Origin of the sequence: Streptomyces sp. NPDC006339, assembly GCF_040612775.1 — a bacterium.
Taxonomy (GTDB): domain Bacteria; phylum Actinomycetota; class Actinomycetes; order Streptomycetales; family Streptomycetaceae; genus Streptomyces.
Genome location: NZ_JBEXQW010000052.1, coordinates 1 through 53024 on the forward strand (window position 1 = coordinate 1; position 53024 = coordinate 53024).

General features: G+C 73.1%; 39 protein-coding genes and 4 pseudogenes. 21 read left to right on the forward strand and 22 right to left on the reverse strand.

Annotated elements, in window-relative coordinates; all coding sequences use genetic code 11:
* Positions 1-2300: TIM-barrel domain-containing protein (locus tag ABZ135_RS31680; RefSeq protein WP_356700617.1), on the forward strand; the 2300-nt coding region annotated here is incomplete at its 5' end.
* 191 nt (positions 2301-2491) lie between these two features.
* Complete coding sequence (locus ABZ135_RS31685; RefSeq protein ID WP_356700619.1) at positions 2492-3289, forward strand: polysaccharide deacetylase family protein; 798 nt, start codon at positions 2492-2494, stop codon at positions 3287-3289.
* Here the strand turns inward: ABZ135_RS31685 and ABZ135_RS31690 are convergent.
* Together ABZ135_RS31690 and ABZ135_RS31695 are read right to left on the reverse strand one after the other, a co-directional pair.
* On the reverse strand, positions 3261-3521 hold the full coding sequence (locus tag ABZ135_RS31690; protein ID WP_356700621.1) for a ferredoxin: 261 nt from the start codon (positions 3519-3521) through the stop codon (positions 3261-3263). The genes ABZ135_RS31685 and ABZ135_RS31690 overlap by 29 nt on opposite strands.
* A 6-nt stretch (positions 3522-3527) precedes the next feature.
* Positions 3528-4847, reverse strand: a complete 1320-nt coding sequence (locus ABZ135_RS31695; RefSeq protein WP_356700623.1) for a cytochrome P450 — start codon at positions 4845-4847, stop codon at positions 3528-3530.
* Positions 4848-5083: 236 nt separating this feature from the next.
* On the opposite strand from ABZ135_RS31695, the gene ABZ135_RS31700 reads away from it, so the two are divergent.
* Positions 5084-5692, forward strand: coding sequence for an SGNH/GDSL hydrolase family protein (locus ABZ135_RS31700; protein WP_356700625.1), 609 nt, complete (start codon positions 5084-5086; stop codon positions 5690-5692).
* Positions 5693-5735: 43 nt separating this feature from the next.
* Here ABZ135_RS31700 and ABZ135_RS31705 read toward each other — a convergent pair whose 3' ends face one another.
* The 4 genes from ABZ135_RS31705 to ABZ135_RS31720 all read right to left on the reverse strand — a co-directional run bounded on the left by ABZ135_RS31705 (position 5736) and on the right by ABZ135_RS31720 (position 13103).
* A complete protein-coding gene (locus tag ABZ135_RS31705; RefSeq protein ID WP_356700627.1) occupies positions 5736-7145 on the reverse strand; it encodes an FAD-dependent oxidoreductase in 1410 nt (469 codons plus the stop codon).
* 42 nt (positions 7146-7187) lie between these two features.
* Positions 7188-8360 carry a polysaccharide pyruvyl transferase family protein gene (locus ABZ135_RS31710; RefSeq protein WP_356700629.1) on the reverse strand — a complete coding sequence of 391 codons (1173 nt, stop codon included), beginning with the start codon at positions 8358-8360 and terminating at the stop codon, positions 7188-7190.
* A 76-nt stretch (positions 8361-8436) separates the two neighbouring features.
* Entirely contained in the window at positions 8437-10938 is a 2502-nt protein-coding gene (locus tag ABZ135_RS31715) for a SpoIIE family protein phosphatase (protein ID WP_356700631.1), read from the reverse strand.
* Positions 10935-13103 carry a SpoIIE family protein phosphatase gene (locus ABZ135_RS31720; RefSeq protein ID WP_356700633.1) on the reverse strand — a complete coding sequence of 723 codons (2169 nt, stop codon included), beginning with the start codon at positions 13101-13103 and terminating at the stop codon, positions 10935-10937. The genes ABZ135_RS31715 and ABZ135_RS31720 overlap by 4 nt, the downstream gene beginning before the upstream one ends.
* A gap of 767 nt (positions 13104-13870) precedes the next feature.
* Here ABZ135_RS31720 and ABZ135_RS31725 point away from each other — a divergent pair.
* Positions 13871-14965: a globin domain-containing protein gene (locus ABZ135_RS31725; protein WP_356700635.1), complete on the forward strand. Its 1095-nt coding sequence runs from the start codon at positions 13871-13873 to the stop codon at positions 14963-14965.
* A gap of 59 nt (positions 14966-15024) precedes the next feature.
* Positions 15025-15798, forward strand: a complete 774-nt coding sequence (locus ABZ135_RS31730; protein WP_356700688.1) for a pyridoxamine 5'-phosphate oxidase family protein — start codon at positions 15025-15027, stop codon at positions 15796-15798.
* Positions 15799-16128: 330 nt separating this feature from the next.
* On the opposite strand, the gene ABZ135_RS31735 is transcribed toward ABZ135_RS31730, so the two are convergent.
* The 3 genes from ABZ135_RS31735 to ABZ135_RS31745 form a co-directional block, all read right to left on the reverse strand.
* Positions 16129-16785 (reverse strand): lysophospholipid acyltransferase family protein, encoded by a 657-nt coding sequence (locus ABZ135_RS31735; protein WP_356700690.1) that lies wholly within the window; start codon positions 16783-16785, stop codon positions 16129-16131.
* Positions 16786-16948: 163 nt separating this feature from the next.
* Positions 16949-17404 carry a peptidase inhibitor family I36 protein gene (locus ABZ135_RS31740; RefSeq protein WP_356700637.1) on the reverse strand — a complete coding sequence of 152 codons (456 nt, stop codon included), beginning with the start codon at positions 17402-17404 and terminating at the stop codon, positions 16949-16951.
* Between the two features lie 207 nt (positions 17405-17611).
* Entirely contained in the window at positions 17612-18601 is a 990-nt protein-coding gene (locus ABZ135_RS31745) for a hypothetical protein (protein WP_356700639.1), read from the reverse strand.
* Positions 18602-19131: 530 nt separating this feature from the next.
* Here ABZ135_RS31745 and ABZ135_RS31750 point away from each other — a divergent pair.
* Positions 19132-20637 (forward strand): family 43 glycosylhydrolase, encoded by a 1506-nt coding sequence (locus ABZ135_RS31750; RefSeq protein WP_356700641.1) that lies wholly within the window; start codon positions 19132-19134, stop codon positions 20635-20637.
* A 182-nt stretch (positions 20638-20819) separates the two neighbouring features.
* Here the strand turns inward: ABZ135_RS31750 and ABZ135_RS31755 are convergent, their stop codons facing one another.
* Positions 20820-21734, reverse strand: coding sequence for an RICIN domain-containing protein (locus ABZ135_RS31755; RefSeq protein ID WP_356700643.1), 915 nt, complete (start codon positions 21732-21734; stop codon positions 20820-20822).
* A 274-nt stretch (positions 21735-22008) separates the two neighbouring features.
* Positions 22009-23616: a pectate lyase gene (locus ABZ135_RS31760; protein ID WP_356700645.1), complete on the reverse strand. Its 1608-nt coding sequence runs from the start codon at positions 23614-23616 to the stop codon at positions 22009-22011.
* A 261-nt stretch (positions 23617-23877) separates the two neighbouring features.
* Between ABZ135_RS31760 and ABZ135_RS31765 the strand changes: the two genes are divergently transcribed.
* On the forward strand, positions 23878-24495 hold the full coding sequence (locus ABZ135_RS31765; RefSeq protein WP_356700646.1) for a dihydrofolate reductase family protein: 618 nt from the start codon (positions 23878-23880) through the stop codon (positions 24493-24495).
* Between the two features lie 4 nt (positions 24496-24499).
* A complete protein-coding gene (locus ABZ135_RS31770; protein ID WP_356700648.1) occupies positions 24500-25342 on the forward strand; it encodes an alpha/beta hydrolase in 843 nt (280 codons plus the stop codon).
* Positions 25343-25605: 263 nt separating this feature from the next.
* Here the strand turns inward: ABZ135_RS31770 and ABZ135_RS31775 are convergent, their stop codons facing one another.
* Both ABZ135_RS31775 and ABZ135_RS31780 read right to left on the reverse strand, forming a co-directional pair.
* Positions 25606-26631: a glutathione S-transferase C-terminal domain-containing protein gene (locus ABZ135_RS31775; protein ID WP_356700650.1), complete on the reverse strand. Its 1026-nt coding sequence runs from the start codon at positions 26629-26631 to the stop codon at positions 25606-25608.
* Complete coding sequence (locus tag ABZ135_RS31780; RefSeq protein ID WP_356700652.1) at positions 26621-27847, reverse strand: YihY/virulence factor BrkB family protein; 1227 nt, start codon at positions 27845-27847, stop codon at positions 26621-26623. The genes ABZ135_RS31775 and ABZ135_RS31780 overlap by 11 nt, the downstream gene beginning before the upstream one ends.
* A gap of 220 nt (positions 27848-28067) precedes the next feature.
* Between ABZ135_RS31780 and ABZ135_RS31785 the strand changes: the two genes are divergently transcribed.
* Positions 28068-28961 (forward strand): glucose 1-dehydrogenase, encoded by an 894-nt coding sequence (locus ABZ135_RS31785; protein ID WP_356700654.1) that lies wholly within the window; start codon positions 28068-28070, stop codon positions 28959-28961.
* Here ABZ135_RS31785 and ABZ135_RS31790 read toward each other — a convergent pair.
* Positions 28899-30017 carry a helix-turn-helix domain-containing protein gene (locus ABZ135_RS31790; protein WP_356700656.1) on the reverse strand — a complete coding sequence of 373 codons (1119 nt, stop codon included), beginning with the start codon at positions 30015-30017 and terminating at the stop codon, positions 28899-28901. The genes ABZ135_RS31785 and ABZ135_RS31790 overlap by 63 nt on opposite strands.
* A gap of 128 nt (positions 30018-30145) precedes the next feature.
* Between ABZ135_RS31790 and ABZ135_RS31795 the strand changes: the two genes are divergently transcribed.
* The 5 genes from ABZ135_RS31795 (at position 30146) to ABZ135_RS31815 (ending at position 35660) form a co-directional block, all read left to right on the forward strand.
* Positions 30146-31069 carry an NADP-dependent oxidoreductase gene (locus tag ABZ135_RS31795; RefSeq protein ID WP_356700658.1) on the forward strand — a complete coding sequence of 308 codons (924 nt, stop codon included), beginning with the start codon at positions 30146-30148 and terminating at the stop codon, positions 31067-31069.
* A 207-nt stretch (positions 31070-31276) separates the two neighbouring features.
* The gene (locus tag ABZ135_RS31800) at positions 31277-32017 is read left to right on the forward strand and encodes a class I SAM-dependent methyltransferase (RefSeq protein WP_356700660.1); all 741 of its coding nucleotides are present in this window, start codon (positions 31277-31279) and stop codon (positions 32015-32017) included.
* Between the two features lie 124 nt (positions 32018-32141).
* Positions 32142-32984 (forward strand): VOC family protein, encoded by an 843-nt coding sequence (locus ABZ135_RS31805; protein ID WP_356700662.1) that lies wholly within the window; start codon positions 32142-32144, stop codon positions 32982-32984.
* A gap of 220 nt (positions 32985-33204) precedes the next feature.
* Positions 33205-33765, forward strand: a complete 561-nt coding sequence (locus ABZ135_RS31810) for a PadR family transcriptional regulator (RefSeq protein ID WP_356700664.1) — start codon at positions 33205-33207, stop codon at positions 33763-33765.
* 170 nt (positions 33766-33935) lie between these two features.
* Positions 33936-35660, forward strand: coding sequence for an acyl-CoA dehydrogenase family protein (locus tag ABZ135_RS31815; protein ID WP_356700666.1), 1725 nt, complete (start codon positions 33936-33938; stop codon positions 35658-35660).
* 312 nt (positions 35661-35972) lie between these two features.
* Here the strand turns inward: ABZ135_RS31815 and ABZ135_RS31820 are convergent, their stop codons facing one another.
* Together ABZ135_RS31820 and ABZ135_RS31825 are read right to left on the reverse strand one after the other, a co-directional pair.
* A complete protein-coding gene (locus ABZ135_RS31820) occupies positions 35973-37607 on the reverse strand; it encodes an ABC-F family ATP-binding cassette domain-containing protein (protein ID WP_356700668.1) in 1635 nt (544 codons plus the stop codon).
* A gap of 370 nt (positions 37608-37977) precedes the next feature.
* Positions 37978-39090, reverse strand: coding sequence for a hypothetical protein (locus tag ABZ135_RS31825; RefSeq protein WP_356700670.1), 1113 nt, complete (start codon positions 39088-39090; stop codon positions 37978-37980).
* Positions 39091-39425: 335 nt separating this feature from the next.
* Here ABZ135_RS31825 and ABZ135_RS31830 point away from each other — a divergent pair, with 335 nt between their 5' ends.
* On the forward strand, positions 39426-40925 hold the full coding sequence (locus ABZ135_RS31830) for a DHA2 family efflux MFS transporter permease subunit (RefSeq protein ID WP_356700671.1): 1500 nt from the start codon (positions 39426-39428) through the stop codon (positions 40923-40925).
* Between the two features lie 191 nt (positions 40926-41116).
* A complete protein-coding gene (locus ABZ135_RS31835; RefSeq protein ID WP_356700673.1) occupies positions 41117-42901 on the forward strand; it encodes an FAD-dependent oxidoreductase in 1785 nt (594 codons plus the stop codon).
* A 158-nt stretch (positions 42902-43059) separates the two neighbouring features.
* Here the strand turns inward: ABZ135_RS31835 and ABZ135_RS31840 are convergent, their stop codons facing one another.
* On the reverse strand, positions 43060-43275 hold the full coding sequence (locus ABZ135_RS31840) for a hypothetical protein (RefSeq protein ID WP_356700674.1): 216 nt from the start codon (positions 43273-43275) through the stop codon (positions 43060-43062).
* Between the two features lie 111 nt (positions 43276-43386).
* Between ABZ135_RS31840 and ABZ135_RS31845 the strand changes: the two genes are divergently transcribed.
* A complete protein-coding gene (locus ABZ135_RS31845) occupies positions 43387-43980 on the forward strand; it encodes a TetR family transcriptional regulator (protein WP_356700676.1) in 594 nt (197 codons plus the stop codon).
* Between the two features lie 24 nt (positions 43981-44004).
* Here the strand turns inward: ABZ135_RS31845 and ABZ135_RS31850 are convergent.
* A pseudogene (locus ABZ135_RS31850) lies at positions 44005-44217 on the reverse strand (glycosyltransferase family 2 protein); the annotation flags it as partial.
* Positions 44218-44756: 539 nt separating this feature from the next.
* Here ABZ135_RS31850 and ABZ135_RS31855 point away from each other — a divergent pair.
* Entirely contained in the window at positions 44757-46082 is a 1326-nt protein-coding gene (locus ABZ135_RS31855) for a hypothetical protein (RefSeq protein WP_356700678.1), read from the forward strand.
* Between the two features lie 273 nt (positions 46083-46355).
* Here the strand turns inward: ABZ135_RS31855 and ABZ135_RS31860 are convergent, their stop codons facing one another.
* Together ABZ135_RS31860 and ABZ135_RS31865 are read right to left on the reverse strand one after the other, a co-directional pair.
* The gene (locus ABZ135_RS31860; protein WP_356700680.1) at positions 46356-46577 is read right to left on the reverse strand and encodes a ferredoxin; all 222 of its coding nucleotides are present in this window, start codon (positions 46575-46577) and stop codon (positions 46356-46358) included.
* On the reverse strand, positions 46574-47767 hold the full coding sequence (locus ABZ135_RS31865; protein ID WP_356700682.1) for a cytochrome P450: 1194 nt from the start codon (positions 47765-47767) through the stop codon (positions 46574-46576). The genes ABZ135_RS31860 and ABZ135_RS31865 overlap by 4 nt, the downstream gene beginning before the upstream one ends.
* A 182-nt stretch (positions 47768-47949) precedes the next feature.
* Here ABZ135_RS31865 and ABZ135_RS31870 point away from each other — a divergent pair.
* The 3 genes and pseudogenes from ABZ135_RS31870 to ABZ135_RS31880 all read left to right on the forward strand — a co-directional run.
* Positions 47950-48147, forward strand: a pseudogene (locus ABZ135_RS31870) (helix-turn-helix domain-containing protein); the annotation flags it as partial.
* Positions 48148-48279: 132 nt separating this feature from the next.
* Positions 48280-48624 (forward strand): annotated as a pseudogene (locus tag ABZ135_RS31875) (MarR family transcriptional regulator); the annotation flags it as partial.
* Between the two features lie 189 nt (positions 48625-48813).
* Positions 48814-50661 (forward strand): APC family permease, encoded by a 1848-nt coding sequence (locus ABZ135_RS31880; protein ID WP_356700684.1) that lies wholly within the window; start codon positions 48814-48816, stop codon positions 50659-50661.
* Between the two features lie 165 nt (positions 50662-50826).
* Here the strand turns inward: ABZ135_RS31880 and ABZ135_RS31885 are convergent, their stop codons facing one another.
* A complete protein-coding gene (locus ABZ135_RS31885) occupies positions 50827-52353 on the reverse strand; it encodes an aldehyde dehydrogenase family protein (RefSeq protein WP_356700686.1) in 1527 nt (508 codons plus the stop codon).
* Between the two features lie 44 nt (positions 52354-52397).
* A pseudogene (locus ABZ135_RS31890) lies at positions 52398-53024 on the reverse strand (transcriptional regulator); the annotation flags it as partial.

Sequence of the window (53024 nt, forward strand, 5' to 3'; positions counted from 1 at the left end):
CCTTCTCCTCCTCGCACACACGCGGCCCGGACACCCGGGCCACACCCCATTCTCGCGCCCCTGCCGACATGCCCTCCGGCTGGTTCCTGCCCAACGACGGCTACGGCTGCGGCTACACCGCACCCCTCAAGAGCACCGTCGACGCCCTCAAGGCACGGGGCTTCCAGACCGGACTGTGGACCTCCACCGGCCTCGCGAACATCGGCCAGGAGGTCGGCACCGCCGGCACCCGCGGGGTCAAGACCGACGTCGCGTGGATCGGCTCCGGCTACAAGTACGCCTTCGACGGCGTCCAGCAGGCCGTCGACGGCATCGAGAAGAACTCCGACGCCCGCCGTTACGTGTGGACCGTCGACGGCTGGGCCGGCACCCAGCGCAACGCCGTCGTCTGGACCGGCGACACCTCCGGCACCTGGGACGCCATGCGCTGGCACGTCCCCGCCATCACGGGCGCCGGCCTGTCCGGCTTCAACTACGCCTCCGGCGACGTCGACGGCATCTTCGGCGGCAGCCCCAAGACCTATGTCCGCGACCTCCAGTGGAAGGCGTTCACCCCCGCCTTCATGACCATGTCGGGCTGGGGCCCCACCAACCCCTCGGCCGGCTACCAGGACAAGCAGCCCTGGCGGTTCCCCGACCCGTACCTCTCCATCAACCGCACGTACCTCAAGCTCAAGATGCGGCTGATGCCCTACCTGTACTCCGCCAGCCGGGTCGCCCACGAGACCGGCGTCCCCTCCACCCGGGCCATGGTCCTCGAATACCCGGACAACCCGGTGGCGCGCGGCAACCTGACCAGCGGCCAGTTCATGTCCGGCGACTCCTTCCTGGTCGCGCCCGTCGTCTCGGACACCACCACCCGCGACGGCATCTACCTGCCGGCCGGCACCTGGACCGACTACTGGACGGGCAGGACGTACAGCGGACCGGGCTGGCTCAACGGCTACGACGCCCCGCTCGACACCCTGCCGCTCCTCGTCAAGGGCGGGGGCATCGTGCCCATGTGGCCGCAGATGAACCACACCGGCGAGAAGCCCGTCTCCACGCTCACCTACGACATCTACCCGCGCGGCTCCTCCACCTTCACCCTCTACGAGGACGACGGCCTGACCCGCCGGTACCAGAACGGCGCCTACGCCAAGCAGAAGGTGGACGTCACCGCCCCGGCCTCCGGCACGGGCGACGTGCGCATCGCCGTCGGCGCGAGCACCGGCACGTACGACGGCAAGCCCGCCTCCCGCGGCTACGAGTTCAGCGTCCACGCGGCCGGCGCCCCGACGGCCGTCACCGTCGACGGCACCGCGCTGCCCGCGCTGAGCTCGAAGAGCGCCTACGCCACCGCCGCCTCCGGCTGGTACTTCGACCCGGCCGACCGCTCCGGCACGCTCTGGATCAAGGCAGGACCGAAGTCCGCGGCCTTCACCGTCACCGCCTCCGGCGTGACGCTGCTCCCCAGCACCCCCGTCGCGGGCACCTCCGGCACCCCGATCCCCAAGACCGACTGGAAGGTCGTCCGCGCCGACAGCGAGGAGACCTCGGCCGAGAACGGCGCGGCGGCCAACGCCATCGACGGCGACCCGGCCACGCGGTGGCACACCGCCTACTCCGGTACGACGGCACCGCTGCCCCACGAGATCCAGATCGACCTCGGCGCCCGCTACGACGTCGACGGCCTCCGCTACCTCCCGCGCCAGGACGGCGGTGTCAACGGCCGGATCGGCGGCTACGAGGTGTACGTGTCGGAGACCACCGGCGACTGGGGCAGCCCCGTCGCCACGGGCACCTTCGCCGACACCGCGACGGAGAAGACGGTCGCCACGGCCGCCAAACGGGGCCGCTATCTGAAGCTGAGGGCGCTCACGGAGGCCGGCGGGCGCGGCCCCTGGACCAGCGCGGCCGAGATCTCCGCCCTGGGCAGGACGGTTCCGCTCCCCGTCGGCGCGACGCTGGTCAACGGAGCGTCCGGGAGCTGCGTCGACCTGCCGTACAGCGCGACCACGCCGGGCACCGAACCGACGCTCTACACCTGCCACGGCGGGGCGAACCAGCGGTGGACCTTCACCTCCGCGGGCACCCTCACCGGCAAGGACGGCGTCTGCCTCGACGGTTCGGCGAGCACCGTCACCATCCGGGGCTGCGACGGCTCCGCGACCCAGAAGTGGCAGCTCGGACCCGAGCTCTCGGTGACGAGCGGCGGCCGCTGCCTCGCCCCGGTCCGCTCCGGCACGGCCAACGGAACCAAGCTGGAACTCGCCGCCTGCACCGGCGGCGCGGCCCAGCGCTGGACCCCCACGGCCTGACCCGGCGCACGCGCCGTACGTCGTCCGCGTCTCCGGCCGGGCCCGGCCCTCCGCCCGGCCGGAGACGCGTCCCTGGGTGAGAAACGGCACAGATGACAGCACGTCAAGGGGCCGAAGGAGTGAAACCTTCCCGTCGCGTTTCCCGTCCTCCGGTGCAGAGACGGACGAGAACCTGCGGGGAGTGGGCATCCATGGGGCTGAAGGGCACGTACACCGCGCGCATGGCCGTGGCGGCTTCGGCGGTCGGACTCGGCGTCGCGGTATGGGGCGCCGCGGTCCTGACGGACACCGAGGCCGCCGCCGGGGACGCGGCGACGCCCACGCGGCAGGCCCCGGCCGCCGGCGCCCAGGAGCCGACCCGGGTGCCCCCGGTGAAGACGCCCGAGAGCATCGCGCACGCCGCCGAGAAGGGCGGGAACGCGGTCAACATCACCATCGACGACGGCCCCGACCCGCGGTGGACCCCCAAGGTGCTCGACATCCTCGAGGAGCACGGCGTCAAGGCCGTCTTCTGCATGGTCGGCCCGCAGGCCGCGCAGCACCCCGACCTGGTCAGGCGGGTCGTCGCCGACGGACACCGGCTCTGCGACCACACCGTCTCCCACGACACCACGATGGACAAGAAGCCCGTCGCCTACCAGCGGCAGCAGATACTCCAGGGCAAGAAGATGATCGAGGACGCGGCCGGGGGAGCGAAGGTGGAGTACTACCGGGCCCCCGGCGGCGCCTTCACCCCGGACAGCCGGCGGATCGCCGCCGCGGCGGGGATGCGGCCGCTGGGCTGGAACGTGGACACCAAGGACTTCGAGCGGCCGGGCACCGCCGCGATCGTCCGGACGGTCAAGACCGAACTGGGCAACGGGCCGACGATCCTCTTCCACGACGGCGGCGGCGACCGCCGTCAGACCGTCGCCGCCCTGCGTCAGGTGCTGCCGTGGCTGAAGGACCAGGGACGCACCTTCAGCTTCCCGGTGCGGACGACCCCTTGACCCCCTTCCCGCCCTCGGGCGAGACCGGGGCCGAGCCCCGCTCGGTGAGGGTGATGGCGGCCGCCGGGCACACTCCGGCGGCGACGCGGACCGCCGCGCGCCGGTCCTCGGCGGGGCGGGCGTCGAGGAGGACGACGAGCCCCTCGTCCTCGTCCTGGTCGAAGACGGCGGGCGCGGTCAGGGCACACATCCCGGCACCGAGGCAGCGGTGGCGGTCGACACGGACGTCCATCGCCGGTCAGCCCTCGGCCCCGTCGTCCCAGGTGACCGGAAGCCGGTGCACGCCGTAGATGTTCATGTCCGTCCGCAGCGGCACCTCCTCCGGCGGTACGGCGAGACGCAGCGTGGGGAACCGCCTCAGCAGGGCGGGCAGCGCCACCGTCAGCTCCACACGGGCGAGTTGCTGCCCGAGGCACTGGTGGGCGCCGTGCCCGAAGCCCAGATGTCCCGTGGCCTTGCGGTGCAGGTCGAGGACGTCCGGCTCGGGAAAGCGCGCCGGGTCGCGGTTGGCCGCCTCGAACGAGAGGGTGACGCTCTCGCCCGCCCGGATCAGTCGCCCGTCCAGCTCGATGTCCTCCAGCGCGGACTTCACGCTGGTGTGGGCGACCGTCAGATAGCGCATCAGTTCCTCGACGGCCTGCGGAGCGAGGTCCGGATCGGTGCGCAGCGCCTCGGCCTGGGCCGGGTTGCGGAGCAGCGCGAACGTGCCGTGGGCGATCATGTTGGCGGTGGTGTCGAGCCCGGCGGCCAGCAGGAAGCCGCCGATGCCGACCAGTTCCTCGTCGGTGAGGTCGGAGTCCCGCGCCAGGTCGCCCAGCAGGTCCCCGTCCACGTCGCCGTCCACGTCCCCGTCCGGGGCGCCGTCCGGGTCGCCCGCCGGGGCGCCGGAGGGCCCGGCACTCGCCGCCCCGGCCGCCGTCCGCTTGGCCGCGACCAGCTCGACCATGTAGTCCTGCAGCCCGGCGAAGGCGGCGTGCCGTTCCTCGAGCGTCACGTCCATCGCCATGAGCGTGTGCGCGTGGTTCTGGAAGCGCTCGCGGTCGGCGTAGGGCACCCCGAGCAACTCGCAGATCATCAGTGCGGGAAGAGGGCGCGCGAACGCCTCCACCAGGTCCGTGCCCGGCCCGCGGCGCTCCATCGCGTCCAGGTGCTCGGCGGTGATCTCCTCGGCGCGCGCGGCCAGCCGCCGCATCCGGCGCACGGTGAACCGGCCGGCGAGGAGTCGCCGTAAGCGGGTGTGCTCGGGCGCGTCCATCCCGGTCATGTCCCCGACCGGGGCCGGCGGGAGCGGGCCTTCGGGGCCGCCGGGGAAGGGGTGGTGCAGCAGCTCGTAGCGCGAGCTGAAGCGCGGGTCCCCCATGATCGCGCGGATGGTGGCGTACCCGGTGGCCAGCCAGCCGACGTGCCCGTCGGGATAGGTCATCCGGGCCAGCGGCCGCTGCTCGCGTATCTCCGCCAGGCCGGCGGGCGGGTCGAAGGGGCAGCCGGCGGCGCGCCGGGTGGGAAGCGTGACCGGCTCGGCGGCGGGCAGGTCGGGAGCGGACGGTTCGTGCTGCACGGTTTCCTCCAGAGGAGAGGCGAAGACAAGTGATGCCGTCCGTGCCATCATGGCGCCACTATGGCGCCATGGCAAGTCATTCTGGTGCCATGTGATGGCGCCTCGGTGATGCGTCCCCATCGCGCCGACCCCCTCCGCGGCCGTTGCGTGAGCGATCTTGAGCGGGCAGCATGAGCCACCGACCGGGCGCCGCGCTCATCAGGGACGCGCGGCGAACGGCACGGAAGGGAAGCATCATGATCAGGCTGTCGGACGGCCCCATGACCTGGGTGGCGACCGGGGACAGCATCACCCAGGGCGTCCTGCACACCCACGGCGCCCGGAGCTGGGTGGAGCACCTTCAGGAACGGGTCCGCTGGCAGTTGGACCGGCTGACCGACATCGTGGTCAACAGCGGTGTCTCCGCGTGGCGGGCCGTGGACGTGCTCGCCGCCCACGAGCGGCTGATCGGCCGGTTCGCCCCCGACGTGCTGTCCGTCTCGCTCGGCACCAACGACTGCCTCGCCGGACCGGACGGGCTGCCCGAGTTCCACGACGCGATGCGCCGGATCGTCGCCGCGGCCGGTCCGCGGACGCAGGTCGTCCTGCACACGCCCGTCCTGGTCAGCGCCTCGGGCCGGGAGCGCCGCGCCGCGCTGCCCGACTACTGCCGGGCGGTGCGCGAGATCGCCGAGGACACCGGGGCGCTGCTGGTCGACCACGAGGCCGACTGGCGGGAGCACTTTGGCTCGGACGACCCGATCCCCTGGCTCGACGACCCGGCGCACCCCAACGCCGTCGGCCATCTGCGGATGGCGAACCACACCCTGCGCACCCTCGGCCTGGGCGAGCTGGATCCGCTCTGATCGGGACCGGGGGACGGGAGCCCGGGACCGGACCGGTCCCGGCTCACCGCAGGCTGGCGCCCTGCGAGCGCAGCTCCCGCTGGACCGCGTCGGCCGAGATCTCGCGGGGCAGCCGGCCCCCGGCCGAGGCGAGCGCGGCGCAGACACCGGCCGCCTGACCCGTCGCCATGGAGATCGGCATGACGCGGTACGAGGAGTGGGCCACGTGGTCCCCCGAGATGCAGCGGCCGGCGACCAGGACCCGGTCCACGTCCCTCGGGACCAGGCAGCGCAGCGGGATGTCGTACGACGCGCCGCGCGGGAGCCGTCGGAGCGTGGTGCCGCGGCCGCTCGGGTTGTGGATGTCCACGGGATAGGCGCCGCGGGCGACGGCGTCGTCGAAGGTGCGCGCCGTCAGCACGTCCTCCCCGGTGAGCTCGTACTCGCCCAGGATCCGGCGCGTCTCGCGGACCCCCACCTGGACCCCGCTCTGCACCACGTACGACTGTCCGAAGCCCGGTACGCGCCCGCGCAGGAAGCGGGCGATCTGCTCCATCTGGCGGTGGGCCGCGAACTCCGCGCGGGTGAGGTCCCAGACGCTGGTGCCCAGCACCTCCGTGACCCGGGTGGAGTTGACCGCGACCTCGCCGGTGTTCGGGGTGGCGAAGAAGAGCATGTCCTCGCGGGGCAGGTCCAGTTCACCGGCGTCGGTGGCCGCGCGGACCAGGTCCCACAGACCGTGCACGCCCTTCCACTGGTCCGGGTGGGACCGGGCGTACCCCGCGAACTCCTCCTGGTCGAAGCGGACCATGCGGAACATCAGCGTCATGGGCTGGGTCCAGCCGTCCTCCGGGCGCCCGATCTCGTACGCGGCCCCGGCCGCCGCGGCGATGTCCCCGTCACCGGTGCAGTCGACGATCACGTCGGCGTCGATGACGAGCGGCCCGGACTTGGTCTCGAACACGGCCCGGGCCCGGTCGGGCATGGGGACGACACCGGAGGCGAAGGCGTGCAGCAGCGTGCGCACCTCGTGCGTCTCCAGGAGGTCGTACACCACCAGCTTGAACAGCTCGGCGTCGAAGGGCACCGTGTAGCCGGTCTCGACCGAGGGCCGGATCGCCGCCCCGGCCCGCACGAGCTGTTCGAGCAGCACCCGCAGCACCCCGCCCACGACCGGCTCGCCCTCGCCGTGGTCGGGCGGCAGCAGCCGCGAGGCGTCCCCGACGACGGCCTGCTTGACCTCGTTGTGGAAACTCATCAGCGGCATGACGAGCGCGGCCGTGGCGTTGCCGCCCAGGAAGCCGTAGCGCTCCACCAGGATGACCTCGGCACCCGCGTTGGCGGCGCCGAGAGCCGCACCGATCCCGGCGGGCCCGCCGCCGACGACCAGCACCTGGGTGGAGCCCGCGTGCAGCGCCTGCCGCGGCGGGAGCTCCACGTTCCGGGGGACTCGGGGCGGATTCAGGTAGGTCACATGATCTCCTGGGAGCCAGGACGCGGACGATGGCGGGCGGCGTCAGCCGACCGGTGCCAGCGGCGGTGTCGACGGATCGGAGAGCAGCGGCGGCGGAGCGATGCGGTCCAGATAGGCCAGGAAGCGTTCGGCCGTCACGTCCGCCCGCAGCCGCAACGCCGCCGTCCGCGCGGCCGTCTCGGCCAGACGGGCCGGCCGCTCGTCCCACAGCCGGTCGACCTCGGCCAGGAGCAGACCGACGTTCTCCCGCACCACACCCCGCAGGGCGGGCGCGCCGACCTGCTGGGCGAAGTCGAAGACCTTGCCCGCGTACGGCAGCGGCAGCAACGGCACCCCGGACAGCGCGGCGAAGATCAGGAAGTGCAGTCGCATGCCGATGGCCAGATCCAGGTGCTTGACGATGTCGAGCACCTGCTGCGGACGGGAGGCGCCCCGCAGGACCGTGCACGCGCCCGCGTCGGCCATGTGGGAGGCCACGGCGTGCGCGTGCCGGATGTCGTCGCGCTCCATCGGGACGAAGACGACATGGGCCTCCAGCCGGTTGACCAGGAAGTCACCCACATGGGCGAGCAGTTGGTGGTACCCCTCCTCGTCGAGGTGCTCGGCCGCACGGCCCGGCTCCCGCACGCTCATCCCGACCAGCCGCACCCCGCTCGGCACCGCCTCGGCCCGCAGCAACTCCTCCCCGCCGTCACCCGGCCGCAACAGCAGCGCCGGGTCGGCGGTGACCGTGATGGGCCGCTCGAGGCCGGCCTCTTCGAGGACCACCTTCGACTCCTCGTCGCGGACCGTCACCTCGGCCGCGTCGCTGAGCGTGGTGCGGACCCAGTTGCAGTCCACCTCGTCGGTCAGCGGACCCGCGCCCACCGCGTACGTGAAGACGGGGACGCCGTAGCCCTGGGCGGTGCGCACCAGCCGCAGATAGCGGCGCGCCTCGGTGTTGTAGAGGATGCCGCCGCCGCCCAGCACGAGCACGTCGAGCCGCCGCAGGTGCGCGGAGGTCCGTTCCCTCGTCAGCCCCTCCCAGCCGACCACCTCGACGTCCGGTCGGACGCTGCGGCTGTAGTCGGGGTTGCGGGAGAAGACCACGACACGGACATCCGGTCGGGCCGCCCGCAAGCGGTCCAGCATGGCGGTGAGGATCGCCTCGTCGCCCACGTTCCGTCCCCCGTAGGAGCCCAGCACTCCCACGGTGACTGCGCTGTCGTCGCCCATGATCGCCTCTCGTGCCCGGTGCGCGTACTCCTACACCAGTTCACCCCATCGCGAGATTTACGCATCTCGGGACGGGTCAGCCGCTCGGCGGCGGGAACTCCTGCTCCGCCCAGATGGTCTTGCCGCTGCGGCTGTAGCGGCTGCCCCAGCGGGTGGTGAGCTGAGCCACCAGGTAGAGGCCGCGGCCGCCCTCGTCGGTCAGCCGCGCCCGGCGCATCCGGGGGTGGGTGGCGCTGGGGTCGGAGACCTCGCAGATCAGCCGGCCCGCGCGGATCAGCCGTACCTCGATCGGCCCGCCGGCGTATCGGACCGCGTTGGTGACCAGTTCGCTCAGCACCAACTCGGTGGTGAACACGAGCTCCTCCAGCCCCCACGCGTGCAGCTTGGCGGTGGCCGCCTCCCGTACGGTGCCGACCGCCGCCGGATCGGCGTCGATCGTCCAGAAGGCCGCGTCCTCCGCCGGCACGGCCCGGGTACGGGCGAGCAGCAGCGTCACGTCGTCTGCGAGGCCGTCGGCGGGGCGGCCCGCGACGATCTCGCGGGCGAGTTCCCGCAGCGGTCGGGCGAGCGCGCCGGGGCGGGCGAGACGGGCGGCGAGGTCCGCCATGCCTCCGTCCAGGTCGCCGTCCCGCCCTTCGATCAGTCCGTCGGTGTAGAGGGCGAGCACGCTGCCCGGCGCCAGGTCGACCTCCGTCGCCTCGAACGGCAGTCCGCCGACGCCCAGGGGCGGTCCCGGGTCGACCGGCAGGTACGCCACCCGGCCCTCCGGGTCCGCGACGGCGGGCGGCGGATGGCCGGCGGACGCCACCACACAGCGCAGGGTCACCGGGTCGTAGACCGCGTACGCGCAGGTCGCACCGGTGGGGGAGGAGGCGTGACGGACGCCCCAGCCGTGGTCCTCGTCCTCGTCCTCGTCCCGGTCCTCGTCCTCGTCCCGGTCCTCGCCCGGGGTATCGACCCGGCCCTCGTCCCGGTCCCCGTCCCGGTCCTCGTGGTGCTCGCTCTCCTCGGGTTCGGCGAGCAACTGGGAGACGAGATCGTCGAGATGGGTGAGCAGCTCGTCCGGTTCGAGGTCGAGGTCCGCGAGGGTGCGGACGGCCGTGCGCAGCCTGCCCATGGTGGCGGTGGCCGCGAGCCCGTGACCGACCACGTCCCCCACCACCAGGGCCACCCGCCCCGAGGACAGCGGGATCACGTCGAACCAGTCGCCGCCGACACCGGTCGTCGTGTCGGCGGGAAGGTAGACGCCCGCCGTGGTCGCGGCGGCCGTCTCGGTCTGCGTGGGCGGCAGCATGCTGCGCTGGAGGCCGACGGCCGCGCGCCGCTCCCGGGTGAAGCGGCGGGCGTTGTCCAAGGCGAGCGCCGCACGGTCGGCGATCTCGCGCAGCAGGTCCCGGTCGGCCTCCTCGTACGGGCCGCGGTCGGCGTGCCGTCCCACGGACACCCGGCCGAGCAGGATCCCTCGGGCGCGCAGCGGAGCCTCCATGGCCACCCGGTAGCCGCCCACCCCCACCCCCGCCGCCCCTACGCCGGAACTGCCGGCACCCTCGCCGCCGGTGGTGTCCGCGGGCCGGCCCGCCACGACGGTACGGCGGAGAGGGAGCCGTCCCTCCGGGTCGGGGGCCGGCTCCTCGCCGAGGAACACCGCCTCCGCGATCTCCACGACGGCGAGGTCGGCGAGGCCGGGCACCAGCGCGGCGGCCAGCTCCCTGCCCGTGTCCCGGACCGACAGCGACCCCGCGACCCGGGCCGTGGCATGCTGAAGCAGCGCCAGCCGCTCGCCCGAACGACGCAGCTCCGTCTCGTCGGTGAAGAGCGCCGTCACACCCAGCACCTGCCCGTCGGGAGCCTGCAACCGGAACGCCGTGATCGCGATGACCACCCCGCCGGCGGGATCCTCCACGGTGCGCAGCAGCTCCTCCGCCCGGATCAGCGGCCGGCCCGTCCGCAGGACCAGGCGCAGCTTCTCCTCCACCGCCTCCGCGTCCCCCGGCCACAGGAAGTCCCCCAGCCGGCGGCCGCTCAGATCCGACGGCACCCCCGAGTACGGCAGCAGATGGGTGTTGGTGCGCAGCAGCCGCAACCCGGGGTCGAACACCGCGAGCCCCACCCGGTCCTGGAGGAAGAGCTCCCTGACGAACGCGCGGTCCTCGTGCCAGCGGGCCGCCAGGGACGCCGCCGTGGCCAGGACGAGGCACCCCGCCCCGTCGCCCGCCGCCCCCTCGCCTCCGCCGCTCCCGGTGTCACCGCCGTTCGCCGTCCCGCCCCCGTCGAGGGCGAAGACGCGGAAGACGACGGGCACGTCCTCGCCCCGGCCCGAGCGCAGCACCGCCTCGCCGCCCCGGGCTCCGCGCGCGTACGCCTCCAGCAGCGTCGGCCAGGCCGCGGGATCCGCCAGCAGGGCACGCGCCGGCCGGCCCACGACCTCGGCGGCGGACCGGCCGAGGAGCGCCCCGGCCTCCGGGGTCCAGCCGCTGATCCGGCCGCGCCCGTCGAGCAGGACCCCGGCCGTGCCCTCCGGAAAGGGAGGGAGGCTGTCACCGGGGAAGGGCGTGCCGCTCAGGGGCGTGCCGCTCACGGCGCCCCCTCCTCACCGCCGCCGCCCTCGGCCTCCGCCAGGGCGTGGGCACGGGCGATCAGCAGCGCCACGTCGTCGTGGTCGTCCGGGCCGCGCAGCGCGCCCAGGAGCAGATCGCAGGTCTGCTCCAGGGGGAGCGAGGACGACAGGGCGAGCAGGTCGGTGAGGGCCGCGAGCCGGACGTCGATGTCCTGGTCGCGCGTCTCCACCAGGCCGTCCGTGTAGAGCACCAGCTCGTCGCCCGCCTCGAAGGCGATCTCCACGGTCTCGAAGGGGACGCCGCCGACCCCCAGCGGCGCGCCGGTGGGCAGGTCGAGCAGCCGGGGCGCCCGGCCCGCCGGGACGTGCACGGGCGGCGGATGACCCGCGTTGGCGAGGCGGCAGATCCTCCGCCGGGGGTCGTACACCGCGTACACACAGGTGGCCATCGCCTCGTCCAGACCGGCGACCGTGCGGTCCAGATGGGTGAGGACCACGGCCGGCGGCAGGCCGAGGGCGGCGAGCGTGCGGGCCGCGGTGCGCACCTGCCCCATGGTGGCCGCCGCGTTGATGCCGCTGCCCATCACGTCGCCGACCACGAGGGCCGTCTCGCCGCCCGGCAGCGGGATCGCGTCGAACCAGTCGCCGCCGACCTCGACCGCCGCGGACGCCGGCTGATAGCGGTAGGCCGCGTCGAGCCCGTTCAGCCGGGCCGGTCCGTGCGGCAGCAGATGGCGCTGCAGGGCGAGCGCCGCCTGGCTCTGGTGCCGGTACCAGCGGGCGTTGTCGATGGCCACGGCGGCCCGGGCCGCCAGCTCCCCGGCGAGCAGGACGTCGTCCCGGTCGAAGGGCAGGGAGTTGCGGGCCCGTTTGAGGTCCAGCACACCGAGGACGACGCCCCGGGCCCGCAGCGGCACGGCCAGATAGGAGTGGACGCCGGCCTGCCGGAGGAGCCGGGCGGCGGAGTCGGCCCGGGCGATGCGGGTCAGGTCGTCGTCGGTGACGCGCTCGACGAGCACCGGCCGGCCGGTGCGGGCGCACTGCGTGACCAGCCGCTCGGCGCCGTATCGGGCCGGTTCGCCGACCGGGTCGGCCGCCTCCTCCGCCGGAGTGGGGTACGCGGCCTTCACCGCGAGCGCGCGGAACACCGCCGGACCCGAGGTGCGCGTCCCCCCGTGATGCGGACCGCTCAGGATGTCCTCCAGGACGTCTACCGCCGCGATGTCGGCGAACTCCGGCACCACCAGGTCCGCCAGTTCGTGCGCGGTCAGGTCCAGGTCGAGCGTGGTCCCCACCCGCTCCGAGGCGTCCGCGATCACCGCGAGCCGGCGCCTGGCCCGCGCGGCCGCCCGAGCGGCGTGGTGCTGGTCGGTGATGTCCACGACCGAGGCCGCGACACCGACGACCCGCTGCGCCGAGGTCTCCAGACGGTAGAGCGAGATCGACCAGATCTGCTGTCGCCCGCCGGGACGCAAGGGGCCCCGCACGCTCCGGGACAGCAGGGGAGCCCCCGTCTCCAGCACCTCGCGGAGCGCCGACTCCACCATGTCCGCGTCCGGGGTCGCCACCGCCTGGCGGAACGTACGGCCCAGATGGGCGTCGGCGCTCCGGCCGGCGATCCGTTCCATCGCCGGATTCACCAGCACGAACCGGAGATCCATGTCCAGGACCGCGAGGCCGATCGGCGAATGGGCGACCAGCCGGGAGGACAGGGCGAGGTCCTGCTCCACCCGTCGGACGGTGGCCCCGTCCGTGGCCAGGCCGAGCGCGTAGCGGCGCCCCTGGGAGTCGAGGAGACGGGTGTTGCGGAACTCGACCGGGATCGTACGGCCGTCCTTGTGACGCACCGGGAAGACACCGGCCCAGGGGCCGCCGCCCGACATGACCTGCTCGAACAGGGCCAGCACCCGGTCCCGGTGCCGCTCCTCGACCAGCAGCCGCGCGGCCGGCCGGCCGAGGGCCTCGTGCGCCGGGTAGCCGAAGATCGTCTCCGCCTGGGGGCTCCACAGGACGATGCGCCCCGAAGCGTCCAGGACGACGGCGGCCACTCCCAGTACGTCGAGGAGCCCGCCGGGTTCCACGGCGAGCTCACCGTTCGCCGGGTCCGGGCCGGGAGGGGGAAGGGCCGCCGCGCTCATCCTCTCCATCATCGCGCCGCGGGAGCGGACCGCCAGTCGTCCGGGCATTCGCCGGGAGGATGTGAAGGAGTTCTGTCGGTCACGTGACTTTTCCGTTGGGGATTGCCCCGGCCGCAGGGTGTCGAACATCGATGCGCTTTCTACCAACTCGTCAGTAACCCCTTCCTGACCAGCAAGATCACCTCGAACGGGCGGTCGAGCGCCGGTGTCCGGAGACTTCAGAGCACCGATGTATGGTCGGGCCGCCCTGGAACAGGTGGGCGTGAAGGCGAGGCAATTCGAGGCGAGGCACACCGATGGAAGCTCCCACCACTCCGCCGTCCGGCGGAGAAGGCCAAGGCAGCGGCTGGTTCACACGGAACCCGCCGCGGACGTCCGACCCGTCCACCACGCCGGACGCACCCCACGCGCCGGGCACGTCCACGGGACCCCACCCGTCCGCCGGACCGGGTCCGTCCGCAGGATCAGGCCCGTCCGCAGGATCCGGTTCGTCCCCCGCGCCCGGGGCGTCCCCGAGACCGGCCCCGCCGGCCGCGCCGGACACCTCCCGTACACCGGACCCGTCCGCCCGGTGGCACGCCTTCACACCGAACAGGCCCGACACGACGCATACGCCGAGCACGACGAACACGCCGCACGCGACGCCTGCGCCGAACGGGGCCGGCACGCCGAACCCGGCGCCCTCCGCGCACCGGGCGCCCCAGGCGCCCCGCCCACCGGAGGAGCCGGGTTCCCCGGGCTTCCCGGGCACCCCGGCCGCTTCGGCCACCTCGGACGCCTCGGACACCTCGGACGCGGCGCTCCTGCGCCGCACCATGGCCGAGATCGAGCCGATCGCCGACCAGGTCACCTCGTACTTCTACGCCCTGCTCTTCCTCCGCCACCCCGAGCTGCGGGACCTCTTCCCGGCGGCCATGAACACCCAGCGGGACCGTCTCTTCAAGGCGCTGCTCACGGCCGCAACGCACGCCGACGACACCGCCACCCTGACCACGTACCTGACCCACCTCGGGCGCGGTCACCGGAAGTACGGCACCCGCCCCGAGCACTACCCGGCCGTCGGCGAGGCCCTGATCGGGGCCCTCACCCGTTACGCGCCCGCCGTCTGGGGGCCGAGGACCGAGGCCGCCTGGGTGGCCGCGTACACCGCGATCTCCCAGATCATGATCGACGCGGCGACCGAGGACGAACTCCGTTCGCCCGCCTGGTGGCAGGCGGAGGTGGTCGCCCACGAGATGCGGACGGCGGACATCGCGGTCGTCACCGTGCGGCCCGACCAGCCCTATCCCTTCCTCGCCGGGCAGTACACCGCCCTGGAGACCCCGTGGTGGCCGCGCGTCTGGCGGCACTACTCCTTCGCCTCCGCGCCCCGCTCCGACGGCCTGCTGTCCTTCCACGTCAAGGCCGTTCCGGCGGGCTGGGTCTCCAACGCGCTCGTGCACCGAGCCCGCCCGGGCGACGTCATCCGGCTCGGCCCGCCGGCCGGTTCCATGACCGTGGACCACAACTCCGACAACGGGCTGCTGTGCCTCGGCGGCGGCACCGGCATCGCCCCCATCAAGGCCCTCGTCGAGGACGTCGCCCGGCACGGCCGCCGCCGCACCGTCGACGTCTTCTACGGCGCCCGCGAGAACGACGGCCTGTACGACATCGAGACGATGCTCCGGCTGCGGCAGTCGCACCCCTGGCTCTCGGTGCGCCCCGTCCTGGACGACGCCCCCGGCGGCCTGCCCACCGGCGGACTGCCCGACGCCATCCGCGAACACGGCCCGTGGCACACCCACGACGCCTACCTGTCCGGCCCGCCCGGAATGATCCGCCGCGGTGTCGAGGCCCTGATGGGCGTCGGCATCCCCACCCACCGCATACGACACGACTCCATAGAGGAACTGGTCGGGGCAACCACGTGAGCACTTTCCAGCAGGACCCGAGAACCTTCGAACCGACCGGGCCGGGGGCGACGGCGCCCCTGCGCACCACCCGTCCGGGCAGCGACGGCGAACACCTCGTCCAACGGCGCCTCGGCAGCACCGAGCGCGCCGACCGCTTCTACGCCGAACAGGTCCTCGACCGGCTGAACGACCGCATGCGCGAGTTCACGGCCCGGCAGGAGATGTTCTTCCTGGCCACCGCCGACCGCCACGGAGCCTGCGACAGCACCTTCCGCGCCGGCCCGCCCGGTTTCCTCCACGTCCTGGACGACAGGACGCTCGCCTATCCCGAGTACCGGGGCAACGGCGTGCACGCCAGCCTCGGCAACATCGAGGAGAACCCGCACGTCGGCGTCCTGATGGTCGACTTCCTCCGCGACCGCATCGGCCTCCACGTCAACGGCCGGGCCAGGGTCCTCGCCGACGACGAGATGCGCCGGGCCCGCCCCGACGCCGGCCTCCCCGTCGACCCGGTGCCCGGCCGGCGGGCCGTCGTCTGGGTCGAGATCACCGTCGACGAGGCGTACATCCACTGCGCCAAGCACATTCCGCACCTCCAGAAGGTCCCCGCACGCGGCCCGGACCGGCCCTGGGGCACGGACGACGTCAAGCGCAAGGGCGGCGACTTCTTCGGCGCGGCCGCCGAGGCCCCGGAGCGCGGCCCCTTCCTGCCGCCGCCCCGCCCGGAAACGGCGACCTGGCAGGCCGACGCGCAGACCTGGCGCGCGGCGGCCGAGACGGTCCTGGCGAAGGCGGACTCGGCGGCCGGCACCCGGACGTTCAGCGGCTGGTTCAGCCGAAGCACGGAGTGACGGAGCGGGGGGTGCGAAGGGCAGCGGCCCGGGTGCTCGTACGCGGCGGGTGAACGGCGGCGGTTCGTCCGCTCCTGCGCGGAGGGCGGACGGCAGCGGTCCCCGCGCTGTGACGCGGCGGCCGAGGGGCAGCGGTTCGTGCGTCCCGCACGCGGCCGGTGAACGGCAACGCTCGTGCGCGCCCCTTCGCGGCGGCCGAGGGGCAGAGGTCCGCGCGCCCCACACGCGGCCGGTGAACGGCAACGCTCGTACGCGCCCCTACGCGGCGGGCGAAGGACAGCGGTCCAGGCGCTCCTTCCCGGCGGGTGAACAGCAGCGGCCCGCGTGCTGCTACGCCGCGGCCCGTGCCGTCAGCCGGTCCACGGCCGTGCGCCAGGCGGTCGTCACCGCGGCGTGGGCCTGGGCCGTACGCGTCGCGCCGTCGCCGGTCAGCAGCAGCGGCGTCCCGACGTGGACGTGCAGCCCCGGCCGCCGCAGCGGCGCGGTGGCGAGCCCGGCCACCTGCTTGGCCGTACCGCCCGAGACGACGCGGCGCGCACCCGCCTGACCGATCGGGACGACCGGGGCCCCGGTGCGGTCGGTCAGGCGGGCGATGCCGGTGCGGAAGGGCTCCGGCGGGGCCTCGCCCGCGTCCTTGCGCCGGGGGAGGCCGCCCTCGGCGTAGATGAGCACGATCCGTCCCTCGCCGAGCGCCGCCGCGGCGAGGTCGAGGGCGTCGGCGGCGCGAGTGCTGTTGCGGTGCACGGGGATGTGGCCCTCGCGGGCGAGCGCGGGCCCGAGCCAGGGGACGCGCCAGAGGCCCGCCGTCGCCGCGACGACCGGCTCGATGCCGAGGCGGTGCAGCGCCGCGAGGACGATCGCCGGATCGGCGAGCGAGGTGTGGTTGGCGACGACGATGCTGCCGGGGGCGAGTTCGACGCGCGGGTCCGTGGTCACGGCGAGGCGGCCCACGGTGGGTACCAGGGTCCTGGCGATACGGCTGAGCACGTGCTTCTCCCCGAGGTCGGCGACCGGATGTGCCCTCATGGTCCGAGGCGGGCGGCCCCCACGGCCTGAGCTCCGCTACTCACCCGCCGGCCGGGCCCGTACTCAACGCGAGCGCCGGCCCGGCGGAGCGACCCGCCGGACCGGCGCCGTGGGGCGGGACGCGTCAGCAGGCGTCGACCCAGTCGTGTGAGGACACGTTGTCGTTGACGAACTGGCCCTTGCCCGCGCCCTGGCCGAAGAACCTCAGCCCCGACAGACCGAGGTCCGGGATGGAGTGGCCCTGGTGGAGGCAGACCCACGAGCCGGTCCAGTCCAGACCGTAGAAGAGCCGGACGTCCTCGGCGCGGCCGGGGAAGCCGTTGTTCCACACGTCCGAGACCTTGTTGCGGCAGCCGGCCCAGTTGGCGTTGTTCGCGTTCCACCGGCAGTGGAATCCGCCGGCGTGCGGGTGCTCCCAGGCGTAGAGGAACCCGTCCGGGGCGGGTACGGCGGCGGGCGCCGTCACGGCCGGGGGAGCGGCGGCCTCGGAGACGGCGGCGCTGGCGCCGGCCCCGGGAGCGGTCAGCAGGGTGAGAGCGGCGACGGTGCAGGCCGTCACGAACGCGCGGGTGAGACGCATGGTGGTTCTCCTTCATGGTGGTGGTGGGGCCGTACCGCGGTGTGCGGCGCGGCCGTCGGACCGCCGGACGCCCCAAGGCCAGGGGCACACGGCGGAGTCGAGGGGGCGGGAGGGGGAGAGGGCCGGCGAGCCGGGCGGCCGGCTCAGGCTGTGCGACCAGGTCGGGCCAGGCCGGACGAGGCGGGGCCCGCGACCCGGGTGGCCGGCTCAGACCCGCTCGGGCGGCTCGGGCGACTTGGGCGGCTCGGGCCGGGGTGAGGTCGGGACCGCGTCCACGACCTGGCGGGCGCGGGGCAGTGCGGCGGCCCTCAGCCGTTCACGCGCCTCGACGTCCGCGCGGTACTCGCGGGCCAGGAGCGTGCCGTGGTGGTCGTCGAGCCGCCGAGCCGTGCGGGCGAGGCCCGATTCCCCGGCGCACCGCACCTCCGCCAGGGCGAGCGCGATCTCGCGGTCCCTGGCCGGCGGCCGGGTGACCGACAGCGCGGCGGCGCGGGCGGCGGCCGGAGTCGCGAACGCGTGCCCGGCGCGCCCCATGCACTGCCGCCAGCCGTCGAGCCGTTCGCGGTACGCGGGGTCGTCGGTGACGCGACCGCGGCGGATCCGCTCCAGCGCCTCCACCCGGGTCGAGGCCCGGAACCAGGCGCCGAGGTCCCCGTACAGCCGCCGCTGAGCCTCGGCGACACAGCCGCGGTCGCTGCGCCGCAGCGTTCCACCGCCCGGCAGGCGCACGGTCGGACCGTCCGGCGACGGGCCGTTGGCGGCGACCAGCGCCGCGGCCCTGCGGTCGGCCGGAAGGGCGGCGAAGTAGGCGCGGTTGGGGTCGCTCCGGGCCCGGGCGACCTGCCGGCGCCGCAGCTCGGCGCCGTACCCGTGCCGCCGGGCCCAGGCCGCGTCGTCCAGCACGTACACGAAGGCGTCGATCCCGGGATCGTCGTCGAGCGGGAAGACGTGGTACGTGAAGCCCTGCCGGCGCATGCAGTCGCGCAGCAGCAGTTGTTCGGCGTCGTGCAGCAGCCGGTCGTCCGCGGTGGGCGCCCGGCCGACGCCCGGGAGTACGGGGGAGGCGCGATCGGCCGGGCCAGGTCCATCCGGTCTGTCCGGTCCGCTCAGCATCGCCGCGGCGAGGGCGAGTGCGGCGCCCGTGAGTGCCACGGTGGTGGTGAGGAGCGGGCGGCGGGCACGGCTGGCACGAGGCATGGGAGTCTCCTGGGCGAGGGTGTGGGGGAGCGCTGCGTCGAGACCGACACGGTGACGGCGGTGCGGTCATGACGAGGCGTGAGGGGAGCCGCGCCGACGGGACGCGGGGCGTACCGGTGGGGTGTCGCCGTCGAACGGCGCCGTGGCCCGTGGCCGGACAACCGCAGTCTGTGCCGGTCCGGAAGCGGCTGGCAAGCGTGTCCCGGCCGCTTCGGCGAAGTCGGGATTCCCACCCCTCCGACCTGCGGAAACCTTGCTGTCCCGGGACAGGAGCAGGCCCGGGACGGAGCCCTGGGACGGCGGTCGTGACGCCCGTGGCACGGAGACCCGAGCCGCCCGCCGCGGTCGCGCAACGCGGCGGCGACGGCGTCGTTCTCGTGGTGTGCCCCCGCGCCTCCGTACGGCGCGGCGGGCGGAGACAAGGAGCCGGCGAGACGGCGAGACGGCGAGGAACGTCGTTGGAGCCCGTCGTCGTCGACGACGTCGTCGTCCGCGAGGCGCCACGCCCCCCACCGAAGGAGCACGGATCCGTGGACCATCACCACGACCACCACGACCACGACCACCACCGCGACCGGCGCGAAGGCGGACTCCTCCGCAGCGCACGCCAACTGACGGGCCGTTCGCGGGCCGCGCCCCGCCCGGGGGCCGTCGCCCTCACGGCGCTCGGCGTCGCCCTGTGCCTCGCCGCGCTCCCCGCCGGCGCCGCCCCCTCCGCGTCGGCCGCCCCCGCCCCCGTACCCGTATCCGCCAAGGCACCCGCACGCGGGCCGCTCAGCCCCGTCCTCGACCAGGACTTCGCAGACCCGGACGTCGTGCGGGTCGGCGGCGTCTTCCACGCCTACGCGACGAACGCCCACGGCCGGAACGTCCGGCACGCCACCTCCACCGACCTGGTCCACTGGACGGTCGACGAGAAGGACGTGCTGCCCGAGCTCGGCGCATGGGCCACGCTCGATCCGCCGAACCACGTCTGGGCACCCGAGGTCTTCGACAACGGAGACGGATTCACCCTCCAGTACACGGCCCGCGACCGGGCCGGCGGCCGTCAGTGCATCGGCGCGGCCCTGGCGGCCTCCCCGGAGGGGCCGTTCCGGCCGGCCGGTGACGGCGCGCTGGTGTGCCCGACCGAGGCGGGCGGCGCGATCGACGCGTCGAGCCACACCGAGAACGGCAGCCGCTACCTGCTCTGGAAGAGTGACGGCAACTGCTGCGGTCAGGACACCTGGATCCACCTGCAGCGCGTCTCCTGGGACGGCACCCGCGTCCTCGGGGAACCGGTCCGCCTGCTCAAGCAGGACCGCGCCTGGGAGGGCGGCCTCGTCGAAGCGCCCACGCTCGTACGGCGGAACGGCCGTTATGTCCTGCTGTATTCGGCCGGCGACTACCGCGGCGACGCCTACGCGACGGGCTGGGCGACCGCCGACGCCCTGACCGGCCCGTATGTGAAGGGGGAGACGCCCCTGATGACCACCGAGTCCTTCGGGGGAGCGGTCGCTGGACCGGGCGGCCAGGACGTCGTGACCGGGCCCGACGGACGGGACCGGATCCTCTTCCACGGCCACAGCGCCGACCGCGCGCGCCGGGTGCTCCACCTCGCCGACCTGGGCTTCGCCGACGGCGCCGGCGGCCGCCCGGTCGTCCGCGGCAGCCGGGTGCCGTACGAGGCGGAGCTCGCCCAGGTGCACCGGGCGACCGTCCGCGACGCGAGGGACGCGTGGGGCGGCCGGGCCGTCGGGCACATCGACGAGCCCGACAGTTTCGTGGAGTTCCGGGTCTTCGCCGCCGCCTCGGGTCCCCACACCCTGAGCGTGCGCTACGGCAACGGCTCGCTCGACGCCGTCGGCGCACCGGCGCCCGCGAGCCACACGCTGACGGTGAACGGCGCGCCAGCGGGCACGGTCGACTACCCGTACACAGGCTGGGACGCCTGGCAGCGGCGCGAGGTGACGGTGGAACTGCGCGCGGGATGGAACACGCTCCGTCTGGGGAAGGGGGAGCGCTTCACCGAACTGGACGCCGTGGAGGTGGCGTAGAGGCGGCGGGACCGCGTGACCGTCCGGCCGCTGGTCGGGCGGCCACCGGGCCCGCGCTGTTCGGCGTACGGGCGGACGTCAGGCCCGAGGGCGGCGTCGGCATCAGGTCCGAGGGCCAGCATCGGCATCAGGTCCGGAGGTTCAGGTGCGGTGCGCCGGCCCCGGCGGCGTCGGGCCCGGGGTCAGGCCCACTGCTGGCCCTTGGTCCGGTCGCACGGCAGCGGACGCAGGCCCTCCGCGCCGTCGTCCAGGCAGCGACCGGTCGTGGCGTTCCTGATCTCGACCGCCGCCTCGTCCCGCGCGCTCACGGTCCACCGCTGGGACGACGACGGGCCGCACGCCACCGTCCGCAGGTCGCCGCCGGGGTCGTGGTCCAGGCACTCTCCCGTGGCGTGGTTCCTGAGCTGCACGCTGCCGTCCGCCGTGGTGTGGACGGTCCAGCGCTGGTACGGCAGTCCGTTGCACGCGTAGGAGCGCGTGCCCTGGTCGAGGCTGTCGTCGAGGCAAGCACCCGTCGCGCGGCTCACGAAGATCCTGGGGGCGTCGGGCCGCCCGGCGGTCGCGCCGCGCGCCGCCACCGGCGCGTGCTCCCCGGCGGTCGACGGGTACGCCGGGGCGTCCGGCCGGAGGAGTACGGCGCCGGTGGCGCCGAGCGCCACCCCGAGCACGACCCCGGTCAGTCCCCACACCGTCCGCCCCAGCCCTCCCCGCTCCCTCTGCTCTCCCCGCCACCTCTGCTCTCCCCGCTCTCCCGGCTCTTCGTGCTGCCCGCGCTCTCCGCGTGACCCGCGCGCCTCGGGCGGAGGGCCGTCGTCCGGGGGCGGCGCCTGGACGACGGCCCGGCGCTGGCCGCGGTCGGCGGCCTCCCACAGGCTCCGGTACGCGGCCGGGTCGCCGCCGAGGGCCTCGCACAGGTCGCGCACGGTGCCCCACGGCGGGACGGTCGTGCCGCGGAAATAGCGGGACAGCGACGAGTCGCTGATGCGGACGCTGGTCTCCAGGGAGCGCAGGGTGCATCCGGAGCGCCGCTGAAGGTCACGCAGGGCCCGGCCCAACGCGCGGGCCGGATCCTCGTCGTCACGCCGGTCGGTGGCCATGGCGGCGTCCTTCTGTTCCGGGCGGCACATGAGGGGGCGGTCAACCGGCCCCGGGGGAGGGGCGGAAGCTGTTCCGGCAGGCCAGACCCTAGAGCGAGGCGGATCTTGGTGACAAACGGAACCACTCTCCCGGAGGATTCCGCGGCCCGCCCCGCTTGACGCCGATCCCGTATGCCTGGGGCCGCACATGCCGGTGGCCGCACATGTCGTTGGCCGCGCACGCCGGCGCCGTGCGGACCGGACGTGCCCGGCCCGCACGGCGTCGGTGCGGATGTCAGCCCGCGTAGGTCTCGAACTCGGCGACCTTCGGGGTACCGGTCGAGCCGGTGATCTCGAAGGTGACCTTGCCGAGCGAGGTCCGCGGGAAGGAGACGGGGCCCGCGCCGGTGCCCGAGGCCAGCACGGCGCCGGTGTCGGCGTTCAGGACCCGCCAGGTCCGGATCGTTCCGGCCGAGCCGGCCGCCTCCCGGATGGTGATCGCCGAGACGGAGACGGGGGAGCCCCACTTGATGGAGACGGAGCCGGTCGGGCCGGCCGGCGACCAGTAGGTGCTCATGTCGCCGTCGCGGACGTTGCCGTAACTCGTCCCGTCGGCCTTGCTGGAACCGTCGGAACCGGCGCCGATGCTCAGGTTGGTGCCGGTGGGCGGCGTTGCCGTCGAGGTCGGGGTGGGTGTCGGGGTCGTCTGCGTCGGCGTGGGGGCGGGGGTGGTCGCGGTCGCCGTCGGCGCCGGTGTCTGCGGCGTGCAGGATCCGTCCGACACCAGCAGGCCCTTGCCCGCGCCCGCCGTCCGGCTCACCACGCCCGGCACGCAGGAGGCCGCGTCGAGTGCGTAGGCGTACGGGATGCTCACCGTGGTGGTCGACCGGACGTCCGGACCGGCCGGCTTGTAGTCGGTGCCGGGGGCCGACCAGGTCACGTTGTCGAAGGTGTTGCCGCTCACCTGCCAGTAACCGGCCGCGTCGGTGTAGAAGGTCCCCAGGACGTCCTTGGAGTCCTCGAAGTAGTTGTGGTCCACCTTGGCGCGGGCGCCGGCGCGGGAGTTGATCCCGGACTCGTTCAGCCGCAGATAGTGGTTGTTGTACATGTGCGCGATGCCGCCGCGGAGCAGGGGTGCGCGGGAGTCGATGTTCTCGTACAGGTTGTGGTGGTACGTGATGAAGCCGTTGGACAGCTCGGTCTCGCTGGAGCCGACGAGGCCACCGCGGCCGGAATTGCGCAGGATGCTGTACGACAGGGTCACGTACTGGGTGTTGTCCTTCATGTCGAAGAGACCGTCGTAGCCCTCGGACTCCCCGCCCGACGCCTCCAGGGTGACGTGGTCGACCCAGACGTTGCGCACGCCGCTCTCCATGCCGATGGCGTCGCCGCCGTTGGAGACCGGCGAGCCGGACTTCTTGACGTTCCGGACGGTGACGTTCTGGATGATGATGTTGCGGGCCTCGCGGATGTGGATGCCGAGCTGGTCGAAGACGGCTCCGGCGCCGACGCCGACGAGGGTGACGTTGCTGATCTGCTTGAGCTCGATCACGCCGTCGGCGGTGTTGCAGCTACCGCCCGACACCTTCGCGGTGTTGGCGTGGTTGATGGTCCCTTCGACCTCGATGGTGATCGGGGTGCTGCTGCTCGCCCGGCCGCACAGCGCCGCGTGGATCGCGGTCCCGGTGGTGGCCCGTACGATCCGGCCGCCGGCCCCGCCGGTGGTGCCGCCGTTCTGCGTCGCGTAGCCGGTGGCGCTCCCCGCCACAGCAGCCGTGGCCGCAGTGGCCGCCGCGGAGGCCGATGCCGATGCCGAGGGCATCGCCACCACCACACCGGTCACCGCCGCCAGGGCCATCGTGGCCAGGCCCGCGGAGAGCCGTACTGCCACTGGTCGTCTCATGGTCGTCTCCCGATGCGTCGTCGAATGGGGCACGCCCCGCCGAGGATAGAAAGCGCTTTCTGTGCTGCGCGCCGACGATAGGGGCGACGCGGGCGGCTGACAAGACTCGGCGCACGGGGTGCCGTCCGTCGTCCGGCGCCGGGCCCACCCCGTTCGCCCGTCACACGCTTCCCGCCTGTCCGGGCTGTCCCGCCTGTATGGTCTGTCCCGCGTGTCCCGCCTGGGCGATGAGTTCCGGCGGCGGATCGGGTCTGTCCTGGTATGACGCGCATCATCGCCGACATCTCGGTCTCTCTCGACGGCTTCGTCACCGGGCCCGATCCCGGACCGGACAACGGTCTGGGCACCGGTGGCGAGGCCCTCCACACGTGGGCGTTCTCCGACGACCCCGGCGACCGCCGGGTCCTGCGCGAGGCGACCGCCCGCTCGGGCGCCGTCGTCCTCGGCCGCAGGCTCTTCGACGTGGTCGACGGGCCGCACGGCTGGGACGACACGTCCGGCTACGGTGCCGGCGAGGTCGGCAGGCCCGCTTTCGTCGTCGTGACGAGCTCGCCGCCGGAGTCGGTGCGGACCGTTGACCTCGACTGGACGTTCGTGACCACCGGTCTGCCGGACGCCGTCGCCGCCGCGCGCGAGCGAGCCGAGGCGGCCTCCACGGCCGGCGGCACGGACCTCGACGTCGTCCTCATGGGCGGCGGCGCCACGATCCGCTCGGCGCTGGAGGCCGGGCTCGTCGACGTGCTGACGCTGCACCTCGCGCCCGTCGTGCTGGGCGGCGGGACCCCTCTCTTCACCGGCGGAACGCCGCGCACGCTGGTCCAGCGGAGCGTGCTCCCGACCTCGACCGCGACCCATCTCACCTACGACGTCTCCCGGTGATCCGATGACCACGGTCCACGCCCGGGGGATCGACCTGGGCATCGAGTCGTTCGGGGACGAGGACGCGCCGCTCGTGCTGCTCGCGGGCGGGCCGACGATGCTCTCCTGGCCCGACGCGCTGTGCGAGCGTCTCGCCGCGGGCGGGCGCCGGGTGGTGCGCTACGACCTGCGGGACAGCGGGGAGTCGACGACCACGGACCCGGAGGCGCCCGCGTACACCCTGCGCGACCTCGCCGCCGACGCGGCGGCCCTCGCCGCCGCGCTCGGCGGGGGGCCCGCGCACCTCGCGGGGATCGGCATCGGCGGGATGGTCGCCCAGGTGGCCGTACTCGATCGTCCTGACGCGTTCTCGGCGCTCACGCTGGTCGGCACGCGCCCGGTCGCCCCCGGCCCGCCCGACGACGACCTCCCCGACCACGACCGGGCGACGATGAGCCGGCTGTTCGCGCGTCCGCTGCCCGACTGGGCCGACCGGGAGGCGGTCGCGGAGTTCGCCGCCGCCGGCGCGGAGATCCGCGGTGACGACCCCGCCGCCGCGCGCGCCGTCGCCGCGTGGATCTGGGACCGCACCCCGGGCACCGCGCCCCCGGTCCAGATGGCCAACCAGTTGGGCCTGGTCTTCTCCCGGCTCGACTGCGCGCCCCGCTGGCGTGAGCGCCTGCCGGACATCGAGGTCCCCACCCTCGTCGTCCACGGCCGCCACGACCGGTTCTTCCCCGTCGGCAACGGCGAGGCGCTCGCCCGCGAGATCCCCGGCGCACGGCTGCTCGTCCTGGAGGAGGCCGCCACGGCGATCCCCGCGGCAGCGGTCGGCCGCGTCACCGAGGCGATGCTCACGCTCGCATAGCGGCCCGCGTGCGCGGCCCTAGCCCCCTACCCGGGGCCGGCCACGCTCCCGCGATCGGCACGCGGACCGGGAGGGCCGGGGGTCGCGTGCGCGTCCGAAGGGCCTCGTCGTGACCGACGGTCGGCTCCCCGCCGGGCAGCCGGCACACCGCGACAGCGCCCGGCGCCCCCATGGCACTCCGGCGCGAACGCCCGGCGCGCCCCCCCGCGCCTCCGGCGTCCCGCGCTCGCCGCACAGCCCCCGCCGTACGGCCTCATCGCAGCTCAGGGCGCGGGCACCCGTTCGGACGGCGGAGGTGGGCCGGGTGGGGTGCCGTCGCCGAAGGGGCGGCCGGGGAGGGAGTCCCGGCCGTGCGGCGAGAGCCAGTGACGGGTGTCGGGGCCGCGCGGGACGATGCCGGTCGGGTTGATGTCGCGATGGACGACGTAGTAATGCGCCTTGATCTGCGCGAAGTCGATCGTGTCGCCGAAGCCCGGGGTCTGGAACAGGTCCCGCGCGTACGCCCAGAGCGCCGGTAGCTCGGTCAGTTTCTGCCGGTTGCACTTGAAGTGGCCGTGGTAGACCGCGTCGAAGCGCGCGAGGGTCGGGAAGAGCCGGACGTCGGCCTCGGTGAGGGTGTCGCCGACCAGATAGCGCCGGTCTCGGAGCCGCTCCTCCAGCCAGTCGAGCCGCTGCCACAGGCGCCGGTACGCCTCGTCGTACGCGGCCTGGCTTCGGGCGAAGCCGCACTGGTAGACGCCGTTGTTGACGTCCCGGTACACCTTCTCGGCCACGTCGTCGATCTCGTCGCGCCATCGCTCGGGGTAGAGGTCCGGCGCCCCGGCCCGCTGGTGGGCCGACCACTGACTGCCGAGGTCGAGGGTGATCCGCTCGAAGTCGTTGGTCGCCACCGCTCCGGTGGGAACGTCGACGATCGCCGGCACGGTGACGCCGTGCGGATAGTCCGGGTCACGCCGGAGGAACGCCTCCCGCAGCCGCTCGATGCCGAGCACCGGGTCCCGGCCGCCGGGGTCCAGATGGAAGGACCAGCCGCGCTCGTCGTGCACGGGCCCGGCGATCCCCATCGGGAGCGCGTCCTCCAGACCCATCAGGCGCCGGACGATCGCCGCCCGGTTCGCCCACGGACACGCCCGGGCGATGATCAGCCGGTAACGCCCCGGCTCCACGGGATAGCCGTCCCGCCCGTCCGCCGTGATCCGCGTCGTGAGGTAACTGCGGTCGCGCTCGTACGCACCCTCGCCACCGCCACCGCCGCCCCCACCGCTGCTGCTGTCACCGTCACCGGTCATGGCCTCGTGCCTTCCTCCTCCGCCTGCGGCCGGAATCCTGCGCGGGGCTCATCGCCCGCATGTCCTCCTCGTCCCACGAGCGGGTGTCACGCGGCTCGACGTACGGCTCCTGGTCCGGCGGCATGCCGCCGGCGACCGCCCGCTGGCGCTGCGCCTCGGCGTCGAACTCCAGGCCGAGCAGGACGGCCAGGTTGGTGATCCACAGCCAGATCAGGAAGACGATGACGCCCGCCATGGTGCCGTAGGTCTTGTTGTACGAGGCGAACTCGGCGACGTAGAGGGCGAATCCGGCGGAGGCCACCATCCAGATCAGCAGGGCGAGGGCGCTGCCCGGGGTGATCCACCGCCAGCCCTTGACCTTGGCGTTCGGGCTCGCCCAGTACAGGAGCGCGATCATCACGGTCACCAGCACCACCAGGACCGGCCACTTGGCGTACGACCACACCGTCAGCGCGGTGTCGCCGACGCCCAGCAGATCGCCCGCGCGGCGCGCCACGCCACCCGAGAGGACGACGATCAGGGCACTCGCGGCGGCCATGATCATGAGTGCGGCGGTCAGCCCCAGCCGGATCGGCAGGACCTTCCAGACCGGGCGGCCCTCCGGCACGTCGTAGACCTGGTTGGCGGCGCGCATGAACGCCCCGATGTAGGCGGAGGCGGACCACAGGGCGAGCGCCAGACCGACCACCGCCATGACGGCCCCCGTGCCCGTACCGCCCTGGAGGTTCTCCACGGCCCGGCCGAGCACGTCACGGGCCGGTCCGGGCGCCAGCTCGCGGAGATTGTCGAGCACCTTGTCGGTCGTCGACCGTCCGCTGAGCCCGAGCAGCGAGACGAGCACCAGCAGCCCGGGGAAGAGGGACAGCACGCCGTAGTACGTGAGGGCGGCGGCCCGGTCGGTCAGCTCGTCGGACGTGAACTCCCGCAGCGAGCCCTTGAGCACCGCGAGCCAGGAGCGTCCCGGCAGGGCGGTCGGCGAGTCGGGTGCGCGCTCCTCGACGGCGGGGCCGGGGCCCACGTCCTCCGGGGCGGGTGGCGTGTCGGGTGGCGAGTCGGGTGGCGTACGGGGTGGGCCGGCGTCGCCCGCGCTCGGGGCGTGCCGTGCCGCGCCGCGGTCGTCCGCCCCGCGGTCGTGAGCCGGACGGTCGTGCGCCGGGTCGTGCGCCGGGTGGTCCTGCGGCGCGCGCTCTTCATGAGGAGGATTCCGATCGGCCATGCCGGGGCGGCTACCCGCGTCGGCGCAGCGTACGCCCGGTGCGCCCCCAGCCGGGCGAAACCGGCGAAAAGGGGTGGATGCCCGGCCGGGCCTCGGGTAGTCGACCCCCAGACCCGCCGACCGGCAACGTCCCCGATCAACATCCCGACCAACATCCCGAACAACACCGCGAACGACGTCCCGACCAACAGCCCGAACAACATCCCCGAAGGAGCACCGGATGCCCTCCCCGGAAGAGTCCCGCCTCCCCGACCCGCAGACCCGCCACCCCCAGCCGCCGCAACCCGAGCAGCACCAGTCCCACCCGGGCGCCACCGAGGCCATGGAACCCCGCCCCGACCACGGGGAGGACTCCTACCGCGGGCACGGGCTGCTCTCGGACCGCGCGGCGGTGGTCACCGGCGGGGACTCCGGGATCGGCAGGGCCGTCTGCCTGGCGTTCGCGCGCGAGGGCGCCGACGTGGTGTTCACCCACCTGGCCGAGGAGCGCGAGGACGCCGAGGAGACCGCCCGGCTGATCCGCGAGGCCGGCCGCACGGCCGTGCCCGTCGCCTGCGACATCCGTGACGAGCGGCAGTGCCAGGAACTGATCGAGAAGGCGGTGGACGCGTTCGGCCGCATCGATCTGCTCGTGAACAACGCCGCCTACCAGATGGCGCAGCCCGACGGCATCGAGGCCATCACCACGGAGCAGTTCGACCGGGTGATGAAGACCAACCTCTACGGCATGTTCTGGCTCACGCGCGCGGCGCTCGCCCACATGCCGCGCGGCGGCAGCGTCATCAACACGACCTCGGTGCAGGGCTACCAGCCGAGCCCGCACCTGCTCGACTACGCGATGACCAAGGCGGCCATCATCTCCTTCACGCACGGCCTGGCCCAGATGGTGGCCGAGCGGGGCATCCGGGTCAACGCCGTCGCACCCGGGCCCGTGTGGACACCGCTGATCCCCGCCACCATGCCCGACGTGGAGGACTTCGGAAAGCAGGCACCGCTGGGCCGGGCCGCCCAGCCGGCCGAGATGGCGCCCGCCTACGTCTTCCTCGCGTCCTCAGGCGCGAGCTACATCACCGGCGAGATCGTCAACGCCACCGGCGGCACGCCCCTGCCCTGACGGCGCGCCGGTGCCGAAGGCACGGCGGTAGGCGGCGGGCGAGATGCCGAACGCGGCCCGCATGTGCGCCCGCAGCGAGTTCCCGGAGCCCAGCCCGGCCCGGTGCGCCACGACGTCGACCGGAAGGTCGGTGGTCTCCAGCAACTGCTTGGCCAGCTCCAGCCGCTGCGCCGTCAGCCACTGCCCCGGCGTCATGCCCACCTCGTCGCGGAACCGCCGGGTGAAGGACCGCAGGCTCATCCGGGCGTGCTCGGCGAGCCGGGCCAGGGGCAGCGGCTCCGCCAGGTGCTCCAGGGCCCAGGCGCGGGTGGCGCTGGTGCCGGCCAGGGTGGGCTCCGGGACGGGACGGTCGATGAACTGGGCCTGGCCGCCGTCCCGCCAGGGAGGGACGACACAGATGCGGGCGGCGCGGTTGGCGGCCGCGGCCCCGTGGTCGCGGCGGATCATGTGCAGGCACAGGTCGATGCCCGCGGCCACGCCCGCCGAGGTCAGCACGTCGCCGTCGTCGACGAAGAGCACCTCCTCGTCGACCTTGACCGCCGGGTAGGCCCGGCGGAACTCCGGGGCCAGGTGCCAGTGCGTGGTGGCGGGCCGCCCGTCCAGCAGCCCGGCCGCGGCCAGCACGTACGACCCGGAGCAGATCGACACGAGCCGGGTGCCCGGCCGGATGCGGGCGACGGCGGCGGCGACCGCAGGCGGCAGGGGGCCGCCCCGGCCCAGCTCCGGCATGGCGTGCGTGGGCGGGAGGACGACCGTGTCGGCCGCCGCGAGGGCTTCCGGCCCGGCCGCGGGCTGCACCGTGAAACCGGCGTCGCTGAGCACGGGCGCGCCGTCGGCCGTACAGACCGTGACCTCGTAGAGCGGCCGGCCGTCGGCGTCCATGGCGCTGCCGAAGACCCGGGAGGGGATGCCGAGCTCGAAAGGCGGCACGCCGGGGAGTGCCAGGACGGCGACGCGGTGGGGCCGCGCCGGCCCGGCGCCGGGCTCCGCCCGCCGGTCCCGCCCGCCCTGCTCGTCCCGGTGGTCCCGGGTGGCCGTTTCCGTGCGCGTACTCATGGCCAGATCCTGTCACATAGTGGCCGGGCGGCCAATACCATGGCGAGGCGCCGTGCCCGATCGTGGAGCGGTCGCCGCCGGAAGGGTTCCGGCGGCTGCCGACGAGACACGGAAACGAGGCAGACGGCATGCGTGCGGTGGTCGTGGAGCAGTGGGGCGGACCCGAGAAGCTGGTCGAGCGCGAGGTGGAGCGCCCCGAGCCGGGACTGAACGAGGTCCTGGTCCGGGTGCACGCCGCCGGAGTGAACCCGGTGGACTGGAAGACCCGCGCGAGCGGTGCCCTGATCTCCTGGAGCGACGTGCCCGTCGTCGGCTGGGACGTGTCCGGCACGGTGGAGGCCGTCGGCCCCGGCGTCGGCATCTTCCGGCCCGGCGACGAGGTGTTCGGCATGCCGCTGTTCCCGCGCCAGGCGGGCGCCTACGCCGAGTACGTGGTGGCGCCGGCCCGCCACCTCGCACCGAAGCCCGCGTCCCTGACCCACGTGGAGGCCGCAGCGCTGCCGCTCGCCGCCCTGACCGCCTGGCAGGCCCTCGTCGACACGGCGGACGTCCGCCCCGGAGAGCGGGTGCTCGTGCACGCCGCCGCCGGGGGAGTGGGGCACTTCGCCGTACAGATCGCCAAGGCCCGCGGGGCGTACGTGATCGGCACGGCGAGCGCGGCCAAGCACGATCTCCTGCGGGAGCTGGGCGCCGACGAGGTGGTCGACTACCGCGCGGCCCGCTTCGAGGAGGCCGTCTCCGACGTCGACGTCGTCCTGGACGGCCTCGGCGGCGAGACGGCCGAGCGCTCCCTGAAGGTCCTCCGCGACGGCGGCCGGCTGATCACCCTGCCGGGCCCGGACGACGTCCCCGCCGCGCCGGCGGGCGTGCGCGCGGGCTGGGTCCTGGTCGAGCCCGACCACCTCGGACTGCGCGAGATCGCGGCGCTGGTGGAGGACGGACGGCTGCGGCCCCTGGTCGACACGGTGCTGCCGCTCGCCGAGGCGGCGAAGGCCCACACCATCGGCGAACAGGGCCGCACCACGGGGAAGATCGTCCTGACGGTCGCCTGACCCTCACCCCGCCCCTGGCCCGGCACCCGGCCCCACCGCCTTCCCCTGGCCCGTGTGCCCAGGTCAGGGGGGCGGCGGCCGGGCGTGTCGCTCCTGGAGGAATGAGCTCCAAGAGAGGCGGGCTCCAAGAGGGGCGGGCTCCAAGGGAGGCGGGGGTGACGTAAATGCGTCGACAGCGCCCCTCGGCGCCCGGCAGAGTGGCCGTCCGTGACGAGCAGCGAACTGTGGACCCGTGCGACCGCCGAGCGCTACGACGCCGAGGAGACCGAAGCGTCCTCGGCTGCCGTCCTCGGACCGACTCTCGCCTTTCTCGCCGAGCTCGCCGGAGACGGCCGGGCCCTGGAGTTCGCCATCGGAACCGGACGAGTGGGGGTCCCGCTCCGGGAACGCGGCGTGCCGGTCGTGGGCATCGAACTCTCCGAGCACATGGCAGCGGTGCTGCGACGCAAGGTGGACGAGGACACGCTCCCGGTGGTCATCGGGGACATGGCCACCACCGCCGTTCCCGGTGAGTTCACCCTGGTCTATCTCGTCTACAACACCATCACGAACCTGCTCACCCAGGACGAGCAGGTCGCGTGCTTCCGCAACGCCGCACGGCATCTGGAGCCCGGCGGCCGATTCGTCATCGAGCTGGGCGTGCCGCCGCTGCGGCTCCTGCCGCCCGGCCAGGTCGCGGTGCCGTTCGATGTCTCCGAGCGGCATCTCGGCTTCGACACCTTCGACCTGGTCGAGCAGATTCTCGTCTCGCACCACTTCACCCGCGACGGCGACGACGGCCGCTACCGCCGCGACACCTCCCGCCACCGGTACGCCTGGCCGGCGGAGCTCGACCTCATGGCACGGATCGCCGGGCTCGAGCTGGAACGCCGCGTCGCGGACTGGGACGGGGCTCCCTTCACCCAGGACTCCACGAAGCACATCTCCGTGTGGCGCAAGCCCACCTGAGCCCTGCCCCCGCTCGCGGGAATTACCCAGCGTGATCGGTTGGTTCCAGGGAGTGTGGTCGACAGGCGCGTGCCGGTGCCCGGTGCCACCCTGAGACCACCCGTACCGGAGAAAGGCAACCGTCGTGATCACCACTGATTTCGTCGCCGGCTCCCCTTGCTGGCTGGACCTCGGAGCCCCGGACGTCCCGGCCGCCGCGGCCTTCTACGGTGCCGTCCTGGGCTGGGACTACGAACCCATGGGCGGGAGTGAGGGCCAGGGCGGGAGTGAGGACGAGGGCGCGGGGGAGGGGGCAGACATGGAGGGCGGGATGTTCCGGAAGGACGGCAAGACCGTCGCCGGACTCGGCAAGCTCACCGAGGAAGGGGCCCGCTCCGCCTGGATGATCTACTACATGGTCACCGACGCGGACGAGACGACCCGGGCCGTCGAGCGCGCGGGCGGCACGGTGCGGGTGGCGCCCAGGGACCTCGGCGAGTGGGGCCGGATGGCGCAGTACAGCGACCCGCTCGGGGGTCAGTTCGCCGTCTGGCAGCCCGGGACCGACAAGGGTGTCGACCTCGTGGACCAGCCCGGCTCCCTCTCCTGGGCGGAGCTGTACACCAGCGACGCCGCGGCGGCGAAGGAGTTCTACGGCGGAGTCCTCGGCTGGTGGTTCAGCGACATGGAGCTGCCCGGCGGCGGGGGCACGTACTCCCTCGTCACGCCCGCCGGACTTCCCGAGGAGCGCATGCACGGCGGCATCATGCAGGTCGGCGAGGAGGTCCTCGCGCTCGCGAACGGGCGGCCGTACTGGCACCCGGTCTTCGCCGTCGAGGACTGTGACGCCGCGGTCGCCAAGGTCACCGGGAACGGCGGCAGCGTGCTGATGGGGCCGGAGGACGCGGAAGGCGTCGGCCGTCTGGCCGTCTGCCTGGACCCGTCGAAGGCGGACTTCGTGGTGCTCACCCCCGCCGAGCGGAGCTGAACCGCGACGGGTCTCCCCGCCTGGCACCGCCGCGGCCGGCTGACCCGCGTTCCACGCGACCACCCCTCCTCTCCTACGGACCGGCGCCGTACGCGGCGCCGGTCCGTCGCGTCAAGGAGCGGGAGCGGGGCGGGAGGTGAGCGGGAGCAGAGCGGGGGGTGAGCGGGGTCTCATCGGGTCGGCCTTGCTATGCAACGAGGTGCATAGCAAGATCGGGCGCATGGCGCTCGACCACGCGATCCTCGTGTCCCTGCTCGAGAAGCCCGGGTCGGGATACGAGCTCGCCCGGCGCTTCGAGCGGTCCATCGGCTACTTCTGGACCGCCACCCACCAGCAGATCTACCGCGTGCTCAAGCGCATGGAGGGCGACGGTTGGGTCGACGTCCGTGACGTCCCGCAGCACGGGCGCCCGGACAAGAAGGAGTACTCCGTCGCCGCCGCCGGGCGGGCCGCGCTCTCCGCGTGGCTGGTCGCGCCGATCGAGCCCGAGAGCGTACGGCACGACCTCGCGGTGAAGATCCGGGGCGCCGCCTTCGACGATCCCGCCGCCCTCATCGGCGAGGTCGAGCGACACCGGCGGACGCACACGGACCGGCTGGCCCACTACCTCGCGGGCGAGGCCCGCGACTTCGGGGAGCCGCCGGCCGAGGACGGTCCGCTCGACGCCGAACGCGAGCTCCAGCACGTCGTGCTGCGCGGCGGCATCGCGTACGAGCGGATGATGATCGCCTGGCTCGACGACGTCCTTGCCACGCTCGCCCGGTTCGAGACCGGTCACTGACCCACCGCAGGTCCCAGGCCCCCGGGCGGGCGTCGGGACCGCGGAACGACCCGTACCACCCCCGCCCCCCGACCCCGTAGCACCTCCACCTCATCACTCACCACCTCTGGGCACCACCACCCCATCCCGCACACCACCACCCCTCATCCCGAGCCGGAAAGGCGGACGTCATGGCCGACACGCTGCTCTTCAACCCGCACACCTACGACCCGGCGCACTTCGACCCGGAGACCCGCCGGCTGCTGCGCGCCACCGTCGACTGGTTCGAGGCGCGCGGCAAGCGCCGGATCATCGAGGACTACCGGACCCGCGCCTGGCTCGGCGACTTCCTGGCCTTCGCGGCCGAGGAGGGGCTCTTCGCGACCTTCCTGACGCCGTCCTCCGCCGCCGGCGAGCAGGAGGGCGACAAGCGCTGGGACACCGCCCGCATCGCCGCCCTCAACGAGATACTCGGCTTCTACGGCCTCGACTACTGGTATGCCTGGCAGGTCACCATCCTCGGCCTCGGCCCGGTCTGGCAGAGCGACAACGCCGCCGCCCGCGCCCGTGCCGCCGAACTCCTCTCCCAGGGCGAGGTGTTCGCCTTCGGCCTCTCCGAGAAGTCGCACGGCGCCGACATCTACTCCACCGACATGCTCCTGGAGCCGGACGGTGAGGGCGGCTTCCGCGCCACCGGTTCCAAGTACTACATCGGCAACGGCAACGCGGCCGGACTCGTCTCCGTCTTCGGCCGCCGCACCGACGTCGAGGGCCCCGACGGCTATGTCTTCTTCGCCGCCGACAGCCGCCACCCGGCCTACCACCTGGTCAAGAACGTCGTCGACTCCTCCAAGTACGTCAGCGAGTTCCGCCTCGAGGACTATCCCGTAGCCGCCGCCGACGTCCTGCACACCGGCCGCGCCGCCTTCGACGCCGCCCTCAACACGGTCAACGTCGGCAAGTTCAACCTGTGCACCGCCTCCATCGGCATCTGCGAGCACGCGATGTACGAGGCCGTCACCCACGCCCAGAACCGGATCCTCTACGGCCGGCCGGTCACCGCCTTCCCGCACGTGCGGCGCGAGCTGACCGACGCGTACGTCCGGCTCGTCGGCATGAAGCTGTTCAGCGACCGCGCCGTCGACTACTTCCGCACCGCCGGTCCCGACGACCGCCGTTACCTCCTCTTCAACCCGATGACGAAGATGAAGGTGACCACGGAGGGCGAGAAGGTCATCGACCTGATGTGGGACGTCATCGCCGCCAAGGGCTTCGAGAAGGACAACTACTTCGCGCAGGCGGCCGTGGAGATCCGCGGGCTGCCGAAGCTGGAGGGCACGGTCCACGTCAACCTGGCGCTGATCCTCAAGTTCATGCGCAACCACCTCCTCGACCCGGTCGAGTACCCCGCCGTCCCGACCCGCCTGGACGCGGCCGACGACACCTTCCTCTTCCGCCAGGGCCCGGCCCGCGGCCTCGGCTCGGTCCGCTTCCACGACTGGCGTCCGGCCTTCGACGCGTACGGCCACGTGGCCAACGTCGCCCGCTTCCGCGAGCAGGCGGACGCGCTCTGCGAGTTCGTCCTCAAGGCGGCCCCGGACGAGGAGCAGAGCCGCGACCTGGACCTCCTCCTCGCCGTCGGCCAGCTCTTCGCGCTCGTCGTCCACGGCCAGCTCGTCCTGGAGCAGGCGGCCCTGACCGGTCTCGACGAGGACGTCCTCGACGAGCTGTTCGCCGTCCTCGTCCGCGACTTCTCCGCGCACGCCGTCGAACTGCACGGCAAGGACTCCGCGACCGAGCAGCAGCAGCACTGGGCACTCGGCGCGGTCCGCCGCCCCGTCGTCGACGAGGCCCGTTCGGCGCGCGTCTGGCAGCGCGTGGAGGCCCTGTCGGGGACCTACGAGATGGCTCCGTGAGGCGCTGACGGGGGTGGGGCCGGGCGGCGCCGGGCGGGGCCGGGCGCCGGCTTTCCCGGCCTCCGGGCCTCCCGGCCTCCGGGCCTCCGGGCCTCCGGGCCTCCCGGCCTCCGGGCCTCCGGGCCTCCGGGCCCCCGGGCCCCCGGGCCTCCGGGCCCCCGGGCCCCCGGCCTCCCGGCCTCCCGGCCTCCCGGCCTCCCGGCCTCCCGGCCTCCCGGCCTCCCGGCCTCCCGGCCTCCCGGGCTCCCGGCCTCCGGGCCCCCAGCCCTCCCCGGCCGTCCCGGCGCACGGGCCGCCGAGTGGGCCGGCGGCTCAGAGCTCGGGGGCGCTCGTCTCCTCCAGCGTTCCGTGGGCCAGGCGCAGCCAGCGGTTCACCCCGATCCCGGCGAGGAACCGTTCATCGTGGCTGACCACCAGGAACGCACCCCGGTAGGACTCCAGCGCGCTCTCCAACTGGCCCACGCCGACCAGGTCGAGGTTGTTGGTCGGCTCGTCGAGCAGCAGGAGCTGCGGGGCCGGTTCGGCGCACAGGACGCAGGCGAGGGTGGCCCGCAGCCGTTCTCCGCCGGAGAGCACACCGACGGGCAGGTGCGCCCGGGGGCCGCGGAACAGGAACCGCGCCAGCAGGTTCATCCGCTCCGCCTCGGGCCGCTCGGGCGCGAACACCGCGAAGTTCTCCGCCACCGTGCGGTCCGGGTCCAGCAGATCCAGGCGCTGGGACAGATAGGCGACGCGGCCCTCGCCACGCCTGATCTCACCGCTGTCGGCGGTGAGGTCGCCGGTGATCAGCCGCATGAGGGTGGTCTTGCCGGCACCGTTCGGCCCGGTCAGCGCGATGCGCTCGGGGCCCCGTACGGAGAGGTCGACGCCGGCCTCGCCGAACACGTCCCGTCCGCCGTGCCGGACCCGCATCCCCTCGCCGAGGAAGAGGTTCCGCCCGGCCGGCACCTGCGTGTCGGGCAGGTCCAGACTGAGGCGCTGCTCCTCACGCAGCGCCCGCCCCGCCTCGTCGAGACGGGCCTTGGCGTCGCCGACCCGGGCCGCGTGCGTCTGACCCGCCCGGCCCGCGGACTCCTGCGCGCCGCGCTTCATGGTGCCGGCGAAGATCCGCGGGAGCCCGGCGCTCTTGAGGTTGCGGGCGGCGTTGGCGGCACGGCGCTCGGCGCGTTCGCGGGCCTGCTGGAGCTCCCGCTTCTCCCGCTTCAGCTCCTGCTCCGCGTTGCGGACGTTCTTCTCGGCGACCTCCCGCTCGGCCCGCACGGCCTCCTCGTAGGCGGTGAAGTTCCCGCCGTAGAAGCGCAGTCGGCTGCTGCCGAGCTCGGCGATGCCGTCCATGCGGTCGAGCAGGGCACGGTCGTGGGCGACCACCAGCAGCAGTCCCGGGAAGTCCGCCAGCACGTCGTACAGCCTGTGCCGGGCGTCCCGGTCGAGGTTGTTGGTCGGCTCGTCGAGCAGCAGCACGTCGGGTCGCGCGAGCAATTGGGCGGCGAGGCCGAGCGAGACGACCTGGCCGCCACTGAGGGTGCCGAGGCGGCGGTCGAGGGCGAGGCCGCCCAGTCCGAGCCGGTCGAGCTGGGCGCGGGTGCGCTCCTCGATGTCCCAGTCGTCGCCGATCGTGGTGAAGTGCTCCTCGCTCACGTCACCGGACTCGACGGCGTCCAGGGCCCGGATGACCGCGTCCACGCCGAGCACCTCGGCGACGGTGAGATCACCGGTCAGGGGCAGGGTCTGCGGCAGATGGCCGAGCGTGCCGCCGACCGACACCGAACCGGCGCCCGGCCGCAGTTCACCCGCGATCAGCTTCAACAGGGTGCTCTTGCCCGAGCCGTTGGGCGCGACCAGGCCGGTGCTGCCGGCGGTCAGGGTGAAGGACAGCTCATGGAAGACGGGGGTGTCGTCGGGCCAGGCGAACGACAGGTCGGAGCAGACGATGGTGCCGTGGGACATGGAGGTGACCTCGAGAGACGGCCGGGAGCGGACAGAGCTCCGCCCCGGGCGGACGTACGGAGAAGGGGTCGACGAACGGGCCACTCCGGCACTGCGCTCCTCGGCGCGTCCGGTGGCCGTCAGATCCGGATCTCACCCGGAGATGTCGTCGTCACCCACCACGTCTGCGACTCCTCGATACACGGTCACGTCGTCGACAGATTAACAGCCAGTCCCTCCCCCCGCCCGGATTTTCTCCCCGCCCCGAGCCGCCCGCGCGCACCCCCACGGAGGCCGGGGGCGGGACCGGCGCCGACCTGATCACGCGTCCCTTCGGCTCCGCAGTCGCGGGCTCCGGAGTCGCGGGCTCCGGAGCCGTGGCCGACGGCGGCTAGAACGTGGCGAACGGATTGCGCGCCTTGACCACGCGCGTCGCCCCGGACAGCTTCACCGCGGTGCCCCGGGCGATCTCGAAGGCCTTTGCCGGATCGCCGCCCGCACGCCAGGGCTCGGCCCCGCACCACGGGCCGATCAGCCGGAACTGTTCCAGGGCGGCGTCGTACATCTTCGCCTCCAGCAGGGAGTGCGCCAGCAGATGACGCAGCGCGGGAAGGTGCTCGTTGTCGGGGGCGACCTCGGCGAGCGAGGCCGCGACCCGCTCCAGGGTCCTCTTCGCCGCCCGCGTGGTGCGCAAGGGCGAGGACTCCGCGTCCTTGGACCGCTCGTGCAGCGCGTGCAGATACATTCCGGCCAGCGGGCTGCCGGCCGGAGCCTTGCGGACCGCGTCCTCGGCGAACGACATCATCAGGCTGTCACTGCCGAACCACTTGGCGCACCAGTACTGGAGTGCCTGCCAGTGGCCCGTGTAGTGGAACGGCGCGCGGGAGACCAGCCCCTCCCAGAGCGGCCTGAACTGGTCGTGGTCGTACTGGGCTCCCCGGGCCGCGGTGACCATGACGACCCAGGGCCCCGGGTTGGCGGGGTCCAGGAGCGCCGCCTGCCGCGCCTCCGCGATCGCGGCCGGAAGCATCGCGCGGAAGCGGTTCATCCGCTCCAGCGATACCTTGTCGGCGTACTCGCTGCCGCGAATCTCCCAGGCCCGGTGCACCATCAGCGCGGCGTGAAGCGTCGCCGCGTCGCAGTTCTCGGGTCGCGCCGCGCGCCACGCGTCCAGCCAGGCGTCGTCCTCGCCGGCCACCTGCTGCAGGAGCTCGATACGGGACCAGCGCTCGTCCCAGTCGTCGCCGGCCTCCTCGACGTACGACTCGGCCACCTGCCACCGCCCCTCCCACGCGGCGTCCGCGACGGCCTGCATCTCCTTGAGCCGGTACGGCGCCGGGGGCGGCCCGGGCCGCCGCGCGTCGAGAGCCGCGCGGGGCGGGAGTCCGTAGTCGGCGGCCACGAAGTGCTCCTCGGCCCAGCGGGCGTGGCGACGGGGAGTGATGAAGAGTCGGTAGAGCACGCAGAGAAGCACGCAGAGCACAAGCGCAAGGAAGATCGTCACGGCCGGTCATCATCCATCACGCCCTCACTCTCCGCAATGGTCGGGCCAGGGCGCCCGGCCCGCTCGGAACATCGCGGCCCCGGCCGAACGGGGTTCCGGGTCCCCGGTCCCCGGTCCCGGGTCGCAGGTCCCGGGCCCGGGTTTCGGGTTGCGGGCTCCCGAGTCACGGCTTCCGGGTCCCGAAGGTTTCGGGTTCCGGTCCCGGGTCGGCAAATTCGTTTGAGCCTCGGCGGCGGCACCGGCAAGATCGGGTGACACCGATGAGTTCTTCCTGCCGCCGTGGTCTGTCCGTGTGTGCGCCCCCGCGGAGGACACTCACACAGACGGAAGGCACCATGCTCGCATCACAGACAACACCCACCCTCCCACCCGCCCGCGTCACCGCCGTGCTGCGGATTCTGGTGCTGTCCACGTTCGTCGTCCTCCTCAACGAGACGATCATGGTCAACGCGATCCCGCGGCTCATGCGCGAGTTCGAGGTCACCGCGGCGGCCGCCGGGTGGCTGTCCACGGCCTTCATGCTGACCATGGCCGTCGTCATTCCGGTGACCGGGTGGTTCCTCCAGCGCGTGACGACGCGGACCGCCTTCGGTCTGGCCATGGCCCTGTTCCTCACCGGTACGGCACTGGCCGCCGCCGCGCCCGTCTTCCCCGTGCTGCTGGCCGCCCGCGTCATCCAGGCCAGCGGCACCGCCGTCATGATGCCGCTGCTCATGACGACGCTGATGACCCTCGTGCCCCCGCACGACCGCGGCCGCGTCATGGGCAACATCACCCTCGTCATCTCCGTCGCACCCGCCCTGGGCCCGGCGGTCTCCGGAGTGCTGCTGCAGCTCGGGTCGTGGCGCCTGTTGTTCCTGGCCGTGCTGCCGATCGCCGGAGCGATGGCCGTCTTCGGCCTGCGCCGGCTGGTCAACATCGGCGAGCCGCAGGCCGGTCCGATCGACTGGCTCTCCGTGTTCCTCGCGGCGGCGGGCTTCGGCTCCCTCGTCTACGGTCTGAGCGGACTGGGCGCCGAGAACGCGGCCGAGGCCGCCGTGCCGCCGGCGGTCACGACCGCGGTCGGTGCCGTGCTGGTGGGCCTGTTCGTCTGGCGACAACTGGCACTGCAGCGCTCGTCCACGCCGCTTCTCGACCTGCGCAGCCTGACCTTCCGTCACTTCTCGGTGGCGCTCGGCCTGATGTGTCTGTCGTTCATGGCGCTGATGGGCGCGTTCATCCTGCTGCCGCTCTACCTGCAGGACGTGTGCGGCCTGAGCTCGCTGCAGACCGGGCTCCTGCTCATCCCCGGCGGCCTGACCATGGGCCTGCTCGGACCTCAGGTCGGCAAGCTCTACGACCGGCTCGGCGCACCCCGCCTGGTCGTGCCCGGAGCCGTACTGACGGCGTTGTGCCTCGCGCTGTTCACCTTCGCGGGCGAGGAGACCTCGCCGTGGCTGGTGCTGGCCCTCCACGTGGCCCTGAGCGTCGGTATGGCGTTCGTCTTCACCCCGGTCTTCACCTCCGGCCTGTCCGTACTGCCGCCTCACCTCTACGCGCACGGCTCCGCCATCCTGGGCTCGCTCCAGCAGGTCTCGGCCGCCGCCGGCACGGCCCTGGTCATCAGCGTCATGTCGGGACGCGCCGCCACCGCGGCAGCCGAGGGCGCGGACGCCACCGGCGCCCTGGCCACGGGCGTCCGCTGGGGATTCGGCGTCGGCGCGGCCCTCGGCGTACTGGCCGTACTGATCGCCCTGCTGGTCCGCACCCCGCCGGCCCCGCCGCAGCCCGCCGCCCCGGAGGCCGAGGACGAGAACGGCACCCCGACGGACAAGGCGGCCCACGCCTCCGGCTGACGGACCGGCCGTCCGCCCCGGTGGTGACGGTGCGCCCACGGTGACGGTCCCCGCCCCGCGCGGCGGCAGGGGCGGGATGGGCGGGATCGCGCCATGTGCGAATGGGGCCCGCACGTGCCTTCCGGGCTGCGCGGGGCGGCCCTATGCTCCTGCGCCGGACGTCGCGTTACCGCCGGTAAAGGGGTTGGGGCATGAACCGCAGGGGCAACTCACGACGCACCTTCGTGGCGGGCGCGGCCGCCGTGACCGGAGCGGTCGCCGTCGGGGGGACCGCCCTCGGCGCCGCACCGGCCGTCGCCGCCGGGCCGGCCGGGGCGCAGTCCGTGGCCGTGCTCGGCGGTGGCGTCGCGGGGCTGACCGCCGCCCATGAACTGGCCGAACGCGGCTTCCGCGTCACCGTCTACGAGCGCCGGGCGCTGGGCGGCAAGGCCCGCTCCATGGACGTACCGGGAAGCGCCCGCGGCACCCGGCGCCCGCTCCCCGCCGAGCACGGCTTCCGCTTCATCCCCGGCATCTACCACAACCTGCCCGACACGATGCGGCGCATTCCCTTCCCCGGGAACGCCAACGGCGTCTGGGACAACCTCGTCGCACCGGCGGAGATGTCGTTCGCCCGCACCGGCCGCGAGGACCTGCGCATCCCGCTCCCCTGGCCGGGCCACAGCCCCGCCGAGCTCACCCTCGACGAGATCCGCCGCGCGCTGACCGCCCTCCTGGACACCGCCCGCTCGATCCCGCTCCACGAGGCCGCCTACTTCGTCAACCGCTTCCTCGTCTTCCTCACCAGTTGCGACGAGCGGCGCGACGAGGAATGGGAGCGGACGCCCTGGTGGGACTTCTTGGGGGCGGCCCGGAGGAGTTACGACTACCAGCGCATCCTGGCCGTCGGGCTCACCCGCAACATCGTCGCGACGAAGGCCGAGGAGGCCAGCACCCGTACGGTCGCCACCCTCCTCGAAGCCTTCGTCTTCAACGCTCTGGGACGCGGCGCCGACGGCCCCCTCGACCGGATCCTGAATCTGCCCACGAACGAGGCGTGGATCGACCCGTGGGTGGCCCACCTGACGAGCCTCGGTGTGGAGTTCCGCATCGGATGGACCTTGCGGGAGCTGGCCTACGACTCCGGCACCGGCCGGATCGGCGCGGCCGTCGTCGAGGATCCGCAGGGCGTCCGCCGCTCGGTGACCGCCGATCACTACGTCTCCGCGATCCCCGTGGAGCACGCGCGGCGGACGTGGGGCGCGGCGCTGAGGGCGGCCGATCCGCAGCTCGCGCGGTGCGACAGGCTGGAGACGGACTGGATGACGGGCATCCAGTTCTACCTGACCGAGCGTGCGCCGCTGCTGGCCGGACACGCCAACTGCATCGACTCGCCCTGGTCCTTGACGGCGATCCAGCAGGCCCAGCATTGGCAGTCCCGCGACTTCCCGGCCGACTACGGCGACGGGGCCGCCGTCGACTGTCTCTCGGTGGACATCTCCGAGTGGGACCGGCCCGGCATCCTCTACGGCAAGACGGCCAAGCAGTGCACCCGTACGGAGGTCGCCCGGGAGGTGTGGGCGCAGTTGAAGGCCGCGTTCAACGAACCGGGCCGCACGGTCCTGAAGGACGGCACCCTGCACTCCTGGTTCCTCGACCCGGGCGTCGACGGCCTCGGCACCCCGAACCCGACCAACGAGGACCAACTGCTCATCCACCCGGTCGGTACCCTCCACAACCGACCGCAGGCCGCCACCAGGATCCCCAACCTGTTCCTGGCCGGCGACTACGTGGCCGTCGACATCGACCTGGCGACGATGGAGGGCGCCAACGCCTCCGCCCGCCAGGCCGTCAACGCCCTGCTCGACCGGACCGGCTCACCCGCCGCCCGCTGCATGGTGCGGCCCCTCTTCCGGGCCCCGGAGATGGAGGCCCACAAGCGCCACGACCGGCTGCGCCACCGCCTCGGCCTCCCCAACGCCCTCGACGCCGGCTGAGCCCGGGCAGCCCGGTGACGCGGACGCGACCCGGGCCTGGGGTGGACGCGCTCCACCCCGGGCGCCGTCGCCTCATCCTGCACACCATCTCGGAACCAGAGGGCCAGCGGGCCAACCGGCGACGTAGAGCAGAGAAGGCGCCACTCGCACGCCCCGAGTCAGTTGCCCGTCGCCTTACGAGCATCGTGAGCCCGCCCCGCGATGACCGCGCCGATCACGACGGCCAGTACGTACACGGTGATGCTCGCGGCGAAACCTCCTGGTAACCAGCCGAGCAGGCCGGCGTTGTCGTGGTCGACGAGTTGGCGAATCGCGCCCTGGGCGCCGAGGACGAGCAGCACCATGCCGAGCGCCTGGTAGAGGCCGTATTTCATGGGATCCTCTCAGTCTGATCGCGTTTTACCATGCGATTGCACTGTAACCCGACGGTGCTCGGTTTTGCCATGCGGTCGCATGGCAAAGGTTGCGAGGAAGGTGGCGGTACCGTGCCGAAGATCGTGGATCACGAAGCGCGCAGGACGCGCCTCGTCGAGGCCGTCTGGTCACTGGCCGTGCGCGGCGGCATCGAGCAGGTGTCGCTGCGCAAGGTCGCCGAGGAGGCGGGCGTCTCGATGGGCCAGGTCCAGCACTACTACTCCTCGATGCAGGCCCTGATCCGCGACGCCCTCGACCGAGCCGTACGGGCCGTCAACGCCACGATCGAGAACGCGGTCACCGCCGCCGACACGACCAGTCCGGAGGCCGTTCTCCGCGCCTGCCTCCACGCCCTGATCAGCCCGGCCGAGGAGAGCACCCGGCTGATGCGCTTCGCGCTGGCGGCCGCGGGCCGGGCAGTCTCCGATCCGACGATGGCCAAGGTCCTGGCACCGGGCGACGACGAGCTGCTCACCTTCACCGCCGGCCTCATCACGGCAGCCCGCGAGGAGCGGGGCAGCAAGCCGCGCCGCGAGGAACGCGCCGACGCCGACATCTGCTGGTCCCTCGCCACCAGCCTCGGCGTGGACGTCGCCCTCGGCTACCGCACCCCAGAAGCCGCCGAACGCCTCCTCGACCACCACATCGAGCAGGTCCTTCGCTAGGGCTACGTAGCGGACCTTGTGCCGCCCGGCCGATGTACGCCCTCCATGGAGCCCACCACACCATGCCGTCAGACCCGCCACCGACCGGGTGCGCAGGAGCGTGAGTACGGTCCACACGCCCAGGTGGACGGGGACAAGCAGGGCCGACAGGTTCCGCTTGGCCAGCCGGACCCGGTTGCGCGCCATCATCCGGAAGTAGACCGCGTGCCGGGCCGGGCTGGTCTTCGGGGGTTGGAGATTGGACGAGACGCGCCCGGCGCCTGTCGGGGCTTAGCCGGTCTGCGCTCCCGGCTCGGTGCCGGGCCGCGCGTAGAGGCTGCCGGCCTGGCGGCACGGTCTCGGCTCGGGCCTTCAGGGCCCCCGCTGAAGGCTGGGTCGGCGTCGGAGCCGGTAGTCAGGACATGGCGGCGGGCTCCGCTTCGTCCCCCGCGTCCCGCAGGGCGTCTTCCAGGCCGGTGAAGGTGGTCTCGGCAGGGGTGCCGACGGCCTGCAGGTCGAGGATGCTGGTGCCGCAGAGGAAGTCCGGGCGAGCAGGACGTCGGGGAAGCGAGCCTGGTCCTGTGCGAGGGGTGCCCCATAACTGGGCGTGGCCGGTTGGCTAGCGGGAAGGTTGCGGGCCCTGCCAAGGGCAGGGAACTGGCCACTCTGCGGTAACGGAGTGGCCAATCTCCCTTCCTGGAAGAGCAGTTGGCCGGTTCTGCCCCGGGTGGTATCTCCTGTCGGGCAGTATACGCAGCGGAAGTGATCAACTACTCAAAGCAACATGTGGGGGAGAGATGCAACGTAAGCCCGGTCTCGCCGAGATGGTCTCCATGCTGCACGCCGCCGTGCTGCATGGGGACCAGAGCCTGCGGGAGGCTCTCAACGAGAGCTTCGACAAGGTCGACAGCTCCGGTCGCGACGCCCAGGCGGCGACCTCCCGGGCCGTCACGGACGGGCTCACCCGGGTCTTCGACGAAGTCAACCGGTTGCGCAAGGACGTCAACGCCGCCGTCAAGCCCGCCTCCAGCGAATTTTTCACCAGCAAGACCGAGGAGGTCACCGGCCTGCTGCGCGCCGAGCTGACCGAACTGCGCACCACCCTCAACCAGCTCAACACCCTTGCCCTCACCCCGCCGCTTCCCGTCGCACCCGTGCCCTCCGCCTCTGGCTCCGAGAGCCCGGGCACGTCCCTTCAGCCGACGATCCCCGCTCAGCGCGGTCCCGACCAGGAAGACCCCGTCGTCGGCTCCCTCTCCGCCCCTGCGGCCGCGTCCAGAGCAGGGACCGGCGACGGGCAGGAGTTCGGGTCGCAGACCGTCGGCACGGCCGCAGCGGAGGAGCCGGAACAGGGCACGGCCGCAAAAGACCTGGTCCCCGAGACCGCGCTGGAGGTGACAGAGCCGGCGCTGTCGGAGGAGTCCGTGCGCCAGGCTGCCCGTGAGGTCTTCGCCCAGGAGTTTGCCCCCCTCATCGAGCAACTCGCCAAGGACGAGACCGCGGAGCAGGCAGGCGGTGACGCCGCCGAGCAACTGCGCGAGACGGTCCGCGAGGCCGCCGACCGGGTCAGGGAAGAACTCACCACCATGCTGGAGGAGACCCGCGCTGGCTTCACCGTCCTGACGCAGGAGCTCGCTGGACTGCGTACGGTCGTCGACCAGCTCCTGTACCGCCCCGCCGAGACCCCCGAGCCGGTACCGGTGAGCAAGGAGCACACCGCCCTGCTGCGGTCCGCGGCCCGGATCTCCTCCGCCGACCTGCGCTGCCACCGCGACACCTGGGAGTTCCTCACCACCCGAACCGCCGGCCACCCCCACTTCCGCGTCCCGCCCCGCGTCACCGACGAGGCCGACGAGCGCGTCTTCGCCCCGCTGTCGGGCCGTTCCCTGATCGCCCTTCTGATCAGCCTGCACACCGTCACCAGCACCACCCCGGACGGCAGCGGCGACCACGAACTCGCCGCCATGCTCTACGAGCGGATCGAACAGCGCCTGACCCGCCTCACCCCCGGCGACGGTGACCGCATCACCGTCACCCTCGACGACCGCGCCGCCCTCGAACCGGACACCGACGGCGACGACCAGGACGGCGAGGACAAGCCCCAGAACGGCTGGGCGGCGTAGAGGAAGCCCCGGACCGCGAGAAGCACTGGAGCAGCGGTCGGCGCCGGGCCCCTCCGGTGGCGGGGAGCGCGGCGCCGAACTGAGGGTGGGCGGCGAGCGGGCCTGCGAGGACGGTGCACGCGGCTTGGCCGAAGCCGATGGCGGCGATCAGCCAGGCGTACGCCTTGGTGCACGTCCCGACCGGGGCGTGGGCGTCCATGGTCAGAAACGAGCTGGTGACCAGGGCGGTTCGGAACAGGCCCGGCAGCGCCGAGACGGTGATGGCCGCAAGGGCTAGGAGCCGTCGGGCTCCGGCTCGTGGAGGGTGAGGGCCCCGGAGGGGCACAGGCCGACGGCCATCCGTGCGGCCGGGCGGTGGGCGGCGGGCGGCTCGGCGTGCAGCAGGAGTACGAGGCCGTCGTCCGGGTCCTGGTCGAATACCTCGGGTGCGGTCATCGCGCACATGCCGGCGCCGATGCAGCGTTCCCTGTCGGCGGTCAGCAGGGGGGCGCTCACTTCGCGTCCCAGGTGACCGGCAGGCTCTTGACGCCGAAGATGTCCGCCGTCTCCGGGCGCAGGGCGACCTCGGCGGCCGGCACGGCCAGGCGCAGGGTGGGGAAGCGGTCGACCAGCGCGCGGAACGCGACCCGCATCTCGACGCGGGCCAGTTGCTGCCCCAGGCACTGGTGGATGCCGTGGCTGAAGGCCAGGTGCCCGGAGGACTGTCGGCGGAGGTCGAGCGTGTGGGGGTCGGGGAAGCGGTCGGGGTCGCGGTTGGCGGTGTTGTACGACAGGACGACGGTCGTGCCGGCCTTGATGGTCTGCCCGCCCAGCTCGACGTCTTCCAGCGCCGTCCGGTGGAAGGTCTTCGCGACGCTCAGATACCGCAGCAGTTCCTCCACGGCCCCGTCGGTGAGTGCCGGATCGGCGCGCAGGGCGGCGAGTTGCTCCGGATGCTGGAGCAGCGCGAAGGTGCCGAGGGACAGCATGTTCGCGGTGGTGTCGAAACCGGCCGCCAGGAGGATGAGGCTGATCCCCTTCAGTTCCTCGTCGGTCAGATCGCTGTCGGTGAGTTCGCTGAGGACGTCGTCGGTGGGGTGGGCGCGCTTGGCGGCCACGAGCTGTGCGAGGTACTCCTGGGTCGCGGTGTAGGCCGCGATCAGCTCCTCGTCGCTGACCTCCCCGCCCATGAAGGCGTCGATCTGCTCCTGGAAGGACGCCCGGTCCTCATAGGGCACGCCCAGGATCTCGCAGATGACGATGGTGGGGATGGGCTTGGCGAACGCGGTCACCAGGTCCGTCGGCGGCCCCGTCTCCTCCATGGCGTCCAGGCAGTCGGCGGTGATCTGCTCGATCCGCTCGGTGAGCATCCGCATCCGCCGCACGGTGAACTTGCCGACCAGGGGCTTGCGATAGCGGCTGTGCTCCGGGTCGTCCATGAGGAGGAACTCGCCGGGCGGCGCCGGCGGAAGCTCGAAGTCGACCACGTTCATGAGGTCCTTGCGGGAGCTGAACCTCGGGTCCGCCAGCACCGAGCGCACCATGTCGTATCCGGTGATCAGCCAGCCGGGTTTTCCGCCGGGGTGGGTGTAGCGGCTGATGGGGCCGTGCCGACGCGCGTCGAGCAACTCGGCCGACGGGTCGAAGGGGCAGCCGCTGCGGCGCTCCGCCGGCAGCGTCGTGACGGTGTGGACGGACTCGCTCATGACCATTGCCTCATCTCGCGATATGACGTGTTCAGAACTGTTTGAAAGCTACGTTGCATTCATGGCTTCGTCAATCAATCGGGAACGGAACTCCACTTCAACAGCGCCAAATTGATGCAATGGCATGCCTCCGAATGCAACGGTGCGTTGCAATGGCTGGTGGCGAAGGCAATACTGGCTCCATGCCAGGAGGACGGTTGACCCAGCAGGAACGCCAACGGATCGCGGCCGGACTCGCCGACGGCCTCTCCTACGCCGAGATCGCCCGCCGGCTCGAGCGTCCGACCTCGACCATCAGCCGGGAGGTGTCACGCAACGGCGGCCCCGGCCGGTACAGGCCCCAACAGGCGCACCGGGCGACGGCCGAGCGGGCACGGCGCGGCGCCCCGGCGCACCCCCGAGAGGACCGGCCGTCGCGCAGCACCACGGAGGACGAGATCATCGAGCTGGCGGTGAGGTCGGGGATGCCCAGGATGATGGCGCGTGTCCACGCCGACCTGCTGCTGTCCGAGGACGGCAGGCGTACCGCTGCCGAACTGGTCCGCAGGCTGCGGGTCAGTCCCGCCTCCGTCTCCGTGGCCGTCAACTCCCTGGTCCGGTACGGATACGTCCGGCGCGAGCGCGATCCACAGCGCCGGCGCGACCTTTACATCGTCGACGACGAGGCGTGGTACCACTCGATCGCCATCAGCGCCCGGCAGACACTCGAATCGGCGCAGGCCGCGATCGCGGCGGCCGAGACGCTCGGCCCCGACTCGCCGGTGGGGCAGCGGCTGCTCAGGGCAGGCAGGTTCCTGGAGCGGGTCGTCGGGGACATGAAGGAATCCGCCGACCGCTGGCGCACCCTCCTGACATGAGGGGGCGATCACCCTGCCCTGCTCCTGTCGGCGCGTGCTGGGTGCCGACCGGGCTCCGTTGCGCCCCGACCCGCGTCAGGAATGCGTGAAGAGAAGGCGCTCGGGCGCAAAGAACCCGCCATGAACGGCGGAAGCCGTCCCGGTCAGGGCTCACGCTGAGCGGACATGAGTCCGAAGGAGTTCGCCCGCATGACCATCCTGACCACGGAGAAGGTCGCCGTACCCGGTGCCGAGGAGCCCCCGGACACCGGAGCCCGTCACAAGCTGACCGCCGTGACCGGTCTCGCCGCGCTCTCGCTGGACGCGATGGCGTCAGTGGCGTACGGGCCCGAGGCCATCGTCCTGGTGCTCGCCGCGGCCGGCGCTCACGGGCTCGGCTTCACGCTTCCGGTCACTCTGGCCATCGCGGGCCTGCTGGCCGTGCTGGTCGCCTCGTACCGACAGGTGATCGCCGCCTTTCCGGACGGCGGAGGCTCCTACGCCGTCGCCAAGGCCCACCTCGGCCGACGCAGCAGCCTCGTCGCCGCCGCCTCGCTCGTCCTGGACTACGTCCTGAACGTGGCCGTGGCCGTCACCGCGGGTGTGGCCGCCCTGACCTCCGCCTTCCCCGGCCTGTACGGCGACCGGCTGTGGATCTGCCTCGCAGTCCTCGTGCTCATCACGGCTGTGAACCTGCGGGGCATCGTGGACTCGGCCCGCGCCTTCATCGTCCCCACCGCCGTCTTCGTCGGCACGATCCTGGTGCTGATCGCCGTCGGTCTGCTCCGTGACGCCCCTGTCTCCTCGGCCGCGTCCGCCGGCCACGCCTCGGTCCTCGCCGACAACGCCACCACCGTGGGCGCTCTGCTCCTCCTGAAGGCGTTCGCCTCCGGCTGTTCGGCGCTCACCGGTGTGGAGGCGATCGCGAACGCCGTACCGTCCTTCCGGACTCCGGCCACCCGGCGGGCGATGCGGGCGGAGGTGGCGCTCGGCGCCCTGCTCGGCGTGATGCTGATCGGCCTCTCCGTTCTCATCTCCCGCTTCGGGCTCCAGCCGGTGGAGGGAGTGACCGTTCTCGCTCAGCTCGCGGACGCTTCCCTGGGGCACAACTGGGCCTTCTACGTCGTGCAGTTCGCGACCATGGTCCTCCTCGCGTTGTCGGCGAACACGTCCTTCGGTGGCCTGCCCGTCCTCCTGAAGCTCTTGGCGCGCGACAACTACGTACCGCACGTCTTCGGGCTGAAGGCCGACCGTCAGGTGCACCGGCACGGAGTCGCCTGGCTCTCGCTCGTCTCGGCCGCGTTGCTGGTCTTCTCCGGCGGTGACACCAACACCCTCGTTCCGCTCTTCGCGATCGGTGTCTTCGTCGGTTTCACGATCGCCCAGACCGGCATGGTCCTGCACTGGCGCAGGGAGCGCGGAACCAGGTGGGCCGGCAAGGCCCTGCTGAACGGAGTCGGGGCAGTGCTGACCGGCGTCTCCGCCGCTGTCGTCACGGCCACCAAGTTCCACGACGGCGCCTGGCTGATCGTGATCGCGCTGCCCCTGCTCGTGGCCGTCTTCGAGGCTGTCCATCGGGCGTACGGGCGGATCGGCGAGCGCCTGGGCGTGGGCCGGATCCCCGAACCGCCGCACCGCGAGCGCTCGCTCGTCCTGGTGCCGGTCTCGTCGCTGACCCTGCTCACCAGCGAGGCCCTCACCGCGGCCGTGTCCCTCGGCGACGAGGTCCGTGCGGTCACCGTCTGCCACCCGGACCCCGAGGACCGCGAGCGGACCGACGCCCTGGAGCGGGACTGGGCACTGTGGAATCCGGGCGTTCCGCTGGTCCGGCTGCCGGCCGAGCGGAGCTCGCTCGGCCGGCCCGTCAGCGCGTACGTACGCGAGCTGCGGGCGGCCGAGCCGCGCACCCGGGTGACCGTGCTCATCCCGGAGGCCGAGCCCGACCGGTTGTGGCAGCGGCTGCTGCAGAACCAGCGGGGCGCGGTCGTCGCCCACGCCGTCCGCAGGGACACGGACGCCGTGATCTGTCGGCTGAGGTTCCGGCTCAGGACGCGTTAGCCGCCTCGTCCGTCTCCGCCGGACAAGTCTCGAAGCCGTCGACGCTGGACGACGGCTTCGGCATCTGCTGCTTCCGCCGAAGCGGAGGAAGCCGGCGAGACCGCGTCAGCCGGGGTGAGGCGCCTGGCGGGTAGAAGCCCAGGTCAGGCGCCTCTTCTGATGCCCTCAGAAGAAGCCCAGCTTCTTCGGCGAGTAGGACACCAGCAGGTTCTTCGTCTGCTGGTAGTGGTCCAGCATCATCTTGTGCGTCTCCCGCCCGACGCCCGACTGCTTGTAGCCGCCGAAGGCGGCATGGGCCGGATAGGCGTGGTAGCAGTTGGTCCAGACGCGGCCGGCCTGGAGGGCGCGGCCGGCGCGGTAGGCGGTGGTGGTGTCGCGGGTCCAGACGCCGGCGCCGAGGCCGTAGGGGGTGTCGTTGGCCGTGCGGACGGCGTCGTCGAAGTCGGTGAAGGAGGTGACGGCGACGACCGGGCCGAAGATCTCCTCCTGGAAGATCCGCATGCGGTTGTCGCCCTCGAACACGGTCGGCTGGACGTAGAAGCCGCCCGCCAGCTCGCCTTCGTCGTACGTGATGCGCTGACCGCCCGTCAGGATCTTGGCGCCCTCCCGCTGCCCGATCTCCAGGTACGAGAGGATCTTGCGGAGCTGCTCTCCGGAAGCCTGGGCGCCGATCATCGTGGCCGTGTCCAGGGGGTGCCCCGGGACGATCCGTTCCGTGCGGGCGATCGCCGCCTCCAGGAACTCGTGGTAGTGGCCGCGCTGGATGAGGGCCCGGGAGGGGCAGGTGCAGACCTCGCCCTGGTTGAGGGCGAACATGGTGAAGCCCTCCAGGGCCTTGTCGCGGAAGTCGTCGTCCGCCGCCCACACGTCGTCGAAGAAGATGTTCGGCGACTTGCCGCCCAGCTCCAGGGTGACCGGCTTGATGTTCTCCGCCGCGTAGCCCATGATCAGCCGGCCCGTCGACGTCTCGCCCGTGAAGGCGATCTTGGCGACCCGCGGGGAGGACGCCAGCGGCTTGCCCGCCTCCTCGCCGAAGCCGTTGACGATGTTCACCACGCCCGGCGGCAGCAGGTCCGCCACCAGGCTCATCCAGTAGTGCACGGACACCGGCGTCTGCTCGGCCGGCTTCAGGACGACCGCGTTGCCCGCCGCGAGGGCCGGGGCCAGCTTCCAGACCGCCATCAGGATCGGGAAGTTCCACGGGATGATCTGGGCGACCACGCCCAGCGGCTCGTGGTAGTGGTACGCGACGGTGTCCTCGTCGATCTCGCTGAGCGCACCCTCCTGCGCGCGCAGCACCCCCGCGAAGTAGCGGAAGTGGTCGACGGCCAGGGGGATGTCCGCGGCCAGCGTCTCGCGGATCGGCTTGCCGTTCTCCCAGCTCTCCGCGACCGCCAGCGCCTCCAGCCGCTCCTCCATCCGGTCCGCGATCCGCAGCAGGACCCCCGCGCGCTCGGCCGGCGCCGTACGGCCCCAGGCCGGGGCCGCCGTGTGCGCGGCGTCCAGCGCGCGCTCCACGTCCTCGGCCGTGCCCCGGGCCACTTCGGTGAACGGCCGGCCGTCGACCGGGCTCGGGTTCTCGAAGTACCGTCCGCCGGCCGGGGCGACGTACTCCCCGCCGATCCAGTGGTCGTAGCGGCTCGCGTACGACATGAGCGAACCCTCGGTGCCGGGTGCGGCGTAACGGGTCATGGGCGGGGCCTCCCTCGGACGCGCCGGCCGTCCCTGACCGGCGTTCAGGGCCGATGGTGCACGGCCCGACGTTGCAACACCGTTGCGGCCGCCCCCAGTTCGGCGTCCAGAGCGGCCAGCCGGGCCCGTACGGCCGGAGCCTGCGCCGCCGGAACGGCCCCGGCCAGCGCCCGCCACACCGTCACGTCGTCCTCGCCCCACGCGCTGTAGGCCCAGTCGGCCAGCAGACCCGGATCGCCCCGGTCCACCAGGGCCGCCCGCAGCCGTCCGGCGAGCCGCTCCCGCAGCCGTACGACCGCGGGCGCCCGCGAACCCGGCAGCAGTGGGCCCGCGTAGGCGGCCATCGCCGCCGCGACGGCCCCCGAGGCCAGCCGCCGGTCCACCGTGGCGAAGTCGGCGTCCACGCTCCGGGTCAGGCGGTACGGGCGCGAGGCCAGCAGCGGGCCGCCCGGCTCCGCCCCGGCCAGCAGGCCGCGCAGCCGGGACAGTTCGGCCCGCAGCGTGACCGGGGTGACCGACTCGTCCTCGTACAGCAGGGTCAGCAGCTCGTCGCCGCCCACCCCCTCCGGCCGGTGCGCGAGGAGGCCCTCGGCGTTCCGCTGGTAGGCGTCGCGGAGGGTGGCGTAGTCGACGTGGCCGAGGGTGGGCAGCTTGGTGCCGGGGCCCATGGA

Excerpts from the sequence above, each read along its gene's own strand:
- ABZ135_RS31685 (WP_356700619.1), top strand. The coding sequence starts at position 2,492 with ATGGGGCTGAAGGGCACGTACACCGCGCGCATGGCCGTGGCGGCTTCG.
- ABZ135_RS31690 (WP_356700621.1), bottom strand. The coding sequence starts at position 3,521 with ATGGACGTCCGTGTCGACCGCCACCGCTGCCTCGGTGCCGGGATGTGT.
- ABZ135_RS31700 (WP_356700625.1), top strand. The coding sequence starts at position 5,084 with ATGATCAGGCTGTCGGACGGCCCCATGACCTGGGTGGCGACCGGGGAC.
- ABZ135_RS31710 (WP_356700629.1), bottom strand. The coding sequence starts at position 8,360 with ATGGGCGACGACAGCGCAGTCACCGTGGGAGTGCTGGGCTCCTACGGG.
- ABZ135_RS31720 (WP_356700633.1), bottom strand. The coding sequence starts at position 13,103 with ATGCCCGGACGACTGGCGGTCCGCTCCCGCGGCGCGATGATGGAGAGG.
- ABZ135_RS31725 (WP_356700635.1), top strand. The coding sequence starts at position 13,871 with ATGGCCGAGATCGAGCCGATCGCCGACCAGGTCACCTCGTACTTCTAC.
- ABZ135_RS31740 (WP_356700637.1), bottom strand. The coding sequence starts at position 17,404 with ATGCGTCTCACCCGCGCGTTCGTGACGGCCTGCACCGTCGCCGCTCTC.
- ABZ135_RS31745 (WP_356700639.1), bottom strand. The coding sequence starts at position 18,601 with ATGCCTCGTGCCAGCCGTGCCCGCCGCCCGCTCCTCACCACCACCGTG.
- ABZ135_RS31755 (WP_356700643.1), bottom strand. The coding sequence starts at position 21,734 with ATGGCCACCGACCGGCGTGACGACGAGGATCCGGCCCGCGCGTTGGGC.
- ABZ135_RS31760 (WP_356700645.1), bottom strand. The coding sequence starts at position 23,616 with ATGAGACGACCAGTGGCAGTACGGCTCTCCGCGGGCCTGGCCACGATG.
- ABZ135_RS31765 (WP_356700646.1), top strand. The coding sequence starts at position 23,878 with ATGACGCGCATCATCGCCGACATCTCGGTCTCTCTCGACGGCTTCGTC.
- ABZ135_RS31770 (WP_356700648.1), top strand. The coding sequence starts at position 24,500 with ATGACCACGGTCCACGCCCGGGGGATCGACCTGGGCATCGAGTCGTTC.
- ABZ135_RS31775 (WP_356700650.1), bottom strand. The coding sequence starts at position 26,631 with ATGACCGGTGACGGTGACAGCAGCAGCGGTGGGGGCGGCGGTGGCGGT.
- ABZ135_RS31780 (WP_356700652.1), bottom strand. The coding sequence starts at position 27,847 with ATGGCCGATCGGAATCCTCCTCATGAAGAGCGCGCGCCGCAGGACCAC.
- ABZ135_RS31785 (WP_356700654.1), top strand. The coding sequence starts at position 28,068 with ATGCCCTCCCCGGAAGAGTCCCGCCTCCCCGACCCGCAGACCCGCCAC.
- ABZ135_RS31790 (WP_356700656.1), bottom strand. The coding sequence starts at position 30,017 with ATGAGTACGCGCACGGAAACGGCCACCCGGGACCACCGGGACGAGCAG.
- ABZ135_RS31795 (WP_356700658.1), top strand. The coding sequence starts at position 30,146 with ATGCGTGCGGTGGTCGTGGAGCAGTGGGGCGGACCCGAGAAGCTGGTC.
- ABZ135_RS31810 (WP_356700664.1), top strand. The coding sequence starts at position 33,205 with ATGGCGCTCGACCACGCGATCCTCGTGTCCCTGCTCGAGAAGCCCGGG.
- ABZ135_RS31815 (WP_356700666.1), top strand. The coding sequence starts at position 33,936 with ATGGCCGACACGCTGCTCTTCAACCCGCACACCTACGACCCGGCGCAC.
- ABZ135_RS31820 (WP_356700668.1), bottom strand. The coding sequence starts at position 37,607 with ATGTCCCACGGCACCATCGTCTGCTCCGACCTGTCGTTCGCCTGGCCC.
- ABZ135_RS31830 (WP_356700671.1), top strand. The coding sequence starts at position 39,426 with ATGCTCGCATCACAGACAACACCCACCCTCCCACCCGCCCGCGTCACC.
- ABZ135_RS31835 (WP_356700673.1), top strand. The coding sequence starts at position 41,117 with ATGAACCGCAGGGGCAACTCACGACGCACCTTCGTGGCGGGCGCGGCC.
- ABZ135_RS31840 (WP_356700674.1), bottom strand. The coding sequence starts at position 43,275 with ATGAAATACGGCCTCTACCAGGCGCTCGGCATGGTGCTGCTCGTCCTC.
- ABZ135_RS31855 (WP_356700678.1), top strand. The coding sequence starts at position 44,757 with ATGCAACGTAAGCCCGGTCTCGCCGAGATGGTCTCCATGCTGCACGCC.
- ABZ135_RS31865 (WP_356700682.1), bottom strand. The coding sequence starts at position 47,767 with ATGAGCGAGTCCGTCCACACCGTCACGACGCTGCCGGCGGAGCGCCGC.
- ABZ135_RS31880 (WP_356700684.1), top strand. The coding sequence starts at position 48,814 with ATGACCATCCTGACCACGGAGAAGGTCGCCGTACCCGGTGCCGAGGAG.
- ABZ135_RS31885 (WP_356700686.1), bottom strand. The coding sequence starts at position 52,353 with ATGACCCGTTACGCCGCACCCGGCACCGAGGGTTCGCTCATGTCGTAC.